Source organism: Carnobacterium sp., assembly GCF_045617425.1.
Taxonomy (GTDB): domain Bacteria; phylum Bacillota; class Bacilli; order Lactobacillales; family Carnobacteriaceae; genus Carnobacterium_B.
The window spans coordinates 57,672-115,342 of record NZ_JAZLIO010000001.1; the positions used below are offsets into that span (position 1 = coordinate 57,672).

General features: G+C 33.8%; 52 protein-coding genes (2 of these 52 cut by a window edge). 41 read left to right on the forward strand and 11 right to left on the reverse strand.

Annotated features, from left to right (window positions below; translation table 11 throughout):
- Positions 1–40: the 5' portion of a hypothetical protein gene (locus tag ACKI3H_RS00270; RefSeq protein ID WP_407370301.1), read on the reverse strand. Its footprint begins 230 nt before the window's first position; the window shows 40 of its 270 coding nt (coding positions 1–40); the start codon lies at positions 38–40; its stop codon lies beyond the left edge, outside the window.
- A 288-nt stretch (positions 41–328) separates the two neighbouring features.
- Here ACKI3H_RS00270 and ACKI3H_RS00275 point away from each other — a divergent pair, with 288 nt between their 5' ends.
- Positions 329–898, forward strand: a complete 570-nt coding sequence (locus ACKI3H_RS00275; protein WP_407370302.1) for a VanZ family protein — start codon at positions 329–331, stop codon at positions 896–898.
- Between the two features lie 65 nt (positions 899–963).
- Here ACKI3H_RS00275 and ACKI3H_RS00280 read toward each other — a convergent pair whose 3' ends face one another.
- Positions 964–1,587: a histidine phosphatase family protein gene (locus ACKI3H_RS00280; RefSeq protein WP_407370303.1), complete on the reverse strand. Its 624-nt coding sequence runs from the start codon at positions 1,585–1,587 to the stop codon at positions 964–966.
- Positions 1,588–1,868: 281 nt separating this feature from the next.
- Between ACKI3H_RS00280 and ACKI3H_RS00285 the strand changes: the two genes are divergently transcribed.
- From ACKI3H_RS00285 to ACKI3H_RS00385, 21 genes are all read left to right on the forward strand, one after another.
- Positions 1,869–2,945, forward strand: a complete 1,077-nt coding sequence (locus ACKI3H_RS00285; RefSeq protein ID WP_407370304.1) for a DUF871 domain-containing protein — start codon at positions 1,869–1,871, stop codon at positions 2,943–2,945.
- Between the two features lie 4 nt (positions 2,946–2,949).
- Complete coding sequence (gene murQ / locus ACKI3H_RS00290; RefSeq protein WP_407370305.1) at positions 2,950–3,840, forward strand: N-acetylmuramic acid 6-phosphate etherase; 891 nt, start codon at positions 2,950–2,952, stop codon at positions 3,838–3,840.
- An 18-nt stretch (positions 3,841–3,858) separates the two neighbouring features.
- Positions 3,859–5,355: a PTS transporter subunit EIIC gene (locus ACKI3H_RS00295; RefSeq protein WP_350451816.1), complete on the forward strand. Its 1,497-nt coding sequence runs from the start codon at positions 3,859–3,861 to the stop codon at positions 5,353–5,355.
- Positions 5,356–5,481: 126 nt separating this feature from the next.
- The gene (locus ACKI3H_RS00300; protein ID WP_350451815.1) at positions 5,482–6,339 is read left to right on the forward strand and encodes a MurR/RpiR family transcriptional regulator; all 858 of its coding nucleotides are present in this window, start codon (positions 5,482–5,484) and stop codon (positions 6,337–6,339) included.
- Between the two features lie 193 nt (positions 6,340–6,532).
- Entirely contained in the window at positions 6,533–6,790 is a 258-nt protein-coding gene (locus ACKI3H_RS00305; protein WP_407370306.1) for a hypothetical protein, read from the forward strand.
- 43 nt (positions 6,791–6,833) lie between these two features.
- Complete coding sequence (locus tag ACKI3H_RS00310) at positions 6,834–7,646, forward strand: Cof-type HAD-IIB family hydrolase (RefSeq protein WP_350451813.1); 813 nt, start codon at positions 6,834–6,836, stop codon at positions 7,644–7,646.
- A 222-nt stretch (positions 7,647–7,868) separates the two neighbouring features.
- Positions 7,869–8,192 carry a four-helix bundle copper-binding protein gene (locus ACKI3H_RS00315; RefSeq protein WP_350451812.1) on the forward strand — a complete coding sequence of 108 codons (324 nt, stop codon included), beginning with the start codon at positions 7,869–7,871 and terminating at the stop codon, positions 8,190–8,192.
- Between the two features lie 914 nt (positions 8,193–9,106).
- Positions 9,107–10,075, forward strand: a complete 969-nt coding sequence (locus ACKI3H_RS00320; protein WP_407370308.1) for a GNAT family N-acetyltransferase — start codon at positions 9,107–9,109, stop codon at positions 10,073–10,075.
- Between the two features lie 108 nt (positions 10,076–10,183).
- Complete coding sequence (locus ACKI3H_RS00325; RefSeq protein ID WP_350451810.1) at positions 10,184–10,906, forward strand: sugar transferase; 723 nt, start codon at positions 10,184–10,186, stop codon at positions 10,904–10,906.
- 66 nt (positions 10,907–10,972) lie between these two features.
- A complete protein-coding gene (locus ACKI3H_RS00330; protein WP_407370309.1) occupies positions 10,973–12,166 on the forward strand; it encodes a DegT/DnrJ/EryC1/StrS family aminotransferase in 1,194 nt (397 codons plus the stop codon).
- A 65-nt stretch (positions 12,167–12,231) separates the two neighbouring features.
- Positions 12,232–13,449, forward strand: a complete 1,218-nt coding sequence (locus ACKI3H_RS00335) for a glycosyltransferase family 4 protein (protein WP_407370310.1) — start codon at positions 12,232–12,234, stop codon at positions 13,447–13,449.
- A 39-nt stretch (positions 13,450–13,488) separates the two neighbouring features.
- The gene (locus ACKI3H_RS00340) at positions 13,489–14,778 is read left to right on the forward strand and encodes an O-antigen ligase family protein (RefSeq protein WP_407370311.1); all 1,290 of its coding nucleotides are present in this window, start codon (positions 13,489–13,491) and stop codon (positions 14,776–14,778) included.
- Positions 14,778–15,608: a glycosyltransferase family 2 protein gene (locus ACKI3H_RS00345; RefSeq protein WP_407370313.1), complete on the forward strand. Its 831-nt coding sequence runs from the start codon at positions 14,778–14,780 to the stop codon at positions 15,606–15,608. The genes ACKI3H_RS00340 and ACKI3H_RS00345 overlap by 1 nt, the downstream gene beginning before the upstream one ends.
- Positions 15,609–15,635: 27 nt before the next feature.
- The gene (locus tag ACKI3H_RS00350; protein ID WP_407370314.1) at positions 15,636–16,697 is read left to right on the forward strand and encodes a glycosyltransferase family 2 protein; all 1,062 of its coding nucleotides are present in this window, start codon (positions 15,636–15,638) and stop codon (positions 16,695–16,697) included.
- A gap of 87 nt (positions 16,698–16,784) precedes the next feature.
- On the forward strand, positions 16,785–18,245 hold the full coding sequence (locus ACKI3H_RS00355; protein ID WP_407370315.1) for an oligosaccharide flippase family protein: 1,461 nt from the start codon (positions 16,785–16,787) through the stop codon (positions 18,243–18,245).
- 72 nt (positions 18,246–18,317) lie between these two features.
- Entirely contained in the window at positions 18,318–19,067 is a 750-nt protein-coding gene (locus tag ACKI3H_RS00360; protein WP_407370316.1) for a YveK family protein, read from the forward strand.
- Between the two features lie 2 nt (positions 19,068–19,069).
- The gene (locus tag ACKI3H_RS00365; RefSeq protein WP_350451802.1) at positions 19,070–19,792 is read left to right on the forward strand and encodes a CpsD/CapB family tyrosine-protein kinase; all 723 of its coding nucleotides are present in this window, start codon (positions 19,070–19,072) and stop codon (positions 19,790–19,792) included.
- Between the two features lie 60 nt (positions 19,793–19,852).
- The gene (locus ACKI3H_RS00370) at positions 19,853–21,673 is read left to right on the forward strand and encodes a polysaccharide biosynthesis protein (protein ID WP_407370317.1); all 1,821 of its coding nucleotides are present in this window, start codon (positions 19,853–19,855) and stop codon (positions 21,671–21,673) included.
- 67 nt (positions 21,674–21,740) lie between these two features.
- Positions 21,741–22,700 carry a glycosyltransferase family 2 protein gene (locus tag ACKI3H_RS00375; protein ID WP_407370318.1) on the forward strand — a complete coding sequence of 320 codons (960 nt, stop codon included), beginning with the start codon at positions 21,741–21,743 and terminating at the stop codon, positions 22,698–22,700.
- A 187-nt stretch (positions 22,701–22,887) separates the two neighbouring features.
- The gene (lpdA, locus tag ACKI3H_RS00380; RefSeq protein ID WP_407370319.1) at positions 22,888–24,279 is read left to right on the forward strand and encodes a dihydrolipoyl dehydrogenase; all 1,392 of its coding nucleotides are present in this window, start codon (positions 22,888–22,890) and stop codon (positions 24,277–24,279) included.
- A 376-nt stretch (positions 24,280–24,655) separates the two neighbouring features.
- The gene (locus tag ACKI3H_RS00385) at positions 24,656–25,201 is read left to right on the forward strand and encodes a dihydrolipoamide dehydrogenase (protein WP_407370320.1); all 546 of its coding nucleotides are present in this window, start codon (positions 24,656–24,658) and stop codon (positions 25,199–25,201) included.
- Between the two features lie 89 nt (positions 25,202–25,290).
- Here ACKI3H_RS00385 and glmS read toward each other — a convergent pair whose 3' ends face one another.
- On the reverse strand, positions 25,291–27,099 hold the full coding sequence (glmS, locus tag ACKI3H_RS00390; protein ID WP_407370321.1) for a glutamine--fructose-6-phosphate transaminase (isomerizing): 1,809 nt from the start codon (positions 27,097–27,099) through the stop codon (positions 25,291–25,293).
- Positions 27,100–27,494: 395 nt separating this feature from the next.
- On the opposite strand from glmS, the gene ACKI3H_RS00395 reads away from it, so the two are divergent.
- The 4 genes from ACKI3H_RS00395 (at position 27,495) to ACKI3H_RS00410 (ending at position 32,746) form a co-directional block, all read left to right on the forward strand.
- On the forward strand, positions 27,495–28,949 hold the full coding sequence (locus ACKI3H_RS00395) for a PTS mannitol transporter subunit IICB (RefSeq protein WP_407370322.1): 1,455 nt from the start codon (positions 27,495–27,497) through the stop codon (positions 28,947–28,949).
- Between the two features lie 97 nt (positions 28,950–29,046).
- Complete coding sequence (locus ACKI3H_RS00400; protein WP_407370323.1) at positions 29,047–31,140, forward strand: BglG family transcription antiterminator; 2,094 nt, start codon at positions 29,047–29,049, stop codon at positions 31,138–31,140.
- 15 nt (positions 31,141–31,155) lie between these two features.
- Entirely contained in the window at positions 31,156–31,596 is a 441-nt protein-coding gene (locus ACKI3H_RS00405) for a PTS sugar transporter subunit IIA (protein WP_407370324.1), read from the forward strand.
- Position 31,597: 1 nt separating this feature from the next.
- Positions 31,598–32,746 (forward strand): mannitol-1-phosphate 5-dehydrogenase, encoded by a 1,149-nt coding sequence (locus ACKI3H_RS00410; protein WP_407370358.1) that lies wholly within the window; start codon positions 31,598–31,600, stop codon positions 32,744–32,746.
- A gap of 202 nt (positions 32,747–32,948) precedes the next feature.
- Here ACKI3H_RS00410 and ACKI3H_RS00415 read toward each other — a convergent pair whose 3' ends face one another.
- The 5 genes from ACKI3H_RS00415 to ACKI3H_RS00435 all read right to left on the reverse strand — a co-directional run bounded on the left by ACKI3H_RS00415 (position 32,949) and on the right by ACKI3H_RS00435 (position 35,429).
- On the reverse strand, positions 32,949–33,617 hold the full coding sequence (locus tag ACKI3H_RS00415; protein WP_407370325.1) for a deoxynucleoside kinase: 669 nt from the start codon (positions 33,615–33,617) through the stop codon (positions 32,949–32,951).
- Positions 33,618–33,735: 118 nt separating this feature from the next.
- The gene (locus tag ACKI3H_RS00420; protein ID WP_407370327.1) at positions 33,736–34,662 is read right to left on the reverse strand and encodes a peptidoglycan-binding protein; all 927 of its coding nucleotides are present in this window, start codon (positions 34,660–34,662) and stop codon (positions 33,736–33,738) included.
- A complete protein-coding gene (locus tag ACKI3H_RS00425; protein WP_407370328.1) occupies positions 34,563–34,838 on the reverse strand; it encodes a hypothetical protein in 276 nt (91 codons plus the stop codon). The genes ACKI3H_RS00420 and ACKI3H_RS00425 overlap by 100 nt, the downstream gene beginning before the upstream one ends.
- A gap of 109 nt (positions 34,839–34,947) precedes the next feature.
- Positions 34,948–35,172, reverse strand: coding sequence for a DUF2922 domain-containing protein (locus ACKI3H_RS00430; protein WP_407370329.1), 225 nt, complete (start codon positions 35,170–35,172; stop codon positions 34,948–34,950).
- A gap of 53 nt (positions 35,173–35,225) precedes the next feature.
- The gene (locus ACKI3H_RS00435; protein WP_407370331.1) at positions 35,226–35,429 is read right to left on the reverse strand and encodes a hypothetical protein; all 204 of its coding nucleotides are present in this window, start codon (positions 35,427–35,429) and stop codon (positions 35,226–35,228) included.
- 488 nt (positions 35,430–35,917) lie between these two features.
- Between ACKI3H_RS00435 and ACKI3H_RS00440 the strand changes: the two genes are divergently transcribed.
- From ACKI3H_RS00440 to ACKI3H_RS00475, 8 genes are all read left to right on the forward strand, one after another.
- Positions 35,918–36,649, forward strand: coding sequence for a DUF6088 family protein (locus tag ACKI3H_RS00440; protein WP_407370332.1), 732 nt, complete (start codon positions 35,918–35,920; stop codon positions 36,647–36,649).
- A gap of 346 nt (positions 36,650–36,995) precedes the next feature.
- Positions 36,996–37,916, forward strand: a complete 921-nt coding sequence (locus tag ACKI3H_RS00445) for a general stress protein (RefSeq protein ID WP_407370333.1) — start codon at positions 36,996–36,998, stop codon at positions 37,914–37,916.
- 224 nt (positions 37,917–38,140) lie between these two features.
- Positions 38,141–39,010 (forward strand): SDR family oxidoreductase, encoded by an 870-nt coding sequence (locus tag ACKI3H_RS00450; protein WP_407370334.1) that lies wholly within the window; start codon positions 38,141–38,143, stop codon positions 39,008–39,010.
- Between the two features lie 186 nt (positions 39,011–39,196).
- The gene (locus tag ACKI3H_RS00455; protein ID WP_407370335.1) at positions 39,197–40,108 is read left to right on the forward strand and encodes a general stress protein; all 912 of its coding nucleotides are present in this window, start codon (positions 39,197–39,199) and stop codon (positions 40,106–40,108) included.
- 136 nt (positions 40,109–40,244) lie between these two features.
- On the forward strand, positions 40,245–41,099 hold the full coding sequence (gene recX / locus ACKI3H_RS00460; protein ID WP_407370336.1) for a recombination regulator RecX: 855 nt from the start codon (positions 40,245–40,247) through the stop codon (positions 41,097–41,099).
- Positions 41,096–42,304, forward strand: coding sequence for an A/G-specific adenine glycosylase (gene mutY, locus ACKI3H_RS00465; protein WP_407370337.1), 1,209 nt, complete (start codon positions 41,096–41,098; stop codon positions 42,302–42,304). Before recX ends, mutY begins: the two co-directional genes overlap by 4 nt.
- A gap of 243 nt (positions 42,305–42,547) precedes the next feature.
- Entirely contained in the window at positions 42,548–43,084 is a 537-nt protein-coding gene (locus tag ACKI3H_RS00470) for a DUF402 domain-containing protein (protein ID WP_013711011.1), read from the forward strand.
- A 199-nt stretch (positions 43,085–43,283) separates the two neighbouring features.
- Complete coding sequence (locus ACKI3H_RS00475) at positions 43,284–44,123, forward strand: hypothetical protein (protein WP_407370338.1); 840 nt, start codon at positions 43,284–43,286, stop codon at positions 44,121–44,123.
- Between the two features lie 48 nt (positions 44,124–44,171).
- On the opposite strand, the gene ACKI3H_RS00480 is transcribed toward ACKI3H_RS00475, so the two are convergent.
- Both ACKI3H_RS00480 and ACKI3H_RS00485 read right to left on the reverse strand, forming a co-directional pair.
- A complete protein-coding gene (locus ACKI3H_RS00480; RefSeq protein WP_407370339.1) occupies positions 44,172–45,269 on the reverse strand; it encodes an FUSC family protein in 1,098 nt (365 codons plus the stop codon).
- A gap of 125 nt (positions 45,270–45,394) precedes the next feature.
- Positions 45,395–46,687: a glutamate-1-semialdehyde 2,1-aminomutase gene (locus ACKI3H_RS00485; protein WP_407370340.1), complete on the reverse strand. Its 1,293-nt coding sequence runs from the start codon at positions 46,685–46,687 to the stop codon at positions 45,395–45,397.
- A 234-nt stretch (positions 46,688–46,921) separates the two neighbouring features.
- On the opposite strand from ACKI3H_RS00485, the gene ACKI3H_RS00490 reads away from it, so the two are divergent.
- From ACKI3H_RS00490 to ACKI3H_RS00500, 3 genes are all read left to right on the forward strand, one after another.
- The gene (locus tag ACKI3H_RS00490) at positions 46,922–47,374 is read left to right on the forward strand and encodes a Fur family transcriptional regulator (RefSeq protein WP_407370342.1); all 453 of its coding nucleotides are present in this window, start codon (positions 46,922–46,924) and stop codon (positions 47,372–47,374) included.
- Between the two features lie 184 nt (positions 47,375–47,558).
- Complete coding sequence (locus ACKI3H_RS00495; protein ID WP_407370343.1) at positions 47,559–48,527, forward strand: LacI family DNA-binding transcriptional regulator; 969 nt, start codon at positions 47,559–47,561, stop codon at positions 48,525–48,527.
- A 27-nt stretch (positions 48,528–48,554) separates the two neighbouring features.
- A complete protein-coding gene (locus tag ACKI3H_RS00500; RefSeq protein ID WP_407370345.1) occupies positions 48,555–49,448 on the forward strand; it encodes a diacylglycerol/lipid kinase family protein in 894 nt (297 codons plus the stop codon).
- Between the two features lie 145 nt (positions 49,449–49,593).
- On the opposite strand, the gene ACKI3H_RS00505 is transcribed toward ACKI3H_RS00500, so the two are convergent.
- Positions 49,594–50,970, reverse strand: coding sequence for a D-serine ammonia-lyase (locus ACKI3H_RS00505; RefSeq protein ID WP_407370346.1), 1,377 nt, complete (start codon positions 50,968–50,970; stop codon positions 49,594–49,596).
- 277 nt (positions 50,971–51,247) lie between these two features.
- On the opposite strand from ACKI3H_RS00505, the gene ACKI3H_RS00510 reads away from it, so the two are divergent.
- The 4 genes from ACKI3H_RS00510 to ACKI3H_RS00525 all read left to right on the forward strand — a co-directional run.
- Positions 51,248–52,966, forward strand: coding sequence for an alpha-glucosidase (locus ACKI3H_RS00510; RefSeq protein ID WP_407370347.1), 1,719 nt, complete (start codon positions 51,248–51,250; stop codon positions 52,964–52,966).
- Between the two features lie 118 nt (positions 52,967–53,084).
- Complete coding sequence (locus tag ACKI3H_RS00515; protein WP_407370348.1) at positions 53,085–54,770, forward strand: alpha-glucosidase; 1,686 nt, start codon at positions 53,085–53,087, stop codon at positions 54,768–54,770.
- 44 nt (positions 54,771–54,814) lie between these two features.
- A complete protein-coding gene (locus ACKI3H_RS00520) occupies positions 54,815–56,596 on the forward strand; it encodes a glycoside hydrolase family 13 protein (protein WP_407370350.1) in 1,782 nt (593 codons plus the stop codon).
- A gap of 116 nt (positions 56,597–56,712) precedes the next feature.
- On the forward strand, positions 56,713–57,671 hold the 5' portion of the coding sequence (locus ACKI3H_RS00525) for an extracellular solute-binding protein (protein ID WP_407370351.1). Its footprint extends 361 nt past the window's final position; the window shows 959 of its 1,320 coding nt (coding positions 1–959); the start codon lies at positions 56,713–56,715; its stop codon lies off the right edge, out of view.

Sequence of the window (57,671 nt, forward strand, 5' to 3'; positions counted from 1 at the left end):
ACTCAAACCCGTTTTCCATTTGAGTTGACGCAACGAGCACTAATTCCTTTACCTCAAAACTAATTTCTATTTGAGTAGACGGAACAAGCCGTAATTCGACTAACTCAGATCCATTTTTCTTTTATTATACTAAAAATTAGAGTAGTCATCCGTTTCCAAAAATAATCTAAGTGAAAGCGACATTTGATTGAATTTAGTAGTGCTTATCTTTATACTTGAAAAATCATATTAGGTGAAAAAAGTATTGAATTCATAGTGGACATAAAGGATGTGTGGAAATGAATCTTGAAAATAAAAAATTAACAAAATTTTTTCTTGGTTGGCAGTGTTGTTATGGATGGGTTTGATTTTTTATTTTTCTCATCAAGTTCAACAACAGTCTTGGGATTTAAGTCACACGGTGTTGGGCATTAGTGTACAAGTTATTAAAATTGCTCAAGTTCTCATAGTGATCGGTTTGGCTGGTTTTGTTCTTATAAAATTAAAAAAACGGGGTATGACAATCGGAATAAAAAATTTATTGCTTATTCTCATCGCAGCTTATTTGTTCTATACATTATCTATTGAATTGCGACATATGCTTGTTCCGCCAGATTTGCATCATTTTATCCGAAAAAATGCTCACTTTTTTATTTATTTGGTATTAGGTGTGTTAGTAAAAGTAGCTTTAATGAACAATGGTATAAGGGGTTTTAAAGCAATCGGAATAGGGTTATTGATTTGTGTCGGTTATGCATTTTCAGACGAGTTCCATCAATCGTTCGTTCCAGGAAGAGGCGCTCAATTGAGTGATGTAGTAATCGATAGTTGCGGTGCAGGGATAGGAATGGCGTTGCAGATTTTATTCTTCAAATTTTTGTCAAAAAGAGAAAAAAACAATATTCCACAAGATAATTAAAGATAGATATAAAAAATAAGCTCGGCGAGATGCCAAGCTTATTTTTTTTTGAGCATTTGTCCAGTTTACAGCAAATGATCTGTTTGGTTCCAAGCATTTAAAGTAAAGTGACCATCAGCGTATCCTAATTCAGTAATACTAGTGTTTGCTAAGGGTTCTTGTGAACGAAGGTCTTTTAACTCTGTTCCGATCAACGATAAAAGGGTTGTTGTCCACGTGATGCTATGTCCAACAAATAAAAGATCAGTATCAGGAAATTGTTCAATTGAACGACGGATCGCTTTGCTACCTCTAGCAATCAATTCAGAATAAGTCTCTCCATTAAATTCACTTGGATCATACAAATCAGGACGATGACGTAAATGGTAAAAGGAGTCAGGTGAAGATTCTTTCCAATGTGGAATAAAAGCACCTTCCCATGATCCATATCCGAATTCTTTTAAGTCATCTGTGTAGTGGATAGTAAAATCTTGTTCGAATTGAGAGGCAATCAAACGAGTTGTTTCGACAACACGTTTTTGAGGACTGGCAATAATGTGTTTAAATCCAATATCTTTCAGACACAGACCTGTCTTTTTAGCATCCTCTAAACTTTGTGGCAATAGAGGAGAATCGATATCTCCACCTTGGACTCGATTAGCCAGATTGTATTCGGTCATTCCGTGACGTACAAAATATAAGCGTTGCATGTAAGCCCTCCTAGTTTTGAAATATAATTTCATTTTAACATAACTGAATCAATAAAAAAGCTTAATTTTCTACTGATATTTGAAGGGTATATTCAAATATAACGTTAGTTTATTGAATGAAATGTAAAGGTATACATTTGAGATGATATGTTACACTAGTGTGTAATGGTTTTTGGAGGATATTGGTCTATTTTTTTATAAAATGAAAAAATCTATTGAAATTATATTTTAACATGTTATCATTAGTCATGTCATTAAAACGATTTCAAAGGAGTGGTGCTATGTTTGGTTTATCTGTCTTTCTTGGAGATGAGTTAACGATTGAAACAAAAAACTATCTACAAAAAATGAAAGACAGCGGTTTTGAAGGGGTGTTTTCTTCGCTGCATATCCCAGAAGAGGATGCGTCTCAATATGTCACACGCTTGAAGATGCTAGGTCAATGGGCAAAAGAGTTGAAAATGCAATTGATGATTGATATTTCAGGAGACGCCTTAAAAAAAATCGGGCTCTCATTTGACCGACCTGAGGAAATGTTGGCAATCGGAATTACAGGCTTGAGAATGGATTATGGTATAACAAACCAAATTAGTGCTCAAGTTAGCCGCTCAATGAAAGTCGCTTTTAATGCCAGCACGATTACGCAAGAAGATGTCGAAGAGCTTAAGGAATGTAATGCAGATTTCAATCAAATGGAAGCGTGGCACAATTATTATCCGCGCCCAGAAACTGGATTAGAAAAAAGTCAGTTCACCCGAAAAAATCAGTGGTTGAAGGCATTAGGATTTAAAGTCATGGCTTTTGTTCCAGGAAACGAAAAATTAAGAGGGCCTTTGTTTTGTCAATTGCCAACATTAGAAAAACAACGAGGAGCGCATCCTTTAGCTAGTACGATTGAGTTGTTAGAAGAATGTGAAGTTGATGATGTTTATATTGGCGATCCAACAATTGATGACAGAACACAATTGCAATTTTTTTATTATATAAAAAAGAAAACGTTATTATTCTCAATTATAGAAGAGCCAGAAACTCAGTTCTTATCCGTCATCGTTGGAAAGCATCAAAATCGTTGGGATCCAGCAAGAGATGTCATTCGAAGCGCGGATGCACGATTTAAAACGATTCCGACTATTGAACCACAGTGTACTAATGATCGAGTAAAAGGAAGCGTTACAGTAGATAATAAGTTATACGGTCGATATATGGGAGAGATTCAAGTAGTCAAGCGACCATTATTTAGGGATGATAAAGTAAATATTGTGGCGCATGTTATTCCAGAAGATATTCCGTTGATAGATTGGTGTAAAGAAGGTCAATTATTTGAACTTCAACCGATACAAGACAATGAAAGAGGTTAAGGAAATGAATTTAGACAAATTAACGACAGAAACAAGAAATACACAAACAATGAACTTAGATGAGCTTTCAACAAGTGAAGTCATGTCTTTAATGAATCAAGAAGATCAAAAAGTGGCTCTAGCAGTTGAAGAAGCGTTACCTACGATCACAAAAGTAGTCGAAGCCATTACTGAATCCTTTAGCAAAGGTGGCCGTTTAATTTATATGGGTGCTGGAACAAGTGGACGTCTGGGTGTTTTAGATGCTGCTGAATGTGTGCCAACCTTTAGTGTGGATCCAAGTATGGTTCAAGGATTGATTGCAGGTGGAATGAAAGCAATGACAGTTGCTGTTGAAGGAGCGGAAGATTCAAAAACGCTCGGTGCAGAAGATTTAAAAGCCATTCAATTGAATGATACAGATGTTGTTGTAGGTATCGCGGCAAGCGGGCGTACACCATATGTTATCGGTGGATTAGAATACGCAACTAGCGTTGGAGCAACAACGGCAACTATTTCGTGTAATAAGAATGCTGAGATCAGTCAATTTGCCCAAATGCCGATTGAAGTAGATGCTGGTCCTGAAATTTTAACAGGTTCTACACGATTAAAAGCTGGTACAGCTCAAAAATTAATTTTAAATATGCTGTCAACTGGAGCAATGATCGGTTCTGGAAAAGTTTATCAAAACCTAATGGTAGACGTAAAACCGTCAAATAAAAAATTAGAAGAACGTTCAAAACGCATCATCATGCAAGCTACAGAATGTACGTATGAAGAAGCAAGTGAAGCGTTTGAAGCAGCTGATCATCAAGTGAAGTTAGCAATCGTGATGATTCTTACACATTCAGACAAAGATGTAGCAGAACAAAAATTAACAGAAGCTAAAGGGTTCATTCGTGAAACCTTATCATAAACCAGGAGGGTAAAAATTATGGCTGAAACAAAAGAGCAACGCATCGCTAGACAGATTTATGAGCAAGTTGGAGGTATGAATAACGTTGATTCTGTTATTCACTGTATGACTCGCGTTCGTATGGACATCAAAGATAACGATAAAGTGAATTTTGAAGGATTGAAAAAAATTGACGGCGTAATGGGTGTTGTTGAAGATGATACATTACAAGTTGTTGTTGGACCTGGTACAGTAAATAAAGTAGCTAATCAAATGGTGAGTATGGCGGGTGTTCGTTTAGGCGAAAAAATTCCTGCTGGAAAATCTACGGTTACAGCATCTTCTGGCCGTTCTGAAGCTGAAAAACAAGCAGCAGCGAAAAAAGCTGAGTTGAAAAAGAAAAATAATACACCGTTCAAACGTGTGTTAAAAGACATTGCAAATATTTTTGTTCCGTTGATTCCAGCATTTGTAGGAGCCGGAATTATCGGTGGTATTGCTTCTATATTTGGGAATATGTTAGTTGCTGGAACCATCAGTGGAGCAAACTGGGAGAATATCGTTGTTGTACTAAATATCATTAAAAACGGATTGTTCCTGTACTTGAATGTGTATGTAGGGATCAATGCTGCAAAAGTTTTTGGTGCTACAGAAGGTTTAGGTGGAGTTATTGCTGGAGTGATTTACCTTCCCGGAATGAACATTGAAGCACCGTTAACGAACATCTTTACTGGTGCCCCTATGGCTGGTGGACAAGGTGGAATTATCGGCGTTATCCTAGCTGTTTACCTATTGTCATTAGTAGAAAAAAGCTTGCACAAAGTTATTCCGGATTCAATTGATATTATTGTAACACCGACGATTTCTTTATTAACTATTGGATTAGTAACGATTTTCTTGATTATGCCAATCGCGGGTGCTGTTTCATCTAGTTTAGTAGGCGCCATTACTTGGGTATTAAATGTTGGTGGAGCATTTGCTGGATTTGTTTTAGGAGCATTGTTCTTACCTATGGTTATGTTTGGTTTACACCAAGTATTAACACCGATCCATATTGAAATGATAGCTTCTCAAGGTATGACTTTATTATTACCAATTTTAGCAATGGCTGGAGCTGGACAAGTGGGAGCTTCAATCGCTTTATGGGTTAAATGTCGTAAAAACAAACAATTAACAAACATGATCAAAGGTTCATTGCCTGTTGGTATTTTAGGAATTGGCGAACCCTTGATCTATGCTGTAACATTGCCTTTAGGTCGCCCTTTTATTACTGCTTGTATTGGTGGCGGAATTGGTGGAGCTGTTATCGGAATGTTTGGTGGAATCGGCGCAACAGCAATTGGACCAAGTGGAGTTGCTTTGATTCCATTAATCGCTAATGGTCAATGGTGGGGTTATGTTGTCGGATTATTAGCAGCTTATGCTGGTGGATTCGCAGCAACTTACTTCTTTGGAGTTCCGAAGTCAGCAATGGAGCCAACTGAATTAGTAGGATATGATTCAGATGAGTTTGAAGCTGAAAGTATTGTTGGTTAATTCTATTCAACTACTGTAAACTAATAATAGCATTTAAAAAGGCATGTAAGTCTAGCGATTTGCATGTCTTTTTCATTACGAAAAATATCTTTCAGTATTTCTTAAAGACTACGGAGGTCGCAAGTTATGCAAAACAATGTTTTACTAAAAATTAGAGAAAAGATCGTTGTTTTACCACAATCTGAAAAAAAAATCGCTGAAACGATCCTTAAAAATCCAATGAAGGTTATTCAAATGAGTGCTATTGACTTGGCAACGGAAGCAGAATCAAGTTCTGCCGCTGTCATTCGGTTTTGTCGATCAATTGGAATAAAAGGTTTTACTGAACTAAAACTACAGTTATCAGCAGATTCTCAAGGAATTAAAGACAATCTATACACGGATATTTTATCCGATGAAAATTTAGAGCAAGTAAAAAAGAAGTTATTGATCAATACCAATCATCTTTTTGAAGAAACCAACCATGTATTGGATACAAAACTAATTGAACAAGTAAATGAGCTGTTGCATAAAAGTTCTGTAGTATACTTATACGGACTAGGTGCTTCCCACATCGTCGCCTCAGATATTCAACAAAAATTTAGTCGGATGGGTAAAATAATGGTTTGTTCACTTGACCAACACTTATTAGTTACTTCAATGGCGGTTTCTGATAAGCCTGCCGTGTTCTTTGGTGTTTCAAATAGCGGAGAAAAGAAGGAAGTATTGGCGTTATTGATGATCGCAAAAGAACTTGGATTAAAAACAGTATCGCTTACAAGCAATACTGAAAATCCTTTAAGTAGTGAAGCAGATATTGCATTAAAAACAGCCTTTGCTCATGAAGCTCCTCTAAGAAGTGGAGCAACAATATCTTTGTTGACTCAAATGTATGCCGTAGATATTTTGTTTTATGATTATGCTTCCAAACACTACGATTTAACGGTAACAAACTTAGAAAAATCAAAGGCTGCTATTCAACGATATAACCAAATGTTCGACTAAATGAATGGGAATAATACTAAAATAGGAATGTGACTCAGTCAATTATGGCTTGACGATCAATCCTTTTTCACTTTAAAGAAATGGCTTGAGAACATATGCTGCAAAGTAATCACTCTACTGATTTTTCTGAATTAGTGGTATGATAAAGTAGATATATTTTTTTGTTATTGAAACAAGTGAGGAGTGGCTAAAGGTGGAAAAAAGAAAAATTTCAACTTTTTTTAGTGTTTATCTAAATGAAAAAGAAGTTGTTTTGCATTATGCAAACACAAAAGAGCTTGCTCAAGAGTTTCAATTTAAAGTGGAAGAAGATGCGCTGCAATTCTTTCAAGCTTGTTTGGATATTGAAAAATCGATTGAAAATTTATCAACACAGAAACAAGAAAGCACTCATAATCAATGGGTAAAACAAGCGTTAAAAGGAGTAGACTATGAATACAAAGAGTATTAGTACTCTACTGATTTAAAGGAATAGTTAGATGGAGGAGAACAAATTGATTAAGTTAATTGCAATTGATATGGATGGAACATTATTAAATGAACAACATTTGATTACGGATAAGGTTAAAAAGTCAATAACCAAAGCAAGCGAAGCAGGTATTAAAATTGTTTTATGTACAGGAAGACCTGTTCAAGCGGTTTATGAGTATCTTAAGGAATTAGAGTTGCCACAAGATGAAGAAGGCTATGTTATCTCATTAAACGGTACAGTCGTACAAAAGACTACGACCTGGGAAATTGTGTATTCGCATGAATTAGATCATAAGCACTTAAAGCAAGCTGAACGATTAATTGAACCCTTTGAGATGAATTTTACATTTTTTGATGAAAAGGAGTATTATTACACAGGTGCACCAACGGAAATGCTACAATTTGATGCCGATCTTTTAGATATGGAAAAAGTCCATTTGCCATTAGAAAATTTACCACATGATCTGACTATTTTTAAAGCAATGTATGTAGCGACAGAAACGGAACTTGACCGTCTAGCTTCATCTTTGCCATCTTTTATCGCTGAGAACTTTTATCCTATCAGAAGCTTATCGTATGTTCTAGAATTATTGCCGAAAGATGCGAATAAAGGCGAAGCATTGACAGGATTGGCTACTAAACTTGGATTTTCTATGGAAGAAGTAATGGCGATTGGTGATGGAGAGAACGATTTAGATATGATGAAAGTAGCTGGTACAAGCGTTGCTATGGGCAATGCGGTAGACTCTATTAAACAAGTTGCTAAGCATGAAACTAAATCTAATCAAGAAGATGGCGTGGCCCATGCAATTTATGAATGGGCATTACAAAATTAATTAAATTTAGTTTATAAAGTTCTTTTAGTAAACTAGTTAGAGAAATTCAAAATGAAAGAGCTCTAAATCAAAGTTTTTTCTTTGGTTTAAAGCTCTTTTTTTCGTTATATGGAACTTTATGTATGGCTAAAAAATCCGATTGGAAAATAAAAATGGTTTCATTTGATAGCCCTTTCTAAAAGACTTATACTAAAAGTGTAAAAAAATTATAGGAGGGATAGAATGCAAGAACAATTAGTGAAGATTTCAGAAAAAATGTTTGAGTGTCAGCGCGTATGTAATGAATGTTTTGATGCTTGTCTAGAGGAAGATCATGTTCAAATGATGGTAGAATGTATAAGATTAGATAGAGAATGCGCTGATATTTGTGCATTTGCTTCAACAGCAATAACCCGTGAAAGTGCTCTAACAACAGACTTAATAGCTTTATGTGCGACTATCTGTCAGGCTTGCGGAAAAGAATGTGAAAAACATGAACATGATCACTGTCAAAGATGTGCAAAGGTTTGTTTGGAATGTGCAGAATTGTGTAGAAGGTATAAATAATCAATTGATTTTTTAATATAAAATTTAAAAATGTACAACTCTAATTTCCTGTACTCAAGCCTTTTTATTGGAGTTGTACATACTTTTGTCACAAAATAAAACTTTTTAATTAGAATTTAATTATAAAAAGTAGCGTTAATAAATAGTACTTGCTATACTCTGGATATCAAATTGATAGTAGATTCATTAAAAAAATTTACTAACAATTTATTTAATGAATACTTCGTTTAATTCCCTAAAGTAACACCTCAGATTTATCCTAGGTCATCCTGACCGCCATACCTTTTAGATTCATTAGATTTATTTAAGTAACACTCTAGTAATTTTTATATTAGTTGAATATATTTACCTTGTTACAAAATAAGAAAGAGTATCTATGTTTAGTGACATGGTCTATTTATAAAATAGTAAAAAAGGAGGAGTTTGAAAAAAATTGCTTTTTTATTAAAATTAAAATGTGAATTTAATAACTATTTTTTAAGATAATTATATTAATAAAAATAAAATAGGATGAAATCTGTTGATAAACAAGTATTCAATTGATTAATTTATTTTTTTAAAAAAAATTAAATTAATATTTTTTTCACAATTTGTTGTTACTATTTGTTTGCGAATTATTCATCAAGTAATTTATTTTATTTTTAGAACCACACCTCAACACAACCACATAAAAGGTGGCTTTAAATAATTTTATTTTATGAAACACTAAAAAATTTATTTAAATGACTCTTTTTTTAGTTCCTCTTTGATAAACCTACTTTTAACCTCGCTTTACTTTCTTAAATTTCCTCATAATTAATTAAAACCAGCCTCAAATTTGTCATATCTGATTCCTAAAATATACTAGAAAAAGAGTGATTTTAGTTTATTTAGACTGCATATTTTTATAAAAAAATTATAAAGGAGTAGTTTATATGGAAATTAATTTTACAGAACATTATGGAAAATTATATGAGTCAGTGGAAGATGGAGAATTAAAGATTTTTAATTTCGAAAATGAGTATGGGAAAATTAAAAATATGTTTATAAAAAGAAAAATCCCTTTCCAATTAGAAAATAAAGATTATTTTGATATTGTAACACCTTATGGATATGGGGGTCCCGTTATTCAAGAAGCAACAGATGAAGAAAAATTATTATCAGGATATTTTGAAGCCTTTTCTAAATATTGTCAAAAAAATGATATTATAACAGAATTTATACGCTTTGATCTGTTTGAAAACACACAAGTAAGGGAGTCTTTTTACGGGGATACCTCATTAGTCGGCAACTGCATTGTAAAAAATTTGAAATTACCTATAGAAGAGGATGTTCGAAAAAAGATTTTTAAAGATGCTAGAATCGCTAAAGAAAAAGGTGTAAAAATCATTATGGAGCAAACGGGTGAGCACATTGATGATTTTTTAGAAGTTTATTATTCAACAATGAATCGTAACGGAGCAGAAGAATATTATTATTTTGATAAGCCATTTTTTGAACAAATCCATGAAACGATGAAAGATCAATTTCTATATGCATTTGCTATTGTCGATGAAAAAGTTATTGCAGCTTCTTTAATTTTAATAGGAGAAGAAAGGGCGTTTGGTTTTTTAGCAGGAACAATAAAAGAATTTTATAGTTACCATCCTGAAGTTTTGATTCAACTAACTGTTATGCAATGGTTAAAAGATAAAGGTGTTGAAAAGTATATTTTAGGTGGAGGGCATAATGGCGAGGATGGTATATACATGCATAAAAAAGGGTATGCAAGACATGGAAATCACCCATTTTATATTGGCAAAAAAATACACGATCCATTAATTTATGAAAAGTTAGTTCAACTACGCCAAACAATTGGAAAAAAGAACACCAAGACTTCTTTTTTCCCAGCATATCGTGCTTAAAAGTGAGAGTATATGGCGATAATAATAACTGATTAACAAAGAAATTTAAGTCTTCTTTTACTACTATACAGTTTACAGATAGGCAAAAAGAATAAAGGAGAGAACAGTATGATAAATTACTATCTTATTAAATCACTGACTGAATGGGTTTTTGCTGCTATATTACTCTTACTAAGTTTGCCAGTCTTATTGATTTTAGGTATTTTAATAAAAATTGAAGATCCTACTGGTCCTATCTTGTTTATTCAAAAACGTATTGGAAAGAATAATAAAATTTTCAATGTGTATAAATTAAGGAGTATGAGTAACCCAAAATCGATTAATGGAGTACAACTATCTTATGACGAACGTATGTTGAAAATCGGAAAAATCATTCGGAAATTAAGCTTAGATGAATTGCCACAACTAATCAATATCTTAAAAGGAGATATGAGTTTTATTGGTCCTAGACCTTTACTTGTGGAATATTTGCCTTACTATAATAAAAATGAGTTGCGTCGGCATAGTGTAAAACCCGGTATTAGTGGATGGGCACAAGTAAATGGGCGAAACTATTTAAGTTGGGAAGAACGGTTTGCCTTGGATTTAGAATACGTTGAAAATTGTTCATTTATTTTTGATTTAAAAATATTATTTATGACAATCCAAAAAGTATTAATGAAAGCAGATATTGTTGAGAATGAAGACGATTATATTATTGCTTTTGATGAGTACCGCAAAAGACAATTAGAACAAGAAAAAACAACGAATAATTTTCGACTATTAGTTACTCATCAAGATTCTTATGGCACCATTCCATTAATGAATAATAAAAAAACTGAAATGCAGTAAACAAAATTAGTCATCGCGGATTCCAAAAAATTCTGATGTAGATTAACAATAGAAAGAAGGGAAGTTATGGCAAATAGAGAGAGAATTTTATTGTCTTCACCACATATGTCTGGAAATGAAAAAAAATATATTCAAGAAGCATTTGATTCCAATTGGATTGCACCTTTAGGATCAAATGTTACTAAATTTGAAAAAGAATTGGCTCAATACACTAACAGTAAAGGTGCTTCTCTAACTAGTTCAGGCACGGCTGCTATCCATTTAGCACTAGCTTGTTTAGGAGTAGGAAAGGGAGACAGTGTATTTTGTTCGAGCTTTACATTTATTGCAAGTGCTAATCCAGCACTATATTTAGGAGCAGAATTAACATTTATAGATTCTGAACCAAACAGTTGGAACATGTCACCACAAGCCTTAGAACGAGCTTTATGTGATGCAAGCCTAGAAAATCGACTACCAAAAGCAATTATTGTAGTGAATCTCTATGGTCAAAGTGCAGATATGGAAGAACTTTTAGAAATCGCAGATCTATTTGGAGTTCCAATTATCGAAGATGCTGCAGAATCATTAGGAGCAGAATATAAGCACAAAAAAAGTGGGACATTCGGAAAAATAGGAATCTATTCTTTTAACGGAAATAAAATAATCACAACTTCTGGTGGAGGAGCATTAGTAAGTGATGATGAAGAAATGTTGTCTAAAGCTTTTTTCTTAGCTACTCAAGCAAAAGATGTCGCGCCCTATTATCAACATTCACTTGTGGGATACAATTACCGCATGAGCAACGTTCTTGCAGGAATTGGAAGGGCTCAACTGGAAGTGTTGGACGAAAGAGTAGAAAAAAGAAGAGAAATATTTCAAACATATTACCAAGAGTTAGATTCAATTGAAGAAATCCATTTTATGCCTGAAATCAAACATTCCAAATCAAATCGTTGGTTAACCACGCTTGTTATTGATCCATTTATGACAAAAATTACTCCTTTTGAATTTATGGATAAGATGAATCAAGCAAACATCGAAACACGTCTTCTATGGAAACCCCTCCATTTACAACCTCTTTTTAAACATTCCAAGTTTTATAAACACAATGAAAGAACTACAGCTGTATCAGAACTGCTTTTTAAAATGGGAATATGCATTCCTTCTGGTTCAAATATGTCTGAAGAAAATCAATTAATAGTGATAGAGGAGATAAAAAAAATTCTTGTTCCTGATACTCAAGGAGAGGTTTTATGGAAAAAAGTTCAATTAAGTTAATTGTAAAACAATCAATTCTAATCATTAGTTGTGTTGTATAACTAACAGCATTGGAGGAAACTATTATGGAAAAAGTATTGATTTTAGCATCAATTGCACCAATGATTGAAAGTTTTAATGTACCAAATATAAATTTGCTGCAGGATGAAGGATATGAAGTTCATGTTTTAGCAAATTTTAAAGACGATAATAAAGAAGCGAATGAGCGGAACCAGCATTTTAGAAATCAACTAGAGCAACAAGGAGTAAAAGTTTTCGATGTTGCCATTAATCGCAACCCATTTAAAATTACAAATTATTCTGCATATAGAAAAATTAAACAAATCATTGATTGTGAGAACTATGCGTTTATTCATTGTCATTCGCCGATTGGAGGCGTCTTAACTAGGCTTGCAGCTAGAGAGTCTCGGAAAAGACAAACTAAAGTGGTTTATACGGCACATGGATTTCATTTTTTTAAAGATGCTCCCCTAAAAAACTGGATGATGTATTATACAGTTGAAAAATGGCTTTCTAGATATACAGATTGTTTAATTACTATTAATGAAGAAGATTACCGAACAGCACTTGATAAAAACTTTAAAGCCAAAAAGATTGAAAAGATTAGTGGAGTAGGAATCAATAAAAATAAATTTAAGCCAATAGATTCAAATTTGAAAAATCAAAGAAGAAATCTACTTGGATACAACAAAGATGATTTTTTGTTGATCTACGTTGGGGAACTAAGTAAAAGAAAAAATCAGAAATTAGCTATCAATATGATGAAAATTGTTAGTCAAAAAATACCAAAATCAAAATTATTGTTAGTTGGAGATGGTGAATTAAGAGAACAATATGCTCAGCAAATAAAAGATTTGCAGTTAGAAAATCATGTGTTCTTACTAGGTTATAGAACAGATGTTAATCAATTGATGAGTATAGCAGATATCGTTATTTCTACTTCAACTCAAGAAGGGTTACCTGTTAATCTTTTAGAGGCAATGGGAACTGGGCTTCCAATAATAGCTACAGATTGCAGAGGAAATCGTGATTTGATTCATCATGGTGAAAATGGTTATTTGGTAGGTTTAAACGACAGTGAAAGATTGGCAGCATATGTTGATAACTTATATTATTCTAGCAAAATGAGAAATGATTTTGGATTAAAAAGCTTAGATTATATAGACGCTTACTCGGTTGAAAGAGTAATGAGCCAAATGACTCAAATTTATCAAAAGGTAAATCATGTTCAAGATTTATCAGCTGTAAATGAAGGGAAAACAGTAAAAGTTTTTACAAAATGAGAAACTTTTTAAAAATGGGTCTCATTGGAGGTGGAAAATGTGGCAGAAAATGCTTTGTCATTAGATAAAAAGCGAGATACTTCATTTGTCATGATCATGGTGTTTATCATGTCTTTCTTTTTAAATCAATCTAATGTGCTATTTGGAATCAACTTATCTTTGTCAGACTTTATTATTGTAGGAATACTGGCTATCTTGATCATTAAGAATGAAATAGAATTGCCGCTTATGAATATTGTCGTTTTTAGTACATTTTCAATTTTTATTTTATTTTATTCTTTATTCATTATTCCCAATCAATATATGATTGCAGCGGATCCAATATCTACTCTAATTGATTATACTAAACTACTAGTTGTCTTCCTTTATTACATCATAGGGTTTAATCTTTCTCGTTTAAGACTAACAACTACTTTCCTAAGAGGATTTGTTGTAGGAGCTGTTGGAATTGGGTTTATAGGCATCCTGATTTCATTTGTTCCAATTCCTTATTTGTCTTCTATCATGTTATTTGGAGAAAGTCGATTGATCGGTTTTATGAACGATCCAAATTTTTTCGCTGTTATCCAATGCTGTGCATTGAGTATTCTTTTACGGATAAAACCTTTAAATCCAATTGTTCGACTTGGAGCAATCGGAATTGTTTTTCTGTCAATTATTAGTTCTGGTTCAAAGTCAGCCATTATATTAGTTTTTCTGTATAGTGGTTATTTTATATTAACAAACGTTTTAAAAAGTAAAAAGACAACACCATTGAAGGTGGCAAGTTCATTACTTTTAATATTGGGTTTGTTACTAATCATTCCAAATCTATTAACTTACACCGATGAATTAATGGAATTAATCATAAATCGATTTCCAATTTTTTCTAGAGTAGAACTATTGTTTACTGACTTTTCATCTGCTGTTTCTGATGGTGGATCAGGTAGAACACAGGTATGGCAAACAGCGGTGCATATAATCAAGTCGTCACCGTTATTTGGAATTGGATTAGGGAATTATATTCCAATTGCGGAACAATTTGTCAACAATCCAAATGTCGCTCACAATACTTATCTTCAACTTTCAGCAGAATGGGGGATCGTACTAACCGTCTTATTCTTTCTATATATTGGAACTATAGTATTTGCAACCAAACCAGGTCTATTTGCAAATACTCAAGACAATCAAAACTGGCAAATCATTCGAGATATTTTAATAATTTTTCTAATCGCTTCTGTATCAATTTCCTTAAATAATGCTCGGATTTTTTGGTTAGTATTTGGAATGAGTGTTTTCCAAGCAAAGTCTACTCCTTCGGTAAAAAATCATGAAAGGAGTAAAAAGTGATGAAAATATCTGTTGTAATGGGCATTTATAATTGTGAAAAGACATTAAAAGAAAGTATCGATTCTCTTTTGAATCAAACGTTTGAATCTTTTGAAATTGTATTATGTGATGATGGATCAAGCGATGGTACCCTAAAAATAGCAAAAGAATATGCAATGAAATATCCTCAAAAAGTTCGAGTGATTCAAAATACAAAAAATAGAGGTTTAGCCTACTCGTTAAATAGGTGTATTGAGATTGCAAAAGGTGAATATATTGCACGAATGGACGCAGATGATATTTCATATAAAGATAGATTGAAAAAACAAATGGATTATTTAGAAAATCACCCTGAATGTGTGCTTGTTGGCAGCCAAGCTTTTTTATTTAATGAAAATGGCATTTGGGGAGTGCGAAAAACAAAAAGATACCCACAAAAAAAAGATTTTCTATTTGGGTCACAATTTATCCATCCTACCATTATTATAAAAAAAGAAGTTCTTAACCAAGTCGGAAACTATACGGTTTCAAAAGCGACTCTAAGAGCAGAAGACTATGATTTATTTATGCGGTTATATGCTGCTGGATTTGAAGGTCACAATATGCAAGATATTTTGCTTAACTACAGAGAAGATAGTACAGCATTTAAAAAGAGAGTATATAAATATAGGTTTGGTGAAGCTATAGTAAGGTACAAAGGGTTCAAAAAAATGAAGCTAATGCCATTAGGTCTAATTTATGTATTCAAACCATTAATAGTAGGATTAATTCCTCAAAAAGTTTTAACTCTTTTACGGCATCAGGATTTAGATAGTAATCAATTTGATGATACCATTCATCCTAGAGTTTAAAAATTTCATCTTGAAAGGAGAGCAATCATGGTCGCTGTATCTGTCATTATGCCTATTTACAATGTTGCTGATGGATTAAAAAAATCAATTCAATCTTTCTTGAATCAAACGTATAGGGATTTTGAATTAATATTAGTTAATGATGGGTCTACAGATGATTCTGGTAATATTTGTGATGAATTAAAAAAAACAGATAGTCGAATACATGTTATCCATCAAGAAAATGCAGGTTCTGGTTTGGCACGAAATGCTGGTCTTGATCGAGCAACAGGTGAGTATATTTACTTTGCAGATCCTGATGATTACGTAGAAATTGAGTTGATAAAAGATAACTTGAAAATTGCTAAGGAAAATGATGCAAATGTTGTCGTATTTGGATATTATCTTGAAGAAATAAATACAAAAGGAAAAAGAATAAAAACAACTCACCTTCCCAAATTATCTGTCCTAAAAACAAAAGAAGATTTTAGAAAAAGTTTTAGGGCATTTCGATCATTGGATTCGAATGTACTTTGGAATAAATTCTACAGGCATCAATATTTAGTTGAAAATAATTGTCGTTTTACTGATCAACGAGTCGGACAAGATGCTTTATTTAATCATCTAGTTTATCAAAATTTAGAAGACATTTATTTTAATCAAAAACCTTATTATCATTACGTTTCTAGAATCGGATCAGCTGTTAATCATTACCATCCAGATCGATTTCTTTTGGAATATACTATTGCAGAACATTTCGAAAAATTAATAACTATATGGCATTATGAACAAGTCTATCAAGACTTAATTAGTTTAGCGTATTGGAGAACACTTTATGTAGAATTAAACAACTTAATTTTAGAGGATTGTCCACTTAGTGACTATGAAAAGAAACAAAAAATTTCCTCAGCATTACACCATCCAAAAATCCAACAAATTTTATTTTCCTCAACTTCCACATTAGAAAAAAAATACCATATTAAGTTGTTAACTTTTTTATTAAAAAATAATAAGTATTCCCTTACGCTGAAAATTATGAGAGCTAAAATACAAATCAGTAAGCGATACTATTACACTTTCAATACATTAAAAAAAATAGTAGGAACATGAAACAAACAACTAATAATCACTATAGTAGTAGCACATAAATCTCTAATTCATAAAGCTAACTAAGTTAATAAAATTGAGGTGCTTAAAATGACATCAAGTGTTGGAAAAAATTTGTTCTATCAGTCGTTGTTTCAAGGGATTAAAATTTTAATGCCTATTGTTACCATTCCAATTATTTCAAAGGCATTAGGAGCACATGGACTTGGAATCTATTCTTTTACAAATTCAATAGCAGAGTATTTTATTCTGCTTTCTGGATTAGGAATTACTTTATATGGAAATCGTGAAATTGCAATGGTAAGAGAAGATAAACAAAAATTAGACGAAACTTTTTCTGAATTGGTCAGCTTGAAATTAGTGACAACTGCGGTTTCATTTGTTTTGTATTCAATTGTAGTCCTAATTTTTCTTCATAGGGATTTTTTGTATTACACTATTCAATCATTGCATATTATCGCTGTACTATTTGATATTTCTTGGTTTTTTATGGGAATCGAAGACTTTAAAAAGGTGAGTCTAAGCAATTTAACTGTTCAAATAGCTGTATTTTTTGGGATTATATTTTTTATTAAAGATTACAATGATTTACCATTGTATCTACTCTTACAAGCATTAGGAAATCTTTTTTCTCAAGTCATAATGTGGGGCTTTATTTACAAGAAAATATCGTTTCGCATTGTATCTATAAAAAAGATGAGGAAACATTTGTTTCCGATGGTTGCCTATTTCTTTCCTCAAATCGCTGTTATTTTTTATACGACTCTAAGTAAAACTATTCTGGGTATATTAGATAGCCAAACAGCTGTTGGAATTTACACAAATACACTCAATTTAAGTACCATCATTATTACTATGATCTCGACAATTAATTTAGTAATGCTTCCTAAAATGAGTAATCTCTTCTCGAAAAATAAAATTGATGAAATAAATCAAACATTACACAGCTTAATTCATGCTCAATTATTTATTTCTATACCTGCAGCATTTGGAATAAGCGCTTTAGCTTCAACCTTGGTTCCATGGTTTTTTGGTAGTGACTTTGAAGCATTAAAAATTTTTATACCCGTTATCGCACCCGTAATTATTATTATGCCAGTTGGAATCGCAATTAGTAACCAATATTTGCTCCCAAGAGGAAATACAAAAATATATGCTTTATCTACCTTTGGCGGAGCAGCGATCAGTATATTGCTTAATTTTACTCTTATTCCACTAATAGGTGTTTTAGGTTCTATCTTAACCAGTTTAATCGTAGAAACGTTTGTTACTGTCTTCCGCTTGGGTTACTTGACTAAGCAGACTAACTTTAAATTTGATAAGAATCTAATTCTAAAAATGGTTGCTTCAGCGGCATTAATGGCGCTAGTGATTAAGGTAACGACCAATGGCATGAATAACACATTTGTAACGACCCTAATTCAGATTATTATTGGTGTCATAACTTACGTTAGTTGTTCATTAGTATTAAAAATACCTTTTTTAAAAGATCTATTTATGATGATAAAAGGAAAAATTTATCATTCAAGAAGGTATAAAGTCAAAAATTAGTCATGCATTTAATAAAACGTTGTAGAAAGTAAATAGGAATTTAAATATACGGTTCATTAGGAGGAATATATGATGATGAATACAATTGGAATGATAGACTTATTTAAAATGTTGAAGAAACGTTGGTGGGTAATCTTATTGTTAAGTTTAATTGGTATTGCATTTACATCTGTCCTAACAATTTACGTCATTACCCCTAAATATTCTGCTACAACTCAACTTTTGGTTAGTAGACAAGATGTAGATACACAATCTATAGAATTAGGAGAAATTGAAACGAATATCCAAATGATCAATACTTACCGAGATATCATAGAAGATCCTGTTGTAATTGACAAGGTAGTAGAAGAATTAGGAAATACGTTGTCTGATGATGAGTTACAGCAAAAAGTTGATGTGATTACTCAGGATGATTCACAGATTTTTGGTATAAAAGTAACCGATACAGATCCAAACCGTGCTGCGGATATTGCCAATCTCATAGCTACTACATTTCAGGAAAATATAAACAATATCATCAATGTTGAAAATGTAGCGATTCTCTCAAAAGCTAAAGCAGACCCTACTCCAGTTTCCCCTAATTTACTATTAAATCAAGTAGTAGGTGTGCTAGTTGGATTTCTTTTAGGTATGACTGTATCTATTGTTTTAGAGACAATGGATAAAAAAGTACGCGATGAAAAAGTTATTACTGAAAAATTAGGTTGGATTCATCTAGGAAATATTAGTGAAATGGCCAAGTCGGAAACAGCAATTGAAAAAAAAGAAATTGATTATACTGTATCAGCAAATCATACTAAAAAAGCTTTAGGAGGAGATTAACAATGTTTAAAAAAAGGATAAATGAGCAAAAATGCGAACAAAAAAATCTTATTACATTAATTGATCCCTCTTCTGCTATTTCAGAAGAGTTTCGAACACTGAGAACGAATATTCAATTTTCTATGATAGATAAAGAATTGAAAACGTTAATGGTAACATCTTCAAAACAAGGTGAGGGGAAATCTACAATTGTTGCTAATTTAGCAATCGTTTTTGCTTCTCAAGGAAAAAAAGTATTACTTGTAGATGCTGATATGCGTAATCCATCACTTCATAAACTATTTAAAGTACGAAATCGACAAGGTTTGACAAGCATTCTAACAACCAAAAATAGACAACTAACTGACCTTTTACACAAAACAAATCAAGAAAATTTAGATTTATTAACAAGTGGCATTTTACCACCAAATCCATCCGAATTACTAGCTTCTCATAGAATGTCTCAATTTATTGAAGCAGTAAAACAAGAGTATGATTTAATTGTTTTTGATATGCCACCAGTTAATGTTGTTACAGATGCTCAAGTGATGGGAAATAAAGCAGACGGGACTGTTTTTGTAATTCGAAAAGATATTGCAGATTTAAGTGAGGTTTTAAAGGCTAAAGAATTATTGGACTTAGTACAAGCAAATGTTATAGGTGCTGTATTTAATAGTAAAGAACGAATGAAAGGTTTAAACGCTGGTTACTATGCAAAAGAAAAAGATCTTGATAGTGGTAGGTAAAAGTTACTAAGGAAATTCAACCGATCATTAATAAAGTGAAAAATACTAGGAGTGATTAAAATGATTCGAACAATTCTAAATAAAAAAGTACTTTATTTGTTATTAGATAGTTCTGTGATTCTTTTAGCCGGTGTAATAGCCTATTTCTTTTTAAATCCTTATGTAGCACTTCCTATGTCTTCATATTTATTTATGGTTGCGTTAGGAATAGGAGGATATAGTATTTTAGCTGGATATTTTGGAATTTGCGCTACATTATATCGCTATACTAGTATCAAAGATATACTCATAATCTTCATTTCAATTACATTATCTTTTGGACTGACAACAACACTTGCTGTTTTATTGTTAGAAGAAATGAGTTTTCGATATAGTTTATTGATTTACCTTACTTCTTTGCTATTAGTTAGTGGGGGACATATGCTCTTTAGGATTTTTCATGATTATAAAAAAAGAACCTTCCCTAGGAAAAACACAGCGAAGAAAATTCGGACGTTAGTCGTTGGTGCAGGAGATGGTGGGAATTTATTCATCAAAAATATTCAAAAAAGTTCAACAGAAATAAATATAGTTGGTATCGTTGATGATGATAAGACTAAAAATGGTATGAGATTATACGGTGTACCTATTTTAGGAAGTGTTTCGGATATCCCAGCACTTACAAAGGAATTAGATGTAGAACTAATAACGATAGCTATTCCTTCATTAGAACCTAAAAATCTTGAAAATATTTTAGGGATTTGTAATGACATCAATTTACCGGTCAATCTAATGCCGTCAATTGAAGATGTGATGAATGGAAAGTTAATGGTTAGTCGTTTTAGAGAAATTGATGTTGTCGACTTATTAGGAAGGGATGAAGTAACACTAGATACTAAACTAATCTCAGAAGATCTATTTGGTAAAACAATTTTAGTCAGTGGAGCTGGTGGGTCTATTGGTTCAGAAATTTGCCGAATCGTAGCTACATTTTCTCCAAAGAAAATTATTTTATTAGGACATGGCGAAAATTCGATTTATCAAATCCATCGTGAATTGAATAAAAATTTTGTCGGAAAGATCGAAATTATGCCAATCATAGCAGACATACAAAACAGAGCAAGAATGTTTGATATCATGGAAATGTATAAACCTGATATTGTTTATCATGCAGCTGCCCATAAACATGTTCCTATGATGGAGTCAAATACAGTTGAAGCGTTAAGAAACAATGTCTATGGTACAAAAAACATAGCTGAAGCAGCCAAAGCAGCTAATGTAGGAACTTTTATTATGATTTCTACTGATAAAGCAGTCAACCCGCCGAATGTTATGGGAGCTACAAAGCGTATTGCTGAAATGATTGTGACGAGTTTAAACGAAGAGGGGAAAACAAACTTTGCAGCTGTCCGTTTTGGAAATGTATTGGGCAGTCGGGGTAGTGTAGTTCCTTTATTTAAAGAACAAATAAAAGCAGGTGGACCTGTTACGGTAACAGACTTTAGGATGACACGTTACTTCATGACGATTCCAGAGGCTAGTCGTCTAGTGATCCAAGCAGGGACTTTAGCAAAAGGTGGAGAAATCTTTGTCTTAGATATGGGTCAACCGGTTAAAATTGTTGATTTAGCTAAGAAAGTAATCAAATTAAGTGGATTTAGTGATGATGAAATTTCAGTAGTTGAAACAGGTATTCGTCCAGGAGAAAAATTATACGAAGAATTATTAATAGCTAGTGAAAATACTGGTGAAAAAGTATATGATAAAATTTTTGTTGGAAAATCAGTAAGGCGTTCACTAGATGAAGTGATGTCATTTTTAAAAACATTAGATGGATGTAGTGAAGATTTATTAAAAGAACGATTAATTTATTTTTCTAAAACACATCAAACAGCAGCATAACAAATTTTATATTAAAACGTTAAATAGGTTGCCTATTCTTGATTTGGTACAGAAAGGAGGAACAGTAATGTTGTCTGTCATTGTTCCAGTATATAACGTTGAAAATGTATTAAAACGTTGTTTAAACAGCTTGAGATTTCAATCATATAGAAACCTTGAATTTATTTTAATTAATGAAGGTTCTACCGATATGAGTGGCGCTATATGTGATCGATTTGCAAGAGTAGATTCTCGGTTTAAAGTATTTCATAAAAACGTAAGAGATCATTCTGAAGCTTTAAATATCGGTTTACTTTCAGCTAAAGGGGAATACATCAGTTTTATTGATCCAATGGATCGAATAGACGGTTTGATATTCGAAAAGTTGCTATTAACAATCATTAAAACTAAAGCAGATATAGTCATAGCTAATTATGGAGAAGAGTTAGATCAAGATGATAAAGAATTAAAGGAACCCTTAAGTAACATTATTTGGACTAAAGAGACAGCTCTGAATAATATTGTTGACCATTTTCGACTAAAAAGTTTTTTATGTAACAAACTTTTTTCCATCGACTTATTCAGAGTTGATCCAGTGCTAGAGTTTAATTCGACATTAGGCATTTTTGGAGATCTGTTGATGTGTGTACAATGTATTTTAAAAAGTAATAAGATTATCTATGATCCTAACTTGCATTACCATTATATAGGCTATAGGCATAACACTTTTTTTAATGGAATTACTAAAGAAAGACTTTCTGGTCCTAAAGCATTGATGGAGATCATTGATTTAACAAAGCAACTAGATAATTTTGATGTTTCATCATTAAAAGATATTTATGTCAATTATTCGATTCAATTATTGATGCAGCTTCTAAATGAGAAGAATCAAACCTATCATCAAATTGAAGAAGTAAAGCGAAATTTATATCGGTTTTCCATAAACGAACTTAACAGCCTGAATGTTAAAATGTCATGTATAATAGCTAGGAGGATGTCGATAGTTTATCATAATTTCTGGAAAATGAGAAATAGACCCTTAGATTAAAATTGTCGTGTCAGTTTACATTCCCCTCAACTAATTCGATTTTAAAAGAAATCTTGTTTGAATTAATTTCACATACTTCGTTTGTTTTACTTGAATATTCTAAATTTTCAAGTAAAATAAGATGTGAATCTATCTATTATCTTTTTTTAAAAGTTGATAGGTAAAAACAAGAAGGAGTTGACCTATCATGGCAACTAATCAAAGAGAAACGGTTATTATTGGAGCTGGTCCAGGAGGTTATGTTGCAGCAATTCGAGCAGCACAACTTGGCCAAAAAGTTACCATTATTGAAAAAGAATACATCGGTGGAGTTTGTTTAAACGTTGGCTGTATCCCTTCTAAAGCGTTAATTACTGCTGGACATCATTTTCACAATGCAAAACATTCTGAAGTTTTTGGAATCACAACTTCTAATGTAACATTAGATATTGCAAAAATGCAAAACTGGAAAGATACGAAAGTAGTAAGCATGTTAACACGCGGTGTTGAAGGTTTATTGAAAAAAAATAAAGTAGAAATTATTCGTGGAACAGCTGTATTTACGGATAAAAATCACTTAACTGTTGAAACTAAAGATGGATCTCAAGATTTTGAATTTAAGAATGTTGTGATTGCTACAGGTAGTTCTCCATTAGCGGTTCCAGAAGTACCGTTTGGCGGACGTGTTGTAGACACAACGGGTGGTTTAAACATTAAAGAACTTCCAAAACGTTTAGTAATCGTAGGTGGCGGTTATGTTGCTACTCAATTAGCTTTTGCTTTTAATAACTTTGGCTCTAAAGTAACCATTCTTGAAAAAGAAGATAGCATTATCAACTTCTTTGATAAAGATATAGTGAAATTGGTCAAGAAAAGTTATGCAGATAAAGGTGTAGATGTTATTGAAGGTGTAAACATAACTAAATCTTCACAAACAAATGACGTAGTAACCGTCACTTATGAAAAAAATGGCAAAGAAGAAACAATTGAATCAGATTATGTATTGGTTTCTGTAGGTCGAGTGCCCAATACATCTAAATTAAATTTAGAAGCTGTTGGCGTTAAATTATTAGAAAATGGCAGAATAGATGTAGATGAATCATTAAGAACTGGTGTTGAAGGTGTTTATGCAATCGGGGATATTACTCCCGGACCAGCGTTTGCGCACAAAGCAAGTCATGACGCAAAAATCGTAGCAGAAGTTATTTCTGGTAAAGATTCAGTTGTGAATTATAAAACGATGCCGATTGCTGCTTATACAGAACCTGAGATAGCTTCAGTAGGTATGTCAGCTGATGAAATTAAAGGCAACAAAGAATACAAAGTCAGCAAATTTTCTTTAGCAGGTAATGGACGTGCGTTATCATTAGATGCTGCTGAAGGATTTGTTCGCATGATTACTGAAGAAAAAACAAATAAAATTGTGGGAGCTCAAGTTATTGGAGTAAGCGCAGGAGATGTTATTGCTGAATTAGCATTAGCAATTGAATTAGGTATGGTGGCTGAAGACATTTCATTAACCATCCATGCTCATCCATCACTTGCAGAATCAGTAATGGATACAGCTGAATTAGCTTTGGGATTACCAATACACATGTAAAATGACAAACTAAAAGCTTGTAAGTAAAGGATTTTCTTTACTTACAAGCTTTTTTGTATTTAAATAATGTTAAAGAGAAAATGCTGCTCTTCATCAATGGTATTGATAGAATAAATTGAAATTTCTTCCGGAATGAACGGGTTTGCTTGTGAAGCCATGGAAACGCCTGAAGCGTGAAGACCACAGTCTTAAGACTTCAAGCCTCAAATAAAGCCTAATCGCTGAAGCGCTAATACTTTATATTTCGCATTGAATCCTTGACACGGCTGCAAACAAACCCAATCCCTTCAGAAATTCGGTGTCATTTATTTAACTATAGGTTATCAATACTAAAAATTATAGAATCAAAAATAGTGGACGCTTAAAGGAGAAAAATATGGCTGAGAAAATAAAAAACTCATATCCTATAAAATGGATCGGATTGAAACCAGAACGCTTTCGAAAATATAGAACTTGGATCAATAATGTTCGACCAGGTATTTGCGGGACTTATGTTGGAGCAGTAATTTTGCATGACTCTTTTAACCAGAAATACGGAATAGATTTAGAAAAACAGAAATTGATTACCGGGTTAAAGACCGTTATTGATGATACCTTTCCATATAAAGGAACCTTTCCTTGGGATGTTTGGCATGGATTGGATTGGGTACTAAAAGATAACCCTGATTTTTCTGTTAATATGCATTTTGTTCCTGAGCGTAAAATAGTTTCACTATTAAATAGTAAGAACCCGGTCCCGGTAGCAGTTGGTACGGCAACTTTATTTGGCAGTCCCTATAAAAATCATTGGGTAGTGGTTTATGCATATGGTTACGATCAAGTGGGGAAATTATTTTTTAAAGCATATGATAATCATGGAAGATATACGGCAATTTTGCCAGCCTCACAAACAATTGGTTGTGTATGGATAGAATTGAATTAGACGACAAATAGATATAAAAATCCCCCGTATATATGAAGTTCTCCTTCATGTGTACGGGGGTTCGATTAATTAAGAATAAATTTAAGGGATTACTCTACAGTTACACTTTTAGCTAAGTTTCTTGGTTTATCAACGTCGTTACCACGGTGTAAGCTTGTGTAGTAAGCAATTAGTTGAGTTGGAATAACACTAACTAATGGAGTTATTAAGTTGTGCACTTTTGGTAATACATATGCATCGCCTGATTGATCTAGACCATCCATAGCGATAATCATACTATGAGCTCCACGTGAAATAACTTCTTGTGCATTACCACGTGTGTGTCCAGCAGTTGCTTCATCCGTAATAATTGAAATAACAGGAGTACCTTCTTCAATCAATGCAATTGTTCCATGTTTCAACTCTCCAGCTGCGAATCCTTCTGTTTGAACATAAGAAACTTCTTTTAATTTAAGTGCAGCTTCCATAACAACATAGTAATCAATACTACGTCCAATATAAAATGCGTTACGACTGATGCTTAGATGTGTAACAGATAATTGTTCGAAAATTTCTTTTTCATCAATAATAGATTCAATTGCTGTAGCGGCGATACCTAGTTCATGTGCCATATCTACAGCTAATTCTAATCCTTTTTTGCGACCAGCAAGCTCTCCAAGAATTGCAAGAACAGCAATTTGAGCGGTATAAGCTTTTGTTGAAGCAACAGCGATTTCTGGGCCAGCGTGCAATAATAAAGTGTATTTTGCTTCTCTAGAAAGAGTAGATCCTGGTACGTTTGTCAATGTTAGAGAAGGGAAGCCAAAATCATTGGTTTTTACCAATACTTGACGACTGTCAGCTGTTTCTCCACTTTGAGATAAGAAGATGAAGAAGGGTTTTTCAGTCAATAAAGGCGTATTGTAACCAAACTCACTAGATAAATGAACTTCTGTAGGAATATTGGTCAAATTTTCAATGATTTGTTTGCCAACCCATCCAGCATTATAACTTGTTCCACAAGCAATAATGTAGATACGATCACTTGCTGTCATTTCTTCAAGAATAGCTGAATCAATTTCTAGTTCGCCATTGTCATTTTGATAATTTTGAACAATTTTACGCATAACTGCAGGCTGTTCATCAATTTCTTTTGCCATATAGTGAGGGTAAGTACCTTTGCTTAAATCATTTGCATCCAATAAAGCAGTATATGAAGCGCGTGTAATCACATCACCAGCTAAAGTTTCAATTTTGATGTCGTCTACTGTTAGAGTAGCAATTTCACCATCCATCAGTTCGACAAACTGATTCGTTTCTTGAATCATTGCCATGGCATCGCTACAAATAACATTAAAACCATCACCTCTACCTAATAGAAGAGGACTTTTATTTTTGGCTGCATAAACAACATCTGGATTTTCATTGTCAATCAAAGCTAATGCGTAAGATCCTTTTAAAGCCACAATTGCCTTTTTGAATGCATCTATTGTTTCTAATCCTTCTTCTTCAACATACCATGCAATCAATTGAACGATGATTTCAGTATCTGTATCGCTATGCAACGTTGTATCTGTAAGAAAGGCATCTCTTACTGCTTTGTAGTTTTCGATTACACCATTATGAACAAGGTTAAAACGGCCACTATTTGATTGGTGAGGATGAGCATTTTCAACACTTGGTACACCATGAGTTGCCCAACGAGTATGTCCAATACCTGTTTTTGCAGGAATGTTATGGTCTACTTTTTCTCTTAAAGCAGCAATGCGTCCTTTTTCTTTAAATAAATGTCCTTCATCTTGTTCATCCATTACGTAAATACCAGCTGAGTCGTAACCACGGTATTCTAACATTTCAAGTCCTTGTAATAAAATATCTTTTGCATCTTGTCTTCCGATATATCCTACGATTCCGCACATATTAAATTCCTACTTTCTTTTATTTAAAATAGTATTTCATACTGAAGTCAACTTCTTTAGGTTTTTTTGATGATAAAGTACGTATAAATATGATTTTTTGATTGTATAATTTTAAATTGGTATATACACTAAAAAAGTTGTTTAACTGTCAAGCAGGTTAATAATAAGGGATTAATAAAATAAAGTCAACACATTTTTTAAAAGTGGTCTATTGGTCTATATCGGTTTAATAATAATCACACGTACAAGGAATCTAAAGATAGTGAAGTGACAAGCAAATGTTACCGGTACTTTTGACAAAGCATGTGATGACAAACTCAACACTATACTCTGTTGTAATCGGATACAAGCCACGTTAAGATTAACTTAACAAAAAAGTTAGAGGAGGAGTTATCTTGGAACAGACAGAAAAAAAGGGAACAAAAGCTACCATTCAACGTATAGGTAGTTATCTAAGTGGCATGGTCATGCCGAATATCGGTGCTTTTATTGCTTGGGGGATTATTACCGCATTATTCATTGAAAAAGGATGGCTTCCAAATGCAGAACTAGTACAATTAGTCGATCCAATGTTGTATTATTTATTGCCAATATTAATCGGATATACAGGTGGTAATATGATATATGGACAACGGGGAGCGGTTGTTGGAGCTATTGCAACAATGGGGGTCATCGTAGGATCAGAAATTCCAATGTTTATTGGAGCTATGGCATTAGGACCTTTAGGGGGATATTGTGTTAAGAAATTTGATGATTTTTTTGGGAATAAAATTAGAGCTGGTTTTGAAATGCTAGTTAACAACTTTTCAAGTGGAATTATCGGATTTGGCTTAGCTATTATTGCATTTTATGCTGTAGGACCTTTTGTAACCGGATTAACAAATCTACTTGCAAGTGGTGTTGACTGGATTGTTAACGCTGGACTATTGCCATTAGCAAACATTTTTATTGAACCTGCAAAAATCCTATTTTTGAACAACGCTATCAATCATGGTATATTGACACCATTAGGTACTGAACAAGCTGCAGAGACAGGGAAATCTATTCTATTCTTACTAGAAGCGAATCCTGGTCCTGGTTTAGGTTTACTGTTAGCTTATTCATTCTTTGGAAAAGGAGCTGCTAAAGCATCTGCTCCTGGTGCTATTTTAATTCAGTTCATTGGTGGGATACATGAAATTTACTTCCCATATGTATTGATGAAACCCGCTTTGTTCTTATCTGTTATAGCTGGAGGTGTGGCCGGAACCTTTACAAATTCTATTCTTGGTTCAGGCTTGGTAGCTGCAGCTTCTCCCGGATCTATTATTGCTATATTAGCAATGACTCCAAGAGGCAGTTACCTGAGCGTAATTTTAGGTGTTATCGTTGCAGCAGCTGTTTCATTCTTAGTGGCTATGGTAATATTGAAATCAGATAAATCACCAGTAGCTATTGAGGAAGATAATTTTTCAGCTAAAGTCCAAGAAAGTAATTCACGTAAAGCAGTATCAAAAGGTGCAAACCAAACTCAAAATTCAACACAAACAGTGGCAACAGATGATGCAGCAACTGTTGGGCAAAAAGAAGTCAAAAGAATTATCTTCGCATGTGATGCCGGTATGGGATCTAGTGCAATGGGAGCTTCCATTATGCGTAAAAAAGTAAAAGACGCCGGGTTGGACATTTCTGTAACTAATTCATCTATCAATAACTTGACTGACGAAGATGGATTGTTGGTCATCACACAAAATGAACTAACACCGCGTGCAAAACAAAAAACGCCAAATGCAACACAAGTTTCAGTTGATAATTTCTTGAACAGTCCTAAATATGAAGAAATTGTTGAAAATTTAAAAAATCAATCATAAGCATATTATCTAAATAATAAGATGCACATAAAAAAGGGATAAAGCGGTGAGTGCTGACTCACTGCTTTTATCTGTTTAGATTTTGTCCAGAAACGAGATGAAAGAATTGTATATTTCCAATAGGGAAAAAAAGATTATAGAAATCTTGCTCGAACAAAAAAATGGTGTTTCCTTAGATTATTTAAGCGATGAGCTACAAGTTAGTAATCGCACAATCTACAGAGAACTGTCAAGTCTGGAGAGCACCTTAGCCCAATATCAAATCAAATTAATACGTGAACTGGATATTGGCTATAGACTAGTTGGTAAGCCCGCTTTGTTTAGAGAGTTACAGCAGCTGTTATATGCTTCACCAGAAGAGTTTACGGCTCAACAACGACAAAGTGCTTTAGTAATCAAACTTTTGATGCAAAAAAATGAAGTGAAAATGGAATCTCTCGCTATAGATCTTCAAGTAAGTATCAGTACGATTCAAGCTGATTTAATTTCAATAGAAGAAGTTTTTCAAGCGTACCAAATTGATATTGAACGCAAAAAAGCAAAGGGTATTCAAGCAATGGCTTCTGAAAGCAATCGACGATTGATTATCAGTGGATTGATTCATAGTGAAATAAATGAGTATGATTTTTTTCAGTTATTGGAAAATGAAACGAAAGCACAAGCTAAAGAATGGGATGTTGGACAAAATCCATTTTTAAAGCAGTTAACTAAAGAAGATTTGTACCACGTGTATACTGTGGTCAAACAGTTTGGTCAGCATTATTTTGATGAAGTTACGGATAGTCAACTGCAGCGATTAGTTATTTTGTTATGTGTTTCCATTATGAGATTGCGAGAAGGGTATCAAATCACATCATTCAAACCGACTACTTTCTTAACAGATAGTGAACAAACAAAAAGTATAGAGACAGCTACCGCTATTTATGAATTTATGCAGAAACTATATGGAATAGATATACCAAAAGAAGAAATCCAATTTTTAGGGCTTCAAATTCAAGGGTTGAATGTTCCCTTACGCAATGAGTTTTTCTCACAGGAATACGATGCTGATTTAGGCTATAAGGTAAGAGAGTTGATTCGTCTCGTTTCCAATGAAATGGACTGGAATTTTAACCAAGATGAGACACTTTTTCATGATTTATTGGCTCATATTACAGCAGCTCTCAAGCGAGCTATTGCACCCATGCCAGAGAGCAATAATCCTTTGTTGGATAAAATTAGTACCCAGTATAGTCAATTGAGTTTTACGGTTAAAGAAAATTTGATGCATATATTTCCATTGGTCCATTTCTTGCCAAATGAAATCGTATATATAGTGATTCATTTTGCTTCAGCATATGAGCGACAACCGAAAAATCCAAAATTAAAAGCACTGGTCATTTGTTCAAGTGGAGTTGGTACAGCGAAAATATTAGAAAGTCGTATACGAAAACATATTCCTGAAATAGCGGTTATTGAAATTTCCAGAATCTCAAAACTTCATCGCATTGATTTTAATGACTACGATTTAATTTTATCAACCATATTTTTACAAGGTTTTGAAACGGAGTATAAAGTTGTTACACCGCTATTGATGGATAATGAAATCAAAAGTATCCAATTGTATGTTCGCCAGATTATCGCTGAAAAGATAAAAGAAAAAGTTGAAAAAGAGACTTTAATCCTTATTCCTCAAACAGTTAAATCTGAATTTAAAGAATTTTATCAGAAATTAAAGCTGGCGAATGGGGTTTTAGAAAATTTTAATTTGCATCAAACAGTTGGAATGATGGAATTAACTTCTATCCTTTCGGCCATTTGTGAAAGTTTAGAAGGGGATTTTTTAACGGATGGTAAACACGTTGCTACTAAACTAATGGAGCGAATGGAATTAGCTCCTATTGGACTTCCTAATACAAACATGGCATTATTTCATTGTATTGATGCAACAATCAAACAACCATTTTTTTCCATCTATGAATTGCCTAATGTTATGGATGTGCTTGGAATCGATCGGAATCCAGTTCACATGAAGCGGATTTTAATGATGTTGGGTCCAGATCCATTAAGTGAAGATGCTCAGGAAATATTGGGGTTTATCAGCTCGGCAATTGTTGAAAGTGATCTGACAATGGAAATTTTTAATTCAGGCTCTGAACCGTTATTAAATAATTATTTAAGTAGTTTATTTTTAGAAAAATTAAAGAAATAAAGGAGAGAATAAGTCATGGCTATTTTAGAAGAAAGCAGTATTCAATTAAATCAATCATTTAACACGAAGGAAGGGGCTATTCGTGCAGCGGGTAAGATCTTAGTGGATGGTCAATATGTAAAAGAAGGTTACATTGATGAAATGCTGAAGCGTGAAGAAAATGTTACAACTTATATGGGCAACTTTATTGCTATTCCTCATGGGACAGAAAATTCAAAAGACTTAATCACTCAATCTGGTATTTCAGTTGTTCAAATTCCTGGTGGTGTAGATTTTGGTACTCCTGAGGAAGAAAAATTAGTAACAGTTGTTTTTGGGATTGCTGGAGTAGGGAATGAACATTTGGATATTCTTTCAAAAATCGCGGTTTACTGTTCAGAAGTAGAAAATGTTGTGAAATTAGCAGATGCATCTTCTGAAAGAGAAGTTAGAGAATTACTGGAAGGGATTGAGTAATATGCTAGCCATTCATTTTGGTGGAGGAAATATTGGTCGAGGATTTATAGGAGAAGTTTTAAATAAAAATGGATTTAAGATTGCTTTTGTAGATGTAAATAAAGAAATTATTGATGCTTTAAATGACAAACATGAATACACTATTGAGCTGGCTCAAGAAGGCACTCCTCAAATCAAGGTAAACAATGTTTATGGTATCAATAATGGAACTCATCCAGAAGAAGTCATTGCAGCATTTGAACAAGCTGATATTGTAACGACTGCTATTGGTCCGAAAATTTTACCGTATATCGCACCTTTAATCGCTAAAGGGATTCAAAAAAGACGAGTTGGACAATCAACTCAACCCATTGACGTGATAGCATGTGAAAATATGATTGGCGGAAGTACATTCCTTAAAGAGGAAGTTTCAAAACATTTAACTAAAGAAGATATGGATTACTTGGAACGCTATATTGGATTTCCTGATGCTGCAGTAGATCGTATTGTGCCTTTACAATCTCATGAGGATAAATTATTTGTATCTGTTGAAGGATACAAGGAATGGGTCGTTGATGAATCTAAACTTAAAAATACGAATCTACGCTTAGAAGGGGTTCATTATGCACCTGAATTAGAACCATTTATTGAAAGAAAATTGTTTACCGTAAATACGGGACACGCAACTACAGCCTATGTTGGGAAATATGAAGGATACAAAACAATTGACGAAGCACTAAAAGATAAAGAAGTAAAAAAACAAGTAGAGAATGTTTTAACTGAAACAGGAGCTGTAATGGTTGAAAAGTGGCAATTTAATGGTGAAGAACACAAAGCGTACATTGCTAAAATTCTTTCTCGTTTTATGAATCCTTATATTTCAGACGATATCACGCGTGTGGCTAGAACGCCAATGCGTAAGCTCGGATACGACGAACGATTTATTCGTCCGATTCGAGAAGCAAGTGAAAGAGGACTTGAAACGGACTATTTGATTAAAACTGTTGCTAAAGCTTTAGTTTATCGTGATAGCAATGATGAAGAAAGCCAACAATTAAAAAAAATGTTGGAAGATAAGTCTGTTGAAACAGTTATTCGTGAAGTTACACAACTAAAAGATGAAACAATTATTGAAAAAATAGCTAATGAGTACGAACTTTTAACAAATTAAAAATTAGTTAATTATCAAATGATATTAGTGTTGTAAAAGAAATTACTTTTGGAATAAAGGGATTTGTTTGTATAGAGCCATAGTACCGACTTAAACAAAGGTATTCCTATTCCACCAGAAAGTTTAAATAAGTAATGTAGCTAATCAGATAATACTAACATTAATAAAAAAAACAGTTGAGCATATTTGCTCAACTGTTTTTTTATCCAATGGAATGTTCATTTCTAACAGCTTCTAATTTTTCTGTGACCATATTGAGAACTTTTTCAGCATCATCTAACTTTTCTAAATCATATTGATTAATATCAATTATCAGGGTAGCACTTTTATCGTAAGCGTTAAACCAGCTATCATATTGACTATGAAGATGAGTATAATAGTCTAGTAATCCACTATTTTCTCCGATTTGCTCAAATGAACGACCCCGTTTTTCAATTCTGTTCAAAACAGTATCTAAAGAGCCGCGTAAATAAATGAGTAGATCGGGAGATTTTTTAGGCATGTTGTCTAGTTCTTCCATCATGTTATCCAATAAATCTAGATATGTGTCCATTTCAGCATCACTCATGTTTCCTTCTTCATAATTGATCCGAGTAAACAAGGCATCTTCGTAAATCGAACGATCTAATACATTGTTTTCATGTTTAAAGGCAGCTTTAATGCTTCTAAAACGAGTATTTAAAAAATAAATTTGTAGTGAGAAAGCCCATCTTTCAGGATTTTCATAGAACTTTTCCAAAATTCGATTATCATCCACACTCTCATAGAAAGCCTCGCTTCCTAATGCTTCTGAAATGAATTTCGTGTAGGTACTTTTACCAGCACCGATCATACCAGCTAAAACAATCACAGCTTTGTTTTCTCCCTTCATGTAACGGTCACACTCCTATCAAAGACCGATGTCTTCTTCTTTCTTTTGCGTATTTTAGTATACCATATATTAAAGGGACTGTTCGGGTAATTTTAGAAAGTTAAAGGATAGAAATGATTCAACTAAATAATTTTTGACATGTTTTTGGGCCAGCAATGCCATCAGCTAAAAGCCCAAAATTAAGTTGGAAATGTCCGACTGCTGCTGTTGTTTTTGGACCATATTGTTTATCTGGCGTACCTAAGTTTAAATGATAGTTACCTGTTAAGAAAGCTTGGACTACGTACACGTCCCAGCCAAAAAATCCATTTTTTAGAATTCTCATTTTTGAAGCAGATTCAGGACCCCAATAGCCATCGGGTTTGGAACCAATTGTTTTTTGAACTAGACAGATTAAACTTTTCTTTGTTACCGGTCCAAATAAACCATCTTGTTTGATACCAAGATTTTTTTGAATTGCTTTTATGATCGCAAGTTGGGAAAGGGGAGTTACTTTTGAAGAATTTGTTGAAATGACTAGCTTTTGGCCAATTAGGATGTTTTCAGAAGATAGTTGATTGATTTTTTTCAACCAGGTAAGGGTAGTATGGTATTTTTTAGCAATACTCCATAAGGAATCGCCTTTCGCTACAATATGATACAAGTGATTTTCCTTTGTAGGAGAAGAAGGAGATAAAACTTCCTTTTTAGTAGTGGAGGATAAGTCATGCGCAAATTGTGTAAGAGAAATACCGTGTTGCATGAGGTAAGCATCGGGATCGGTATGATTGGTACCTCCTAAATTGTTGGAGATCCAATGATGTGTTTTGATACCTTTTGATGCAAGCGTAGTACCCGTATTTAATGAAGTAGGGATTCCAGCTTCCTTAGCAAGTTTTTTTAATAACCATAAATAGGCTAGATAATCTTTTTTAAACCAAACTGGATTCGATGTGCGTGCTAATTCTACTTGAGCATATGCATGAGGATTGGCATTTCCCCAGCCCCATACTGAACTTTCCCTGTTTGAGCAATCTGGACAATTCTTCCAGCTCCACCAACCCAATGACTTGTGAAGGAACCATTTATTTGAGCCATCCTCTTCATATAAGCAATTTCATTTTCTAGAGAAAGTATTCCCGTGTTGTTTTGATTCCCAGATTCATGAGCAATAACAAAGCTTTTACTAATTAATTTTTTCTGTGTGATTGTCAAAAGCTGTTGTTCAATTGTATAAGTCATTTTTATTCCTCCTATAATCATTAAATAGGGTGAGACTGTTGCCCCACCCCATTTTTAATGATTGTTTAAATCAGACCTGATAATGCTTCGCCATAGTATTTGTTAGTTGTTATTCTACTTCAAAGATATCATCTACTACGCGTTCGACATAGCGAGCTCCTGCTACAGTAGCGTAAGGATTAACACCTTCAATTTGAAACATATTTAACGATATGATTGAATTCATTGCTTGTTGAGCTTGCACTGTAGTTAAATTAAGGATTGGATCTTTTACACTCATTGTTTTTGACTTTCCTAAACTAGTAACGAATCTTAATTCTAATGATTTTGCCATTTAATTTCCTCCTTAGTGGATAAATTGATGTAAGTGACTATTCTGTTCATTGCTTAGCGGGTATAAGTGTATTCTTCAACCATGACTGATTGTATATAAGGTAAGCTTGTTAAAGATTCTAAAGCTGCAGAAAAACCTTCTACTTGTTCGTCTGTAACAGAGTTGATTGTGTTAGAATAGCTGCGTTTTACTGTTTTTTCATTTGCAGCATCTTCAAAATGTACTTCAATTGCCCCTTTTGTCCATTCTTTTTGCATCATCTATTCCTCCTTATAAAATAAGTTGCTGTGTAAGTTTTTGTCATGACATCTTACATCTGTAATAACGTTTAGAAAGAATAGAGTGTTACTTAGCAAGGGGTAAACTAGCTCATCTATTTATAAAAAGAACACAGGAATAAATACCTATATTTTTTTTTATTTTAATTCCTTTTAAAGACTTATGTCGTTCTTATTCAGATATACCAATCATTTTTAGAATCTGTTAAATTCCTACTTTAAAAGCAAAACAATGATCTAAAGTTTGGCAGATAAAATGCTTTTTAAACAATCTATTTTCTAACTTAAAAGAAGCAACTTAAACGTTTACAATTCGTTAGATTTAGTGGATAATAAATGAATTATCAAAAGACTATGCTTTTACTTGCGAAACAGTTTTTAATTTTGTAAACTTAAAAATAAACAACGTTCTTTAATTATGCAAAGTTGCTGAAATACTTCTAAGCCAGCCGAATAGGGAGGTCAATATGAATTTAACGAAACTTGTCCAAACATATGTCTTGAATCAGAATGTTGGTAGTCCAATTTTTATTTCAGATATTATGCACTACATAGAACAATTTGTGGATGACCAAAATGTATGTCAACAAATAAGAAAAAATGTAAATGTTATTCTAATGAGAATGGTAAAAGATGGGAACTATTTAAAACGTTTTGGAACTGGAGTCTATTATCGGGATGATACTGATCAATCAGAAGAAATACGAATTGACTGTATCGAATTAATCAATAGAACTTATATAGAAGATAAAAGAGGGAACATATTTGGATATCTTACTGGAACTGCATTTTTACATAAATTAGGACTTATCGAAAAGCCTCCGTGCGAAATAATTATTGCAACAAATGCAAAAAGAAATGGCAATATTGAAGCAACGGATATGGAATTTAAATTGGTCAACCCTCCAACAATCGTGACACGAGAAAATTATCATTATTTGCAAATATTGGATTTAATAAAAAATGATTTAATAAATGGGAATAATCTCCAATATAGCATTGCGCTGACACATTTTATGAATAAGTACCAGTTAAAGGAAGCGAAACTAGTAGCGTTGGCTGTGGATTTTTATAGTCAGAAAGTCGTTCTTAAAGCTGCCGAATTTATTAGCAACAAAGTATACTTAGAAAATCAAAAAGATGAAATCATTATCACATTGGATACTATGAAGCAAAAGGAATTGTATGAGAATGATTAATGGATTTTATAATAGTTAATATCAAATTTTCAAAAATTCTGAAATGAGCAGCTTGCTCTTAAGAGAGCTAGATAGTCGCTCGGTTAAATGCTACACGAAGGAACTAACAAAAGATTTTAAGAACTCTCATTCGACCTTTGGGATCGTTGTCGATGAAGAATAATGAATTAAATAAAACAGCTTAAATTTAATTCATACCACTAGCAAAGGCTTCTTCTTTGCTAGTGGTATGAATTTTTGCTATCATGAATATAAATTAAGGATGACTAAACAAATAAAAAGTGCCATCACGTAGCAAGATGTTAAACTGTTCAGCGTTACTATATGAAATGGAGTGTGAGTCCAAATGGATAGAAGAGTTGAAGGAACATATACATCAAAAGAAGAAACGGTAAGTGCAGTAGAAAGACTCATTAATGAAGGTTATGCTTCAGATGAAATTGTTATTGTAACCAATGAAAAACATGAAAAAGAATTAGAAGATTTAACACTTGTAGAGGTTGATGCTGTCAATCCTACCGAAGGATTGTCTCTTTGGGAAAAATTAAAGGAATCTTTCAGTTTTGGACGATACAATTCGGATGAAATTTCCAATCCTCTAGAAGAATATGGTGTAGAGGGAGACATTGGTGAACATTATACAGAAGCTTTAGAAAGTGGAGAGATTGTCATTCTTGTTAACAGTGCTGGTCCATCAAAAATACAACAGTTATCCCAAGTAAATGAAGAAGTACTAAATGGAAATAATGAAAGTGAACGTGAAGTTATTGCAGCAAAAAATCCTGCAAAGGCTCCTACTAAAGAAAAAATGGATGCTATGCCTGGTGAAGAAGAACAGTTTGATCCAACTAAAGCACAATCGTCTAGAGAAGATATCGAAGGAAACCCTGATACATCTCCAGACAAACAAAATATAAATTCAACATCAGAGGAGTCTATCAGTCCGATAAATTCAAACCAAGAACAAAATGGTAGTACAGTGTCATCAGTAAATGAAAAAGTTAAAGGTTCTTCTCTTGAAAAAGAGCCAGAATTAACCGGTGACGAATCTACAGTAGTAGCTGAGAATGAAGGACATGTATACCCTGATAATATCAGCCAAGGAGTTGTAGATGGAGGAGATTCTTCTAGCAGCAAAGGAATTGGAAAAACAGAAGAATCAAAACCTGAAATGAATACAAAACAACCCGAAAGCGATGCGTATTATAGTGATAATTACGAAGAAGCTGGCGGAAAAACGATCAAAAAAGATGACGAAGATAAGTAAAAAAAGATTGAGACTTAGGTCTCAATCTTTTTTTTGATGGAGAATTAGTATAAGTAGTTTAAATAATGTTCATGGAAGAAAAAGATTTCTAATGATTTTATGGACTTTTACAAACAAACTTGCACATTCCAGAAGAAATTTAATGCAAAGAAGTCTTCTTATTTGTATTCGTTTTTTTAAGTTGTTATGCTTAATTTGTAGAGAAAATTTAGGAGGAATGAGAAATGACAAATTCTGATAAAGAAACTCAAAAACCAAAGGAAAATTATTTGATTAATGATGACAGTAAGAACCTTAATCCTGAACCACAAACAGAAGACCCAAATTATAAAGCAGCGGGTAAACTTAAAGGTAAGACAGCCATCATTACTGGTGGAGATAGTGGGATCGGGCAAGCTGTAGCGATTGCTTTTGCAAAAGAAGGTGCAGATGTTGCTATTGGTTACCTAGAATCAGAAGATGATGCAAATTACACAAAAAGTCGAATTGAAAAAATTGGTCAAAAAGCTTTAGTATTTAAAGGTGATGTAGGACAAGAGTCTTATGCTACAGAAGTAGTGTCGAAAGTAATCGAGGAATGGGGCCATCTAGATATATTGGTCAACAATGCTGGCGAGCAGCATGTCCAAGAGAAAATCGGAGATATAACCGCAGAACAATTGGATCGAACATTTAGAACCAACATCTTTAGTCAATTCTACTTTGTGAAAGCTGCGATGCCACATCTGTCAGAAGGTGCATCAATCATCAATACAACATCCATTACAGCTTATCGTGGAAGTGAACACCTTTTAGATTATTCAGCTACTAAAGGTGCCATTACAGCGTTCACCAGATCTCTTTCTCAAAATAGTGAAGTAATTGATAAAAAAATTCGCGTAAACGGTGTGGCTCCTGGTCCAATATGGACTCCGCTTATACCGGCTACTTTTACAGAAGAACAATTAGAGGACTGGGGGAAAGGCGGAGCAATAGAAAGAGCAGGTCAAGCTTTTGAATTGGCGCCAACGTATGTATATTTAGCAAGTACAGACTCTAGTTATGTTTCTGGTCAAGTGTTGCATGTTAATGGTGGAGTGGTCATTAATGGGTAATATGGTTTCAGGAATTTTTTTTAAATTGCAACTAAATACGCTTTTAGTCTGATTACAAGTCGTCTATTTTGAAAACTTATTTTTCATTTGGTACAGTTAATTATAGAAATAAAATGTTTGATTTTAATCCTCTTGATTAAATAGTTAAAACACAAAGAGGATATAAAGAAGAGGAGCGTGTAAAGGATGAATAAAGTAGTTATCGGTTCATTTTCAAATGTACAAGAAACAACGGCTTGTGTAGAACAATTGATCGCAGAAGGCCATTCAACAGACAGTATAAAAATTGTGACGACTAATCAAAATCCTTCGGCGATTCAAGGTCAAACAGGTGTAGAAATCGACAAGGTCTCGGCAGAAGAAAAAGAATCTTTCTGGGATAAATTCAAACATTTATTCGCTGATACAGATGAAGACTTGGCACTTGAAAATTTTGGTGTAGACGAAGCTAGTGCAGAACAATACAAGGAGTCTTTGGAAAAAGGTGAATACATTGTACTTGCGGATAAAGCAACAAGTACAGAAACCAATTCGACTGAAGAATCTTCTGGAATGATTGGCCAAGCTGGTCAAGGAGTGAGAGAAATCAGAAATGCTTCACAACCAACTGATGAAGTGAGTTATGCAAATGATGGAAATGACTATTTAAACAATGCAGAAGTTCCATTGACGAATCAGTTTACAGAACAAGATGAACTTGATGAAAGCATCACAGTAAAATCTGATTTAACGGATACGACAGTTCCCGAAACGATTGAGGAAGATGATATTATGGTAGAATCAATTAGACAAGAGAACAAACCTAGATTGCAAGATAATCAAGATAATGAACCAACAAATGGTCCATTTAGTAAAGATCAGGATCGAAGAGATGATACAAGAGATGTTGTATCTCCAAAAAGACAACCATGGTCACATAAAAACTTTGATCCTAATGACAATCCATTGCAAGGAAAACCTACAGAAGACCAACTAAAGCATGAAGATCAGGTTGGACCTAGTTCACCAAACGAAGAGGAAGTAGATTTGCCGATTTTTGATGGCAGTACTTTATCAAACCAACCGATAAATGACCCAAGAGAAGATTTCAGAGACTAAACAGTAAAAGTAGAAGTGGTTCAGGCTTAGGTCTGAATCACTTTTTTAATTGAAAAAGATTAAATGTTAACTTTCGAACATGTGTTTGTAGTTGTTTTATGTTATAATTATGGAACTGAAGTAGGAGGGTGAAGCTATGATTTATAAACTCAATAGTGGAGATAAGGACTCTTCGACATCTACATTACCTAAAATCACAAAAATTGAAGCGCAAAAAAGAAAAGGGCGCTACAATATTTATTTAGATGGAGAATATGCTTTTCCTGTTGATGAAGCTATTTTAATTAAGCACATTTTGCATAAAGGAATGGAAATTTCAAAAACATTTCGCCAAGAATTAGAGATAGAAGATGGATACCGCAAAGCGTATACAAGAGCACTCGTTTATTTGAATTATTCTTTGCGTTCAATAAAAGAAGTAAAAGATGATTTGATTGGTCATGAATTTACTAGCGAAACTGCTGATCAGGTTATCGAACAACTAAAAGAACAAGGCTACTTAAACGATTTAATATATGCTGAAAGTTATACAAGAACCGCTGCAAATGTTAGCGGAAAGGGGCCTTACGTGATAAAAAGAGAGTTGAAAAAACGTGGAATTAAAGATGAAACGATTGAAGAAGCTATAGAACAATATCCGTTTGATCAGATGGTAGAAAATGGTGTTGCCTTAGCGGAAAAAGTTATGCGACGTTCTTCACGTCATTCATCAAGAGAAACCAACAATAAAATTCGTCAAAATTTAATGCAAAAGGGATTCCAATCTGATGTTATCACCCAAGTATTGGAAGAAATCAATACAGAAAAAGAAGTAGACGATGAGTATGAGGCATTAAAAGCACAAGGCGATAAAATTTGGCGCAAGCAAACGAAGTTAACAGGAACTAAAAAAATTCAAAAAGTTAAAAGCGGATTATTTCAAAAAGGATTTGCTGGTGACTTGATTACGCAATATATCAATGAAAAAGAAATGGAAGAAGAGGAAGAATGACGTTAAGTGAATCAAATTTAGATGCAGCAAACAAAAATGAAGTTTATGGTATTCCTATGTGGCCTCAAGAAAAAATCAATCAATTCAGAGAAACTCTTTTAAGTTGGTATGATTTAGAAAAGCGAGATCTACCATGGAGAAAAAATAATGATCCATATCGTATTTGGGTCTCTGAAATCATGTTGCAACAAACAAGAGTAGATACCGTTATTCCTTATTATTTAAATTTTATGAATACTTTCCCAACGATAGAAGCATTAGCACAGGCGAATGAAGATGTACTGTTAAAATCTTGGGAAGGATTGGGGTATTACTCACGAGTTCGTAATATGCAGTTTGCAGCTCAACAGATTATGAATGATTATAATGGAGAAATGCCAACAGATCCTAAAGAAATCGGCAAACTTAAAGGGATAGGACCTTATACAACTGGTGCGATTTCGAGTATGGCCTTTGGACTTCCTGAACCAGCTGTAGATGGAAATGTAATGCGTGTGTTGAGCCGGTTATTTGAAATTGATGCGGATATTGCTAAGCCGGGAAATCGCAAAATTTTTGAGGCTATCATGCGAGAATTGATTGATCCCTATAAGCCAGGAGATTTTAATCAAGCATTTATGGATTTGGGTTCAAGTATTTGTACACCTAAAAATTACCATCCCGAATTAAGCCCCGTTAAAGATTTTAATCAGTCGTATCAAAACAGCACATGGGAGAAATATCCCGTCAAAAGTAAAAAGAAAAAAGCCAAGCCGGTTTATTATATAGGGACAATCATTAAAAATTCAAGTGGTGCATTTTTACTAGAAAAGCGTCCTGAAAATGGTTTGTTGGCTAATATGTGGACTTTTCCAATGATTGATGAAGAGTTAGTGATTCAAGAGACCGGAATCGCACATGGAACATTGACAGAGGTAGATGATGAAGAACGAACTGAAAATGTGATGAAAAACGTCATGGCGGAATTGGAAAAGAACTATCAAATTAAGCCAACTTTAATGGAAGTACCTTTTGTTGAAGTTCAGCATATTTTCAGTCATTTGAAATGGTTTATCGCTGTTTATTATGGTCAATTACTATTAGAAGAACCTGTTGATATTCCTGAAAATTGTTATTGGGTAAAACCTTCAGACTTTGATCAATATGTATTTCCAGGCCCACAAACTAAAATGTGGCAGAGTTATTTGACAAAATTTAAGCATTAATGTGATAAGAATAAATTAAAGACCACTATTTCAGTAACAACTGAAACAGTGGTCTTTTTTTAGTTTTTAAAGTTTCTTTTAAGTATCGATTCTCATTTTTTTTTCATTATTTATTTGGTTTTATACTATAAAGATTAAGAGTTGTGATATAATAAGTACGAGTCGAGTGTTCATTCACTCTCTGGTTTATTATTTACTAATTTCTTACGATAGTTATGTGAGGAAAAGAAAGTTGGGTTAAGGATGCATATTCCAAAAGAAGGAGAATACATCACAATCCAAAGCTATAAACATGATGGCAGTTTGCATCGCACTTGGAGAGATACCATGGTACTTAAGACAAGTGATCAATCGTTAATAGGAGTAAATGACCATACTCTTGTAACGGAATCGGATGGCCGAAGATGGCTAACGCGAGAACCAGCGATTGTTTATTTTCATAAGCATTATTGGTTCAATATCATTGCAATGATAAGAGATAATGGTGTTTCTTACTACTGTAATCTTGCTTCGCCTTATGCATTAGATGAAGAAGGTCTGAAGTATATTGATTATGATTTAGACATCAAAGTCTTTCCGGATGGCGAAAAACGCTTATTGGATGTAGATGAGTATGAAGATCATAGCATAAAGTGGAATTATCCTGATGATATTGACCATATTTTAAAAGAAAACGTGAAAATTCTAGTGGATTGGATTAACGAAGAAAAAGGTCCTTTTTCACAAGATTATGTTGACATATGGTATAAACGCTATCAACAGTTATCACATAAGCAATGACCTTTTACTGGATAAGATGACAGTAACTTCTCTAAGATAGAAAAAATAGTAAAGAGGTTCCAACATACTGGAGCCTCTTTACTATTTTAGCGAAAAAGTATAGTGGCTTTGAATGAATGTATGGTAAAATAATTAAGGGTTCAATAACAAATGAAATTATTTGAGAGAAGAACCAAGTGTACATAAGGAGTGAGAAAAAGTGTCTAAAAAAAGTGGTTTTATTATTTTTTTTCTAATCATCTTAGCTGTTGGAGTTGTTTTTTTTGGCATAAACTATTCGAAAAAACAGCAAGAACAATTAATGTCAGTAGCTGAAGAAACAGATCAAAAAGAAGAAGTAATGACAAAAGAAGATGTATCTGCTCAAGTTGCTGGATATGAAGAAAGCCGTGGAGAGCTTTCGGTAATAGACTATTTAAAATACGTTAGTTTATTAAAAGATGAGGTTTCAATCAGTTTTTATGGAGATTTGGCGCAAGAAGAACAATGGATTTCAGAAATAGATACATACATAAAAAATCAGGTTGGCAGTACTATAAAAGTAAATCGCTTACCGTATACGGATTATAATTCTTATCAATTAATCAGCGAAAATAAGGTGACGGATCTTGCCAAAACAAATCCAGATGTCGTATTTTTTCAGTTGATGCCTTATGCGGATCATGAATTAGATATCGCTTTAGCCGATTCAAGTGATTATTTAGCAGAAAATTATGCCATAATAAAGAAAAGTTTGCCTGAAGCGTTAATTATTTTTGTCTCTCCTAATCCAAGTAGCAGTGAAAAAGGAAACAATAATTCAAGAACACTTGATTATACATCTTATTTAAATGAAATGGTTTCGACAGTCGAATCTAACGAATGGATTGGATTTAATATTCACAATAGCTACCTTGAAAAACTTGAGGCTGACGGAGTCTCATTGGAAAGCACTTTAACACAGGATGGCAAATCATTGAATAGTGAAGGAACAGCAGTGTACCGGAGTTTATTCGAAGAAGCTTTAAATAAAAAAAGAGATACTACTAGTGGAATGTAGTAACAATAAAAAAAAAGCAGTTGAGAAATTTACTCAACTGCTTTTTTTTTATTGTTCAATGTGTTCGATGTTAGAAATGTCTGTATCTGGATTCCAGTCGTTCCCTTTATAGCTACTAATTAAAATATTTAAATGCTCTAAATATTCCTCATATTTTAAAATACTAGACATAATATGAATAACCGCATTACTTTGACCATAGTCATCATGCATGTACTCTTCCAAACTTGCTTCATCAAAGAAGGACTGCATAAATTCTTTTCTGAGTGGGGCTTTATACGCAATAAAATTTACGCTATCTGGTGAAACACGACCATTAAATTTTAATAAAATTTGTTCATGTGCGGTGAGCAAAGTTTCTAGACGTTCACGTATCAAGATACGCAAATCTTTTGGAAAATGGTTAAAAGAATTTTCATATTTATGAAACGTATAAGATAAATTATAAGCTTCTTTTGTTGTTGCAATGATTTGCCTGTAAACAACTACTTTCCGCATTTTTTGAATACGGTCTTTTTTCCTTGTAGTCACTCCTTCATCTTTGAATAAAGAAAGATAGACATCCATCCGATTGAGCTCTGATTTGATCCATTTCAAATCTTTTTTCAGAATAGGGTATTGGCTGTTTTTCCGCACACTTGCACGTAAAAATTTCATAATTTCAGTTGTTGAGTAGTCAGTAACGTGATACAGTTTTTCTTCATACTTTGGAGGAAACAAAATAGTGTTTACCAAGAAAGCAATAAAAACCCCCATAATTGTAGCTCCAACTCGTATACTAGCATAAAGAATAAAATTATCTTCAGTAGTTTCCATAATCACGATTAATGTTACGGTAGCTAAACCAATCACACTGCTAAGATTCAGTTGATTTAAAATAGCAATCAACAAACAAGCAGCTAACCCAACAATGATATAGTGATTGCCTAAAGTTAACGTGATGCATATAGCAACCAAAGCGCCAATCAAGTTGGCGATGATGCGATCTTTGAGGGTATTGATAGATCGCTTGACTGAAGGTTGCAATGCGAAAATGGCTGATATAGCAGCTAAAACACTGCCTGATGGGACATTTAATAATGCGGGAATAGCTAATGCAAGCGCAACAGCAATTCCTGTTTTGAGCGTTCTTGCTCCAATTCTCATAAAATAGTTTCACTCCGTTTTATTGATAGTTATACTTGTATGATAAGCTACTTAGAAGCAATAAGCAAAGAATTTAGAGTAAATAGTTTGAAAATTAAGATAATTTAATAATGAATACTATCATTTTAAGAAAGTTTAGAAAAAGCTTTATCGATCGCTTTTTTTGTTTCATCAATGTCTTCTTGCGTATGCATAATAGTCAAAAACCAAGCTTCATATTTGCTTGGGGCAAGATTGATGCCTTCATCCAACATATTTTTAAAAAACTTTCCAAATCGAATAGAATCCGTATTTTTTGCATCAGCATAATCTTCAATGGGATGATCCGAGAAGTAGACGGTCAGTGACCCACCAATTTGGTTCACAACTGTTGGGATATTATATTTCTTACCAGCTGCAAGAAGAGCATCTTTTAATTGAATAGCAAAGTCAGCCATTCTTTCATAGATTCCAGGTTCCTGTAAAACTTCTAAACAAGCAATTCCAGCTTGCATAGAAAGTGGGTTTCCAGACATTGTACCAGCTTGATAGGCAGGTCCAAGTGGTGCTACAGTATCCATGATGCGTGTTGGACCACCATATGCACCAATCGGTAATCCTCCACCAATAGATTTCCCAAATGCTGTTAAATCAGGAATAACACCTAACATATCTTGAGCAGCACCGTAATGGAAGCGGAAGTTGGTGATTACTTCATCATAGATCACTAAGGCTCCATACTCATGAGTGATTTCATTGACAGCTTCTAAAAATCCAGGTTTAGGAGCTACCATACCAAAGTTTCCGACGATTGGTTCCACTAAAACAGCTGCAACTTTTTCTCCAAATTTTTCCATAATTGTTTTGTAAGAGTCAATATCATTGTATGGTACAGTGATTACTTCTTTTGAGGTACCTACTGTTACTCCACCAGAATCTGTCGTGCCTAGTGTAGAAGGACCACTTCCGGCTTCAACGAGAACGAGATCAAAATGACCATGATACTGACCGGTAAATTTAACAATTAATTCACGATTTGTGTATGCACGAGCAACACGAACGGTTGTCATAACAGCTTCAGTACCAGAATTTGTAAAACGTACTTTATCCATTGAAGGAATCGCAGTGGTTAACATCTTTGCAAAAGTCACTTCATGTTCAGAAGGAGTACCAAATAACACACCTGTATCTGCAGCTCTTTTTATTGCTTTTGTAATATGAGGATGATTGAATCCAGTTATAATGGGTCCAAAAGCTGCTAAATAGTCGATATAGCGATTGCCATCAACATCATATAAATAGGCTCCATCCCCACGGGCCATGGTAACCGGATTGCCTCCGCCAACCCCTTTAAATGAGCGGCTCGGACTATTCACTCCTCCAACAATAACTTGGTTCGCTTCGTGAGCTAACTGATCGCTTTGAGTATGATTTAACATAAAATAATTGCCTCCTTAAAAGTAAAATCATTTCTATTGTAATGCTCCTACCAAAGAAGTGCAATATTTCCCTAGACAAAGAATAAAAGGATTTATTTGCAAAGTTAAGGTAGAAAAGTTATCATTAATTTATAGAGTATTTATTATAAGTTGATAATTACTATTAAGTAATCATTATGAAAAATATAAATATTGGAAAAATTTTTATTTATTAAATTTGAAGGGAGGAGAAGTATGACATCGAATCATTTAGTAGCTCATTCGATTGAGAAATTAAAACGTGCGCACATACGTATTACACCACAGCGTTATGGTATTTTAGAATATCTAATCGAGAATGACAATCATCCGACAGCGGATGAGATTTATCAAGCATTGGCGGCTAGATTTCCTAATATGAGTGTGGCAACTGTTTATAATAATTTACGATTATTTACTAAAGTAGGTTTTGTGGATGAAATGAACTATGGAGACGCTTCAAGTCGATTTGATTTTACTTCCGCACAGCATTATCATGCTATTTGTGAAGATTGTGGAAGAATTGAAGACCTTTATTATCCAGGTCTAGAGGATATTGGCGAAGTAACGACTACTCTGACCGGTTTTAAGGTTAAGCGACATCGATTAGAAATTTACGGTATCTGTCCTGAATGTCAATTGAAATTAGAGGGAAATGAAAAGCCATAAATCATTGTAAAGTGAAATAGGATAAATAAAAAGCGCCTTTTGGTGTTTTTTTATTTTGCACAAGATTAAAGATTATTAAGGGAGCATTGACACAAAAATAAATTCTCTATACTATTAGCTTTATAATGGAAGATACAGATAGAATATATAAATAAGTATGAGATTAGATCAGAAGGGAGACGGCATGACTACACTTAATGATGTTGCGAAAAAGGCAAATGTATCAAAAATGACAGTATCCAGAGTGATCAACCATCCCGAACAAGTGACTGACGAATTAAAAGAACTTGTTTTTGAAGCAATGGAAGAACTTAATTACCGTCCCAATGTTGCAGCAAAAGCATTGGTCAATAACCGTACACAAATTATAAAATTATTTATCCTTGAAGAAATGGACACAACGGAACCTTATTATATGAATTTATTAACCGGTATTGCGCGAGAATTAGACAATCGTCATTATTCTTTACAGTTGGTTACTAAAAATAATTTTGATATAGGTGCATGTGATGGATACATTATTTGCGGCATGCGTGAAAGTGATTATAATTGGATAAGTGGTGCTACAAAACCCGTTGTTTTATTTGGTGAAAATCGACATGGCTATGATTTTGTTGATTCAAACAATAAAGAAGGGATTGCTAAAGCAACACAATACGGTATTGATTTAGGGTATGAGAACATTATCTTTATTGGTATTGATGTAAAAGAACCCTTTGAATATTCACGTGAGAGTGGATACATAGTTACGCTTCAAAAAAATAAACGCCTACCAGAAATTCATCGTTTTGAAAATCGCTCGCGTTATGCTGCAGAGTTTATTAGAGAAAACTGGAATAAATTCAAACCCAATACGCTCTTTATTTGCAGCTCAGATCGCTTAGCAATTGGAATTCAAAGAGGAATTATCAATATGGGTGGAAGAATACCTACTGATTTTGGCATTATTGGACATGATGGTGTTTTTTTAGATCAGATTGCTTTTCCACAACTGACTACAGTCAAACAACCTGTTATTCAAATGGGTGAAGCTTGCGCTAAAATGGTGTTAAATAAAATTGAACAAAAAAATGCACCTCAAGGAGAACTTTTTTTTACTCCGGAATTAATTATTAGAGGAACAACTACACAACAACCCTTTTCAAACTGTTGAAAATTTATTTTAGAAAGAAGAGTGACTATGACTAAAGCTATGATTATCGTAAATCCTTCTTCAGGTGGAGAAAAAGCAGAAAAATATATGGAAAGATTAAAAAAGCAAATTGAATCTGATTTTACCGAACTTATCATTAAGAAAACCGAAAAAGCGGGAGATGCAACAACCTTTTGTGAAGATGCAGCCTTAGAAAAGTATGAAGCTGTTTTTGTATTGGGCGGTGATGGAACTGTTAGTGAAGCCGTTAATGGATTGATGTTGCATCGAGCTCAAACAATATTAGGAATTATACCGCTTGGAACAGTTAATAATGTTGCTAGAGCTTTGGGAATTTCAACGAATCCTGATATAGCTATTGACTCATTTAAACAACGTTCGTTTAAACAAATTGATGTAGGAAAATTAAACAATCGGTATTTTATTAGTTCAACTTCCGTAGGTCCAATACCGGAATCTATTCAAGAAGTAGATGTAGAGATGAAAACCAAATTTGGAGTGTTTGCTTACTTGATTGAAGGAATTAAAGCTTTAAAAGATGACGAAACATACACAGTTGAATTAGAGCTTGATGGGGAGAAGTGGATAGCCAATTACAGCATGGTCTTGATTGCCATGAGTAATTTTGTTAGTGGAGTGGGTACAGTTGTTCCAGATGCTGAAATCGATGACGGATTTATCCATTTAGTGACATTAAAAGAAACCACAGCTAAAGAGAAATTGAGCTTATTACCAGAACTGTTTCAAGGTAAGGGATATAGTAGAGAACAATTGGAACACCGTGCGTTCAAAAAAGCAAAGATTCGATTACTAGAGGATAGAGAAACGTATTGCACCGTTGATGGCGACAAAGGTCAGCCGTTTCCTATTGAACTAGAAGTATTACCAAGGTCACTAGCAGTTTTTGTTCCAAAAAACTAATTAATATAAAGCTTGTCTCAAATTTATGTAATATTTCTCTAAAAGCACTAACATTTAGGTTAAGCTAATTGATGGATCTATAATAGGTCAAAAAGCAAAAAATAGGAGGGGATAAAAGTCCCCGCCTATTTTTTGCTTTTTTCATTTAGTTTTTTTCTGTCAGTGGAGATAGTAAACCAGACTCGTAAAATTGATCCATGTCTTCTTTAGGAACCATGCTCCCACCAGTTGCCCATGCAATATGCGTAGCTCGTTCCATTTTATCCACCAAATGATGTTTTTCTAAATAACTTTTGCCTTCATTTGTTTGACATAGTCTGAGTGCGCCAGGAACACCTGCTAAAGCAGCCGGTTCTAAATAAATTTTTTCTTTATCAATGAGAGCACTTAACAATCGGTTTGTTTCAAAATCATCAATAGTATAAGAACCGCTAAAAAAGTAGTTCATCATGCTAGAAACTAGTTTTGATGTACGAGGTACAGCAAGACCATCGGCTACTGTCAAGCCATCTAAGCCAAAATCTTTAACGGATACTTCATCAAATTTTTGAGTCATTAATCCTATTGTCATGGAAGGAACATGCGTAGGTTCTGCAAAAAAACAATGAACATTATCTCCATAAATTTGCTTCAAGCCGAATGTAATTCCTCCTGGTGAACCACCAATGCCGCATGGCAAATAAACAAATAGAGGGTGATTTTCGTCTACAAGAATGTTTTCTTGAGTCAATTGTTTTTGTAACCGATTTGCAGCAACTGTATATCCTAAAAACAACTCAATTGAATGTTCATCATCGACGTAATAACTCATAGGGTCTAAGTTAGATTGCTGACGTCCTTTTTCTACGGCATTTGTAAAGTCAGACTCATGTTCAATAACCGTAACTCCACGAAAACGCAATAAATCTTTTTTCCATTGCTTTGCTTCCACGGACATATGTACCGTGACGTCAAATCCTAACTTAGCACCGACAGTTCCTACGCTGATTCCCAGATTACCAGTAGTACCTACCGCGATTTTGTAGTCTGAAAAGAACTCTTTAAACGATTCACTTGCAAATACGGCATAATCATCTGTGTAACTGGTAATCAGACCATGTTCTAACGCTAGATTTTCTGCATGCTTCAAGACTTCATAAATAGCACCTCTTGCTTTTATTGTTCCAGCAATTGGTAGGGTATCGTCACGTTTTAATAAAAAAGTTCCTGGGATAGATGAATGATAAACTGTTTCAAGATATTCTTTCATAGAAGGAATCGAGGATAAAGGAGATTCAATGATTCCATTGGATACTTCGGTTTCTGGAAAATCAATTCTTAAGTAGGCCGCAAAACGGTTTAAGCGTTCTTCAGCATCATTCACATCATCTTTTGTATAGGAAACTAAGGACGAAGCTTCTGCAAATGGAATTTTAGCTTCGTTGATCCAAAAGATTTCTTTTAAAGAAAGAAGATTTTCTAATTGGGGGACTTCTTTTTCCCATGAATCTACAGTTTTACCCGCAACACTAATACTTGTCATCATTCTACCTCTTTCTACTAGGCAATCACGCCTGTTGCAATTACTGAAAGAGTAACACTTTTAACATTTGAAATCTAGAAAGTTCCTGATTTTTTAGAGAATTATTAGAAATCCTCAGCATATGATTTTACTTTTAAATGTTAAGTTAAAGCAAAAAAAAATTAACGTCATTGGGTGCTACTAGAATATTCTGCAATCACTATAGTGGCAATCATTTTTGTGAATGAATACAATAACTACTATAAGCAATTATTAAATGATAAAGGGGTGTAAGAGGATGAAAGAAAATTATTGGTGGAAAGAAGCAATTATTTATCAAGTATATCCAAGAAGTTTTCAAGACACTAATGATGATGGTATAGGAGATCTAAAAGGAATCATTAATCATTTAGATTATATCCAAGAGTTAGGTGCTACAGCTATATGGCTTAATCCCATTTTCACTTCACCGCAAATCGATAATGGATATGATGTCTCTGACTACTACACAATAGATCCAATTTTTGGGACAATCGAGGATGCAGTGGAACTGATTCAAGAAGCACACAAACGTAAGTTGAAAATTATTTTTGATTTGGTTGTCAATCATACTTCTGACCAACATATTTGGTTTCAAGAAGCCTTAAAAGGACCAGAAAACCCGTATCGTGATTTTTACATTTGGGAAGATGCGCAAAATGGGGGTCATTTGCCAAATAATTGGGTCTCTGTCTTTGGCGGTTCAGTATGGGAAAAGGAACCGGTTGGAGACCAGTATTATTTTCACCTATTTAAAAAAGAAATGCCAGATTTAAATTGGGATAATCCAGAAGTGGAGAAAGCAATTTTAGATGTAGGGAAATTTTGGTTGGATCATGGAGTGGATGGTTTTCGATTAGATGCATTTATTCATATGGATAAAGCCGATGATTTTTTTCAAGTCGAAATGGAAGATGGTCGGGAATTGGTATCTGCTCAAAAAATAAATGCATTTCTGCCCAATATTAAAAATTATGTTCAAAAATTATCGATGGATCTACGCAAAGTCAAAGAAGATATTTTCATTTTAGGCGAAGCTGCTTCAGCGAATGTTGATTTAGCATATGAGTATACAGATCCTGATAATAATATGTGTGATGCAATAATTTCATTTTTAATCTTTCCTGAAGATGAATCCATGAAAGATCCTCGGTTACCTTTTAATATGCAATCAGGCCGATTGGATAAAAAGGCATTCAAAAGAGTCATGAATGAATGGCAAAATAAAATGGACCCTTATGGCGGCCCAGTTTTGTATTGGAACAATCACGATATGGCACGGGCGTTATCTCGCTATGGGAATTTAGAGAAACACAGAGATAATAGCAGTAAAATGTTGGCAACATTAATGTATCTTCAAAAAGGGATACCGTTTATCTATAACGGGGAAGAAATCGGAATGCGTAATTTACATTATAGCGACCGTGCACAATTTGATACACCAGGTGCTATCTCTTTTTATGAAAAAGCAAAACAATTGGGTTATTCGGAGGAACACATCTTAAAAGAGCTAAACCATACTGGCCGTGATGTTAGTCGAGGAGCTATGCAATGGGATAACTCTGGCTATGCTGGATTTTCATCAAATAAACCTTGGAGCGGTGTAAATGTGGAAGAAAAATACAATGTGGCGGAACAAGAAAGCGATCCAAACAGTATCTTAACCTACTATAAAAAACTTTTGAAATTGAAAAAAACAGATATTTTTACAAAAGGATCATTTATATTACATGAGACGAAAGATACATTATACATTTATGAACGAAACTATAACGGGCAACGAGCAATTGTTTGTTGTAATTTAACAGACACACAAGAACATCTACAAGAAGAAGGTATTTCAACACTTGGTTGGAAAGTTGTTTTACAAAATGAAGGCAATTCTATCGATCAAGATGCCATCACTTTTGCACCATATGGGACCGTCGTTTTTATGTATGAAGGTTTGTTGACTGACAAAACAGCAGAAAAAGAATAAATTCAAGTTAAAGAAGTTGTTACCGGTAACAAGTTATTTTTGATTGTAAGTGTTTTCTGAATTCTGTAAGCTATAGTTGAAAAAGAAATTTAGCAAAGTCAAAGGTGGTATGTGCTCCATGCAACATAAATGGTGGGAAAATACAGTTGTGTACCAAATTTACCCTAAAAGTTTTCAAGATACAAATAATGATGGAATCGGAGATTTAAAAGGAATCATTCAACGATTAAATTATATCCAGTCATTAGGAGTAAATATGATTTGGTTGAATCCCGTTTTTGTTTCTCCACAAGTTGATAATGGATACGATGTTGCAAATTATTACGCTATTGATGATCATTTTGGTAGCATGACGGATATGGATAAATTGATTGATGAAGCACATAAACGCGGTATAAAGGTTATGCTTGATTTTGTATTAAATCATACATCGGATCAACACCCTTGGTTTCAAGAAGCTTTAAAAGGATCAGAAAATATATACCGAGATTATTACATTTGGCAAGATCCGATAGATCAAAGATTTGTACCAAATAACTGGGGTTCATTTTTTGGCGGTTCTGTTTGGGAAAAAGAACCTAACGGAAACTCTTTTTACTTTCATTTATTTGCAAAGGAGATGCCCGATTTAAATTGGGAAAACCCTGAAGTACGTTTAGCAATGGCTGATTGTGCTGAATTTTGGTTAGATAAGGGAATTGATGCCTTAAGATTAGATGCTTTTATTCATGTAGACAAAGAAAATGGATTTCCAGATGTTGATACAGCGAGTAAAGATGAAATTGTATTGGCAGAAAATTATTATGCTAATCTGCCAAAAGTAATTGACTACATGAAAGAGTTTAGCCAACGCATTCGTAAAAATTATCCTGATGTTTTTTTAGTCGGCGAAGCGGCATCAGCAACTCTTGAATTAGCAAAAAAATATACGAATCCAATAAATGAAGTGTGTGATAGTGTGATAACCTTCCGGTATTTTCCAGAAATAGACCAGTCAAAAGACGAACGACTTCCTTTAAGTCTGCAACATGGAAAATTGGATCTCAAAAAATTCAAACAAACCATGTCCGAATGGCAAAAAGGATTAGCTGCAATTGGCGGGCCAATTTTGTATTGGAATAATCATGATATGGCAAGAGCAGTATCTCGATTTGGTGAAGTTGAACAGTATCGTGATAAGAGTAGTAAAATGTTGTCCACCTTAATGTATCTACAAAAAGGCATTCCATTTTTATTAAACGGCGAAGAAATTGGAATGAAAAATTTAGAAATCGGAAGCATCGAACAGTTTTCATTACCTGGTGCAGATTTTTTTTATCAACAAGCACTTGAATTAGGGTATACAAAAGAATTTGCGTTAGAACAATTAAATGCACGAAGTAAAGATGTCAGCCGTGGAGTAATGCAATGGGACAACTCTAAATATGCTGGCTTTTCAACTCATAGGCCATGGAGTGGAGTGAACCGTGAAGAAAAATACAATGTAATGGATCAAGAGTCAAATCCGGACAGCGTATTGCATTACTACAGAGCAGTATTGAAATTGAAACAGAAGACAGTATTTATCGAAGGTGATTTTAGACTGTTGGAAACCAGTTTGGAAACTTACTGTTATGAACGAATTTGGAAATCCAGTAAGGCAATCGTGTGTTGTAATATGTCAGAGAATAAACAAACGATTACACTTGAAGATTTAGCAATACATACACACACAGTTGTGTTGACCAATGAAGGCAACATTCTGCAAGAAGCCCAATTGAGTTTGAGTCCATATGGAGCCGTAGTTATTTTAATAGACCTATAGAAAAAGTATGTATACTAAATAAAAAAAGAATTGAGGAAATAACGATGGAAACAGCAGCAATTTATCACAGACCAGATAGTGAGTACGCGTACTTATACAAACCAGAACGGTTTCACATTCGTCTAAGAACAAAAAAAGGTGATGTGAAAAAAGTTGGTTTGATTAGCGGAGACCCTTACTCTCATGGAACGGAAAAATGGTATGAAGAAGAGAAATCTATGAAATTGATTTTAAGTACGGATGTCCATGATTATTGGATGATTGAAACCTACGTAAAAACAAAACGCATCGCTTATTGTTTTCATGTTGAAGGAACTGACGGTATAGAAGTCCTTTACGGAGACCGTGGTGTATTTCCTTTTACAGATCACTACTTAGAAGATGCCAATACCTTTTTTAGAATGCCTTACTTACACGAAATAGACAGAGTAAAAACACCGGAGTGGGTAAAAGAAACCGTATGGTATCAAATTTTCCCAGAACGATTTGCTAATGGAGATACAACGAATGATCCTGAAGGAACACTACCGTGGGGTCATAAAAAAAATCCTGGACGAGATGACTTCTATGGTGGAGACCTGCAAGGTGTGATAGACCATTTGGATTACCTAGTGGATTTGGGAGTCAACGGTATTTACTTTTGTCCGTTGTTTAAAGCTAAATCAAATCACAAATACGACACAATTGATTATTATGAGATCGATCCTGATTTTGGCGATAAAGAACTGTTTAAAAAGGTTGTTCAAGAAGCACATAAACGTGGTATTCGAGTCATGCTAGATGCAGTTTTTAACCATTTAGGAATGGATTCGATGCAATGGCAAGATGTTCTTGAACATCAAGAACAGTCTCGCTATAAAGATTGGTTCCATATCAATCAGTTTCCAGTCGAATCACTGGCTGATTTATCGGTTGAAGAACTTGAAAATGTTAGCGAGTTAAATTATGATACATTCGCATTTACAGGACATATGCCCAAGTTAAATACCAACAATCCAGAAGTTCAAGACTTTTTATTAGATGTGACTACGTATTGGATCAAAGAATTCGATATCGATGCTTGGCGTTTAGATGTTGCGAATGAAGTTGATCATCATTTTTGGAAGAAATTTTACCAAGCTTCGGTAGATATAAAAAAAGACTTTTATATCTTAGGTGAAATTTGGCATTCTTCGCAAAGCTGGCTTCAAGGTGATGAATTTCATGCTGTGATGAATTATGCTTACACACAAACGATTGAAAATTTCTTTATGAAAAAAGACATTACAGCGAGTAAAATGGTTGCCGGATTAAATGAACAATTAATGTTGTACCGCAATCAAACAAATGAAGTTATGTTTAATATGTTGGATTCTCATGATACTGCTCGACTGTTGACTATCAGCAAAAACAACCAAGAATTGGCTAAGTCAGGATTAGCCTTTATGTTTGCACAACATGGATCGCCATGTATTTATTATGGAACTGAAATCGGTATGAACGGGTTTAATGATCCGGATTGTCGTAAATGTATGATTTGGAATGAAGAAGAACAAGACAGGGAGATGTTTGCTTTTACTAAAGAAATGATTGCTTTTAGAAAAAAAAACCAAGAATTGTTAAGTTATGGAGCAATAGAATGGTTTGATATTCGCGATGATGAAAAAGTTGTTGGAATGAAAAGGACCTATGGTGATGAACAACTGATTTGCTACTTTAATCAAGGAGAAAAAGATTTAGAAATTACATTAGAAAGAACACCGGAAACGTTACTATGGAACTTAGCATTTGTAGACAATAAATTATTATCAGTCAAAAAAAATGGCTTTGTTATTTATAAATCATAAAAGAAAAATAGAACTAGGCATGAAGCTTAGTTCTATTTTTTTTGTTTAAATGGTAACGTTTGCAAAAAAATAGCGGAAGTAAGATAATAAAGTTAACTGAGAAGGAGGAGATTACAGTGGAGAAAAGGGTTTGGAAAAATATACTGTTAGGTTTGGTATCGGCTAGTGCGTTAGTAGTGGCTGCTTGTGGCAGTGGGGAAGAGACAACTGGAACGGATTCGTCAACGGGTGGAGACGGAGAAGCTTCAACTTTAAAAATAGATGTAGATCCTCGATACATTGATTATGTTAATGAAATTATTCCTGCTTTCGAAGAAGAACACAATGTAACGATTGAAATTTCTGAACGTGACATGTTCGATGGACTAGAAGCTTTACCGCTAGATGGACCTGCTGAAATTGGATCTGATATCTTGATTGCTCCGTATGATCGAGTGGGTATATTAGGTCAACAAGGCCATATAGCAGAAGTTACTTTACCAGATGATGGACGTTATGATGAATTAGATCAGAGACAAGTCACGCTTGATGAAAAAATTTATGGTGCACCGTTTGTTATTGAATCATTAGTCATGTATTACAATAAAGATTTAATTGATCAAGCACCGGAAACGTTTGAGGATTTAGAAGCATTGTCAGAAGATGATCAGTATGCGTTTGAAAATGAAGAAGACACAAATACTGCTTTTTTAGCTAACTGGACAACTCCGTATCAATACATTGGTTTGCTTTCTGGATATGGGGGTTATATCTTTGGAGAAGAGGGCACTGACCCAACAGATATTGGATTAAATTCACCTGAATCTGTTGAAGGTATTACCTATATAACAGATTGGTATCAAAATATTTGGCCTCAAGGAATGTTGGACGCAACTAGTTCAGAAAACTTTATGAATGAATTATTTACTAGCGGTAAAACGGCAGCTGTGATTAATGGACCATGGGGTGCAAGTGGCTATGATGATGCAGGTGTGAATTATGGCGTTTCAACCATTCCGACATTACCGAATGGAGAAGAGTATGAACCTTTTGCAGGAGGCGTAGCGTGGGTAGCCAGCAAATACTCAAAAAATCC

Excerpts from the sequence above, each read along its gene's own strand:
- ACKI3H_RS00515 (WP_407370348.1), top strand. The coding sequence starts at position 53,085 with ATGCAACATAAATGGTGGGAAAATACAGTTGTGTACCAAATTTACCCT.
- ACKI3H_RS00350 (WP_407370314.1), top strand. The coding sequence starts at position 15,636 with ATGGTCGCTGTATCTGTCATTATGCCTATTTACAATGTTGCTGATGGA.
- ACKI3H_RS00365 (WP_350451802.1), top strand. The coding sequence starts at position 19,070 with ATGTTTAAAAAAAGGATAAATGAGCAAAAATGCGAACAAAAAAATCTT.
- ACKI3H_RS00300 (WP_350451815.1), top strand. The coding sequence starts at position 5,482 with ATGCAAAACAATGTTTTACTAAAAATTAGAGAAAAGATCGTTGTTTTA.
- ACKI3H_RS00485 (WP_407370340.1), bottom strand. The coding sequence starts at position 46,687 with ATGTTAAATCATACTCAAAGCGATCAGTTAGCTCACGAAGCGAACCAA.
- ACKI3H_RS00505 (WP_407370346.1), bottom strand. The coding sequence starts at position 50,970 with ATGACAAGTATTAGTGTTGCGGGTAAAACTGTAGATTCATGGGAAAAA.
- glmS (WP_407370321.1), bottom strand. The coding sequence starts at position 27,099 with ATGTGCGGAATCGTAGGATATATCGGAAGACAAGATGCAAAAGATATT.
- ACKI3H_RS00355 (WP_407370315.1), top strand. The coding sequence starts at position 16,785 with ATGACATCAAGTGTTGGAAAAAATTTGTTCTATCAGTCGTTGTTTCAA.
- ACKI3H_RS00280 (WP_407370303.1), bottom strand. The coding sequence starts at position 1,587 with ATGCAACGCTTATATTTTGTACGTCACGGAATGACCGAATACAATCTG.
- ACKI3H_RS00320 (WP_407370308.1), top strand. The coding sequence starts at position 9,107 with ATGGAAATTAATTTTACAGAACATTATGGAAAATTATATGAGTCAGTG.
- ACKI3H_RS00345 (WP_407370313.1), top strand. The coding sequence starts at position 14,778 with ATGAAAATATCTGTTGTAATGGGCATTTATAATTGTGAAAAGACATTA.
- ACKI3H_RS00425 (WP_407370328.1), bottom strand. The coding sequence starts at position 34,838 with ATGACTTATACAATTGAACAACAGCTTTTGACAATCACACAGAAAAAA.
- ACKI3H_RS00295 (WP_350451816.1), top strand. The coding sequence starts at position 3,859 with ATGGCTGAAACAAAAGAGCAACGCATCGCTAGACAGATTTATGAGCAA.
- ACKI3H_RS00405 (WP_407370324.1), top strand. The coding sequence starts at position 31,156 with ATGGCTATTTTAGAAGAAAGCAGTATTCAATTAAATCAATCATTTAAC.
- murQ (WP_407370305.1), top strand. The coding sequence starts at position 2,950 with ATGAATTTAGACAAATTAACGACAGAAACAAGAAATACACAAACAATG.
- ACKI3H_RS00315 (WP_350451812.1), top strand. The coding sequence starts at position 7,869 with ATGCAAGAACAATTAGTGAAGATTTCAGAAAAAATGTTTGAGTGTCAG.
- recX (WP_407370336.1), top strand. The coding sequence starts at position 40,245 with ATGATTTATAAACTCAATAGTGGAGATAAGGACTCTTCGACATCTACA.
- ACKI3H_RS00335 (WP_407370310.1), top strand. The coding sequence starts at position 12,232 with ATGGAAAAAGTATTGATTTTAGCATCAATTGCACCAATGATTGAAAGT.
- ACKI3H_RS00520 (WP_407370350.1), top strand. The coding sequence starts at position 54,815 with ATGGAAACAGCAGCAATTTATCACAGACCAGATAGTGAGTACGCGTAC.
- ACKI3H_RS00470 (WP_013711011.1), top strand. The coding sequence starts at position 42,548 with ATGCATATTCCAAAAGAAGGAGAATACATCACAATCCAAAGCTATAAA.
- ACKI3H_RS00410 (WP_407370358.1), top strand. The coding sequence starts at position 31,598 with ATGCTAGCCATTCATTTTGGTGGAGGAAATATTGGTCGAGGATTTATA.
- ACKI3H_RS00445 (WP_407370333.1), top strand. The coding sequence starts at position 36,996 with ATGGATAGAAGAGTTGAAGGAACATATACATCAAAAGAAGAAACGGTA.
- ACKI3H_RS00370 (WP_407370317.1), top strand. The coding sequence starts at position 19,853 with ATGATTCGAACAATTCTAAATAAAAAAGTACTTTATTTGTTATTAGAT.
- ACKI3H_RS00430 (WP_407370329.1), bottom strand. The coding sequence starts at position 35,172 with ATGGCAAAATCATTAGAATTAAGATTCGTTACTAGTTTAGGAAAGTCA.
- ACKI3H_RS00375 (WP_407370318.1), top strand. The coding sequence starts at position 21,741 with ATGTTGTCTGTCATTGTTCCAGTATATAACGTTGAAAATGTATTAAAA.
- ACKI3H_RS00325 (WP_350451810.1), top strand. The coding sequence starts at position 10,184 with ATGATAAATTACTATCTTATTAAATCACTGACTGAATGGGTTTTTGCT.
- ACKI3H_RS00400 (WP_407370323.1), top strand. The coding sequence starts at position 29,047 with ATGAAAGAATTGTATATTTCCAATAGGGAAAAAAAGATTATAGAAATC.
- ACKI3H_RS00455 (WP_407370335.1), top strand. The coding sequence starts at position 39,197 with ATGAATAAAGTAGTTATCGGTTCATTTTCAAATGTACAAGAAACAACG.
- ACKI3H_RS00360 (WP_407370316.1), top strand. The coding sequence starts at position 18,318 with ATGATGAATACAATTGGAATGATAGACTTATTTAAAATGTTGAAGAAA.
- ACKI3H_RS00440 (WP_407370332.1), top strand. The coding sequence starts at position 35,918 with ATGAATTTAACGAAACTTGTCCAAACATATGTCTTGAATCAGAATGTT.
- ACKI3H_RS00490 (WP_407370342.1), top strand. The coding sequence starts at position 46,922 with ATGACATCGAATCATTTAGTAGCTCATTCGATTGAGAAATTAAAACGT.
- ACKI3H_RS00285 (WP_407370304.1), top strand. The coding sequence starts at position 1,869 with ATGTTTGGTTTATCTGTCTTTCTTGGAGATGAGTTAACGATTGAAACA.
- ACKI3H_RS00495 (WP_407370343.1), top strand. The coding sequence starts at position 47,559 with ATGACTACACTTAATGATGTTGCGAAAAAGGCAAATGTATCAAAAATG.
- ACKI3H_RS00435 (WP_407370331.1), bottom strand. The coding sequence starts at position 35,429 with ATGCAAAAAGAATGGACAAAAGGGGCAATTGAAGTACATTTTGAAGAT.
- ACKI3H_RS00450 (WP_407370334.1), top strand. The coding sequence starts at position 38,141 with ATGACAAATTCTGATAAAGAAACTCAAAAACCAAAGGAAAATTATTTG.
- ACKI3H_RS00385 (WP_407370320.1), top strand. The coding sequence starts at position 24,656 with ATGGCTGAGAAAATAAAAAACTCATATCCTATAAAATGGATCGGATTG.
- lpdA (WP_407370319.1), top strand. The coding sequence starts at position 22,888 with ATGGCAACTAATCAAAGAGAAACGGTTATTATTGGAGCTGGTCCAGGA.
- ACKI3H_RS00415 (WP_407370325.1), bottom strand. The coding sequence starts at position 33,617 with ATGAAGGGAGAAAACAAAGCTGTGATTGTTTTAGCTGGTATGATCGGT.
- mutY (WP_407370337.1), top strand. The coding sequence starts at position 41,096 with ATGACGTTAAGTGAATCAAATTTAGATGCAGCAAACAAAAATGAAGTT.
- ACKI3H_RS00330 (WP_407370309.1), top strand. The coding sequence starts at position 10,973 with ATGGCAAATAGAGAGAGAATTTTATTGTCTTCACCACATATGTCTGGA.
- ACKI3H_RS00510 (WP_407370347.1), top strand. The coding sequence starts at position 51,248 with ATGAAAGAAAATTATTGGTGGAAAGAAGCAATTATTTATCAAGTATAT.
- ACKI3H_RS00480 (WP_407370339.1), bottom strand. The coding sequence starts at position 45,269 with ATGAGAATTGGAGCAAGAACGCTCAAAACAGGAATTGCTGTTGCGCTT.
- ACKI3H_RS00500 (WP_407370345.1), top strand. The coding sequence starts at position 48,555 with ATGACTAAAGCTATGATTATCGTAAATCCTTCTTCAGGTGGAGAAAAA.